At 47.1% G+C, this 57671-nt stretch carries 48 protein-coding genes; 36 read left to right on the top strand and 12 right to left on the bottom strand.

The features are described 5' to 3' along the window. Window positions 1–26: 26 nt before the first annotated feature. The 7 genes from rsxC to WC647_14635 all read left to right on the top strand — a co-directional run bounded on the left by rsxC (window position 27) and on the right by WC647_14635 (window position 6936). Window positions 27–1349 (top strand): electron transport complex subunit RsxC, encoded by a 1323-nt coding sequence (gene rsxC, locus WC647_14665; GenBank protein MFA6223550.1) that lies wholly within the window; start codon window positions 27–29, stop codon window positions 1347–1349. 180 nt (window positions 1350–1529) lie between these two features. Then, window positions 1530–2573, top strand: a complete 1044-nt coding sequence (locus WC647_14660; GenBank protein ID MFA6223549.1) for an RnfABCDGE type electron transport complex subunit D — start codon at window positions 1530–1532, stop codon at window positions 2571–2573. A 24-nt stretch (window positions 2574–2597) separates the two neighbouring features. Further along, a complete protein-coding gene (locus WC647_14655; GenBank protein MFA6223548.1) occupies window positions 2598–3506 on the top strand; it encodes an FMN-binding protein in 909 nt (302 codons plus the stop codon). A gap of 12 nt (window positions 3507–3518) precedes the next feature. Continuing rightward, entirely contained in the window at window positions 3519–4139 is a 621-nt protein-coding gene (gene rsxE / locus WC647_14650; GenBank protein MFA6223547.1) for an electron transport complex subunit RsxE, read from the top strand. A 1-nt stretch (window position 4140) separates the two neighbouring features. Continuing rightward, window positions 4141–5103 (top strand): Rnf-Nqr domain containing protein, encoded by a 963-nt coding sequence (locus WC647_14645; GenBank protein MFA6223546.1) that lies wholly within the window; start codon window positions 4141–4143, stop codon window positions 5101–5103. Between the two features lie 67 nt (window positions 5104–5170). Continuing rightward, window positions 5171–6082, top strand: a complete 912-nt coding sequence (locus WC647_14640) for a Fe-S cluster domain-containing protein (GenBank protein ID MFA6223545.1) — start codon at window positions 5171–5173, stop codon at window positions 6080–6082. 140 nt (window positions 6083–6222) lie between these two features. Then, a complete protein-coding gene (locus WC647_14635) occupies window positions 6223–6936 on the top strand; it encodes a hypothetical protein (GenBank protein ID MFA6223544.1) in 714 nt (237 codons plus the stop codon). 154 nt (window positions 6937–7090) lie between these two features. On the opposite strand, the gene WC647_14630 is transcribed toward WC647_14635, so the two are convergent. The 3 genes from WC647_14630 to WC647_14620 are packed head-to-tail and all read right to left on the bottom strand — an operon-like array spanning window position 7091 to window position 12281. Beyond that, a complete protein-coding gene (locus tag WC647_14630) occupies window positions 7091–9142 on the bottom strand; it encodes a 3-hydroxyacyl-CoA dehydrogenase NAD-binding domain-containing protein (protein MFA6223543.1) in 2052 nt (683 codons plus the stop codon). Window positions 9143–9171: 29 nt separating this feature from the next. Beyond that, a complete protein-coding gene (locus WC647_14625; protein MFA6223542.1) occupies window positions 9172–10398 on the bottom strand; it encodes a thiolase family protein in 1227 nt (408 codons plus the stop codon). A gap of 20 nt (window positions 10399–10418) precedes the next feature. Continuing rightward, window positions 10419–12281, bottom strand: a complete 1863-nt coding sequence (locus WC647_14620) for an acyl-CoA dehydrogenase (GenBank protein MFA6223541.1) — start codon at window positions 12279–12281, stop codon at window positions 10419–10421. A gap of 359 nt (window positions 12282–12640) precedes the next feature. On the opposite strand from WC647_14620, the gene WC647_14615 reads away from it, so the two are divergent. Beyond that, window positions 12641–13507, top strand: coding sequence for a tetratricopeptide repeat protein (locus tag WC647_14615; protein ID MFA6223540.1), 867 nt, complete (start codon window positions 12641–12643; stop codon window positions 13505–13507). 64 nt (window positions 13508–13571) lie between these two features. Here WC647_14615 and WC647_14610 read toward each other — a convergent pair whose 3' ends face one another. Genes WC647_14610 through hisD form a run of 3 tightly spaced genes read right to left on the bottom strand, consistent with a single transcriptional unit; the run spans window position 13572 to window position 16175 of the window. Next, window positions 13572–14321, bottom strand: a complete 750-nt coding sequence (locus WC647_14610; protein ID MFA6223539.1) for a DUF6125 family protein — start codon at window positions 14319–14321, stop codon at window positions 13572–13574. 26 nt (window positions 14322–14347) lie between these two features. Continuing rightward, the gene (gene moaC / locus WC647_14605) at window positions 14348–14824 is read right to left on the bottom strand and encodes a cyclic pyranopterin monophosphate synthase MoaC (protein ID MFA6223538.1); all 477 of its coding nucleotides are present in this window, start codon (window positions 14822–14824) and stop codon (window positions 14348–14350) included. Between the two features lie 46 nt (window positions 14825–14870). Further along, entirely contained in the window at window positions 14871–16175 is a 1305-nt protein-coding gene (gene hisD / locus WC647_14600) for a histidinol dehydrogenase (GenBank protein MFA6223537.1), read from the bottom strand. A gap of 163 nt (window positions 16176–16338) precedes the next feature. Here hisD and WC647_14595 point away from each other — a divergent pair, with 163 nt between their 5' ends. Beyond that, window positions 16339–17235: a YkgJ family cysteine cluster protein gene (locus tag WC647_14595; protein MFA6223536.1), complete on the top strand. Its 897-nt coding sequence runs from the start codon at window positions 16339–16341 to the stop codon at window positions 17233–17235. A 45-nt stretch (window positions 17236–17280) separates the two neighbouring features. On the opposite strand, the gene WC647_14590 is transcribed toward WC647_14595, so the two are convergent. Both WC647_14590 and WC647_14585 read right to left on the bottom strand, forming a co-directional pair. Next, window positions 17281–18855, bottom strand: a complete 1575-nt coding sequence (locus WC647_14590; protein MFA6223535.1) for a glycosyltransferase family 39 protein — start codon at window positions 18853–18855, stop codon at window positions 17281–17283. Continuing rightward, a complete protein-coding gene (locus WC647_14585) occupies window positions 18839–19825 on the bottom strand; it encodes a cation diffusion facilitator family transporter (GenBank protein ID MFA6223534.1) in 987 nt (328 codons plus the stop codon). The genes WC647_14590 and WC647_14585 overlap by 17 nt, the downstream gene beginning before the upstream one ends. A gap of 281 nt (window positions 19826–20106) precedes the next feature. Here WC647_14585 and WC647_14580 point away from each other — a divergent pair, with 281 nt between their 5' ends. The 5 genes from WC647_14580 (at window position 20107) to WC647_14560 (ending at window position 23212) form a co-directional block, all read left to right on the top strand. Beyond that, the gene (locus WC647_14580; GenBank protein MFA6223533.1) at window positions 20107–20664 is read left to right on the top strand and encodes a manganese efflux pump MntP family protein; all 558 of its coding nucleotides are present in this window, start codon (window positions 20107–20109) and stop codon (window positions 20662–20664) included. Window positions 20665–20746: 82 nt separating this feature from the next. Beyond that, on the top strand, window positions 20747–21259 hold the full coding sequence (locus tag WC647_14575) for a hypothetical protein (protein MFA6223532.1): 513 nt from the start codon (window positions 20747–20749) through the stop codon (window positions 21257–21259). 14 nt (window positions 21260–21273) lie between these two features. Further along, entirely contained in the window at window positions 21274–21738 is a 465-nt protein-coding gene (locus WC647_14570) for a DUF2889 domain-containing protein (protein MFA6223531.1), read from the top strand. A gap of 25 nt (window positions 21739–21763) precedes the next feature. Further along, window positions 21764–22390: a PHP domain-containing protein gene (locus tag WC647_14565; GenBank protein ID MFA6223530.1), complete on the top strand. Its 627-nt coding sequence runs from the start codon at window positions 21764–21766 to the stop codon at window positions 22388–22390. Window positions 22391–22432: 42 nt separating this feature from the next. After that, window positions 22433–23212, top strand: a complete 780-nt coding sequence (locus tag WC647_14560) for a DUF169 domain-containing protein (protein MFA6223529.1) — start codon at window positions 22433–22435, stop codon at window positions 23210–23212. 82 nt (window positions 23213–23294) lie between these two features. On the opposite strand, the gene WC647_14555 is transcribed toward WC647_14560, so the two are convergent. Then, on the bottom strand, window positions 23295–23477 hold the full coding sequence (locus WC647_14555; protein ID MFA6223528.1) for a hypothetical protein: 183 nt from the start codon (window positions 23475–23477) through the stop codon (window positions 23295–23297). 556 nt (window positions 23478–24033) lie between these two features. On the opposite strand from WC647_14555, the gene WC647_14550 reads away from it, so the two are divergent. The 6 genes from WC647_14550 (at window position 24034) to WC647_14525 (ending at window position 30198) form a co-directional block, all read left to right on the top strand. Continuing rightward, a complete protein-coding gene (locus WC647_14550; protein MFA6223527.1) occupies window positions 24034–24501 on the top strand; it encodes a CBS domain-containing protein in 468 nt (155 codons plus the stop codon). Window positions 24502–24548: 47 nt separating this feature from the next. Beyond that, on the top strand, window positions 24549–25460 hold the full coding sequence (locus tag WC647_14545; protein MFA6223526.1) for a CBS domain-containing protein: 912 nt from the start codon (window positions 24549–24551) through the stop codon (window positions 25458–25460). A gap of 471 nt (window positions 25461–25931) precedes the next feature. Beyond that, window positions 25932–26348, top strand: a complete 417-nt coding sequence (locus WC647_14540) for an Rv0909 family putative TA system antitoxin (protein MFA6223525.1) — start codon at window positions 25932–25934, stop codon at window positions 26346–26348. Between the two features lie 205 nt (window positions 26349–26553). Beyond that, window positions 26554–28617, top strand: a complete 2064-nt coding sequence (locus WC647_14535; GenBank protein ID MFA6223524.1) for a glycoside hydrolase family 15 protein — start codon at window positions 26554–26556, stop codon at window positions 28615–28617. Between the two features lie 90 nt (window positions 28618–28707). Beyond that, window positions 28708–29100 (top strand): VOC family protein, encoded by a 393-nt coding sequence (locus WC647_14530; GenBank protein MFA6223523.1) that lies wholly within the window; start codon window positions 28708–28710, stop codon window positions 29098–29100. Window positions 29101–29133: 33 nt separating this feature from the next. After that, window positions 29134–30198, top strand: a complete 1065-nt coding sequence (locus WC647_14525; GenBank protein ID MFA6223522.1) for a linear amide C-N hydrolase — start codon at window positions 29134–29136, stop codon at window positions 30196–30198. A gap of 135 nt (window positions 30199–30333) precedes the next feature. Here WC647_14525 and WC647_14520 read toward each other — a convergent pair whose 3' ends face one another. Further along, window positions 30334–31812 (bottom strand): radical SAM protein, encoded by a 1479-nt coding sequence (locus WC647_14520; GenBank protein MFA6223521.1) that lies wholly within the window; start codon window positions 31810–31812, stop codon window positions 30334–30336. A gap of 466 nt (window positions 31813–32278) precedes the next feature. Then, window positions 32279–34408, bottom strand: coding sequence for an acetate--CoA ligase family protein (locus WC647_14515; protein ID MFA6223520.1), 2130 nt, complete (start codon window positions 34406–34408; stop codon window positions 32279–32281). Between the two features lie 368 nt (window positions 34409–34776). Between WC647_14515 and WC647_14510 the strand changes: the two genes are divergently transcribed. From WC647_14510 to WC647_14460, 11 genes are all read left to right on the top strand, one after another. Further along, entirely contained in the window at window positions 34777–35571 is a 795-nt protein-coding gene (locus WC647_14510; GenBank protein ID MFA6223519.1) for an NRDE family protein, read from the top strand. Between the two features lie 116 nt (window positions 35572–35687). Next, entirely contained in the window at window positions 35688–36545 is an 858-nt protein-coding gene (locus WC647_14505) for an ankyrin repeat domain-containing protein (protein MFA6223518.1), read from the top strand. 67 nt (window positions 36546–36612) lie between these two features. Next, window positions 36613–37023 carry a YajD family HNH nuclease gene (locus tag WC647_14500; GenBank protein MFA6223517.1) on the top strand — a complete coding sequence of 137 codons (411 nt, stop codon included), beginning with the start codon at window positions 36613–36615 and terminating at the stop codon, window positions 37021–37023. 109 nt (window positions 37024–37132) lie between these two features. Further along, window positions 37133–37438 carry an AF1514 family protein gene (locus WC647_14495; GenBank protein MFA6223516.1) on the top strand — a complete coding sequence of 102 codons (306 nt, stop codon included), beginning with the start codon at window positions 37133–37135 and terminating at the stop codon, window positions 37436–37438. A 95-nt stretch (window positions 37439–37533) separates the two neighbouring features. After that, window positions 37534–37890 (top strand): hypothetical protein, encoded by a 357-nt coding sequence (locus WC647_14490; GenBank protein MFA6223515.1) that lies wholly within the window; start codon window positions 37534–37536, stop codon window positions 37888–37890. A gap of 292 nt (window positions 37891–38182) precedes the next feature. Then, window positions 38183–38911 (top strand): carbonic anhydrase, encoded by a 729-nt coding sequence (locus WC647_14485; GenBank protein MFA6223514.1) that lies wholly within the window; start codon window positions 38183–38185, stop codon window positions 38909–38911. 178 nt (window positions 38912–39089) lie between these two features. After that, window positions 39090–39959: a transporter substrate-binding domain-containing protein gene (locus WC647_14480; GenBank protein MFA6223513.1), complete on the top strand. Its 870-nt coding sequence runs from the start codon at window positions 39090–39092 to the stop codon at window positions 39957–39959. Window positions 39960–39974: 15 nt separating this feature from the next. Continuing rightward, window positions 39975–41726, top strand: a complete 1752-nt coding sequence (locus WC647_14475; GenBank protein ID MFA6223512.1) for a PAS domain S-box protein — start codon at window positions 39975–39977, stop codon at window positions 41724–41726. An 11-nt stretch (window positions 41727–41737) separates the two neighbouring features. Beyond that, window positions 41738–42616, top strand: a complete 879-nt coding sequence (locus WC647_14470; GenBank protein ID MFA6223511.1) for an ATP-binding protein — start codon at window positions 41738–41740, stop codon at window positions 42614–42616. 163 nt (window positions 42617–42779) lie between these two features. Then, window positions 42780–43313 carry a flavodoxin domain-containing protein gene (locus WC647_14465; protein ID MFA6223510.1) on the top strand — a complete coding sequence of 178 codons (534 nt, stop codon included), beginning with the start codon at window positions 42780–42782 and terminating at the stop codon, window positions 43311–43313. 200 nt (window positions 43314–43513) lie between these two features. Beyond that, a complete protein-coding gene (locus WC647_14460; GenBank protein ID MFA6223509.1) occupies window positions 43514–47794 on the top strand; it encodes an acyl-CoA dehydratase activase in 4281 nt (1426 codons plus the stop codon). Window positions 47795–47799: 5 nt separating this feature from the next. Here WC647_14460 and WC647_14455 read toward each other — a convergent pair whose 3' ends face one another. Next, entirely contained in the window at window positions 47800–48717 is a 918-nt protein-coding gene (locus tag WC647_14455) for a DMT family transporter (GenBank protein ID MFA6223508.1), read from the bottom strand. Window positions 48718–49185: 468 nt separating this feature from the next. Here WC647_14455 and WC647_14450 point away from each other — a divergent pair, with 468 nt between their 5' ends. The 5 genes from WC647_14450 to WC647_14430 all read left to right on the top strand — a co-directional run bounded on the left by WC647_14450 (window position 49186) and on the right by WC647_14430 (window position 57421). Then, the gene (locus tag WC647_14450; GenBank protein ID MFA6223507.1) at window positions 49186–51174 is read left to right on the top strand and encodes an FAD-dependent oxidoreductase; all 1989 of its coding nucleotides are present in this window, start codon (window positions 49186–49188) and stop codon (window positions 51172–51174) included. A gap of 28 nt (window positions 51175–51202) precedes the next feature. Beyond that, complete coding sequence (locus tag WC647_14445) at window positions 51203–53812, top strand: molybdopterin-dependent oxidoreductase (protein MFA6223506.1); 2610 nt, start codon at window positions 51203–51205, stop codon at window positions 53810–53812. 65 nt (window positions 53813–53877) lie between these two features. Continuing rightward, entirely contained in the window at window positions 53878–54894 is a 1017-nt protein-coding gene (locus WC647_14440; protein MFA6223505.1) for a response regulator, read from the top strand. A 29-nt stretch (window positions 54895–54923) separates the two neighbouring features. Then, window positions 54924–55871, top strand: a complete 948-nt coding sequence (locus WC647_14435) for a response regulator (GenBank protein ID MFA6223504.1) — start codon at window positions 54924–54926, stop codon at window positions 55869–55871. A gap of 41 nt (window positions 55872–55912) precedes the next feature. Further along, window positions 55913–57421, top strand: a complete 1509-nt coding sequence (locus tag WC647_14430) for a response regulator (protein MFA6223503.1) — start codon at window positions 55913–55915, stop codon at window positions 57419–57421. The last annotated feature ends 250 nt before the right edge of the window (window positions 57422–57671 follow it).

Here is a 57671-nt window from a genome sequence, read left to right as displayed (position 1 = left end):
AGACGCAGGGCGAAGCAAGAGGAACTATGGTTGGAACAACATTTGCTAAAGGCGGGATTCATCCCGAAGAACACAAGGAACTGACTGAGCATCTGGAGATCGAAGAGGCGCCGGCGCCCAGTCAGGTTGTATTGCCGTTATCAATGCATTTCGGCGCGATTGCTCAACCAATTGTCAAGAAAAAACAGGAAGTTCAGGAAGGTGAGGTAATAGCCGTAGTAGAGAAGGCTCTCGGCGCATCAATTCATAGCAGCGTCACTGGAGTTGTCAAGGCTATCGAACCCAGGCCACACCCTACCATGGTCAGATGCGACGCAGTGGTCATAGATCGAGATCCTTCCGCTCCACCAAGGCAGTATGAAAGTTCAGACTGGAAAAAACTGAGTCGTGAACAGCTCCTCGCGCGTGTCAAAGATGCGGGGATCGTAGGCCTCGGAGGCGCTGGATTTCCTACCCATGTCAAACTATCTCCACCGCCGAACGCTAAAGTGGATACCCTGGTATTAAACGGGGCGGAATGTGAACCGTATCTGACGACTGATCACCGACTGATGCTGGAGTACCCAGAGAAGATAGTTGAGGGAGCCAGGATTATTCTCAAGATTCTGGGGATCAAGGAATGCGTAATTGGAATCGAACTCAACAAACCGGACGCCATAAATGTCATGAACAAAGCCGCTGAAAAGGCTGCGGACAATGATGACTTGGTTGTTCGTGTTCAAGGAATGCAGGTCAAGTATCCCCAGGGTTCGGAAAAGCAACTGATCTATTCACTTACCAAAAGATCTGTGCCGGGTGGAGGATTGCCATTCGACGTGGGTGTTATAGTTCAGAACATCTCGACAACCTTGGGTATATTTGAGGCTGCGACAATGATGAAGCCTCTGTACGAAAAGGTGGTTACATTCTCCGGCAGGGCTCTGAACAGGCCGGCCAACCTGAAGGTCAAGGTCGGAACTTTGCTTTCAGACGTGGTGGAGTATCTCGGAGGGGTTAAAGACCTGGTTAAGATAGTTTCGGGAGGGCCCATGATGGGCTTCGCCATTTCCTCGCTTGATGTGCCGGTAACCAAAACTACCTCCGGAGTGCTTTTCTTGAACAGCTCTGAAACAGACCTCGGAGAGTATGGACCTTGTATCCACTGCGGTTGGTGCATGGAAGCCTGTCCTATGGGGTTAAGTCCAAAAGAAGTTGGACTTTACGTCGAGGCGGGTAGGGGACATCTGACCGAGAAGTTTGGAATTTTTGACTGTTTCGAATGTGGTTGCTGCGCTTATGTCTGTCCAGCGAAGCGGCCTCTAGTACAGTTTGCAAGACTGGCGAAAATAGCGATCAAAAAAAGAGGATGAAATCGGGGATCGATTTGCCGGACCATATGGCTTCACACGTGTTTCGATTTATCAAGAGGATGGAAGCCGCTGTTTCGGGAAACAAACCCTGTATGCGTCATACAACCGGTCAATTACTTTGACTTAAACCCATAACTTGTAAGGGAGGATGGGACCATCGAAACAATAGACTCCAGAAACATGACTTTCAAGCCGGAATGGGCTGTTTCGGTATCCCCGCATATAAGAAAAGGTACCACCACCGCCCAGATCATGTGGACCGTGTCTGCGAGCTTGATGCCGGCGCTGATTCTGTCCATTTATAATTTCGGGTTCAGGAGCCTCTTAATAACACTCGTCAGCGTAATTTCGTGCGTTGTTGTAGAGGCGTTATCTTCAAAGGCTATGGGACGGTCCGTGTCCGTCAAGGATGGAAGCGCGGTTCTCACGGGGATTTTGCTTGCATTTGTAATACCTCCTGGGGTGCCATACTATCTCCCCTTGATTGGAGCTGTCGCCGCCATTTTTATAGCCAAAGAGTTGATGGGTGGAATTGGCTACAACGTGTGGAACCCTGCTTTGGTCGGGAGAGCTTTTCTTCAGGCGTCTTTTCCGGTAGCCATGACTACCGCATGGATACCTGCGCAGCAGTTATCCAAAGGTGCCTGGGATATTTTCTTGAGTCCTGGCAGCGTCGACGCTGTATCAACGGCGACGCCGCTTTTTGTGCTAAAACAGTATGGCTTAAACGCCCTCACCCAACAGTTCGGAGCCCTTGACTCCATCTATTGGAATTTCTTTCTGGGCTTTAAACCCGGGTGTATAGGAGAAACGTCAGCCCTCCTGATACTTTTGGGTGGACTCTTTCTCATGGCCCGCAAGATAATCACTTGGCATATTCCCGTATCCACTTTGGTCTCCGCCGCTTTGGTCGCATGGATTTTCGGTGGAGAAACGTGGTTTAGCGGAAATCCCCTTGTTCATGTGCTTTCAGGCGGATTGATGCTTGGCGCTTTTTACATGGCCACAGATTATGTGACGTCCCCAACATTGAAATCAGGGCAGCTTTTATTCGGAGTCGGTGTAGGAGCTTTGACAGTCCTGATAAGGCTGAAGGGTGGATACCCCGAAGGTGTTTGCTACGCAATATTGTTGATGAACTGTTTGACCCCGGCGATGGATGACTGGTTTGCGCCCAAGCGGTTTGCTCCACCCAAGGCCGCTCCCGTTGCGGCTGTTAAATAGTCCCTATTCCTGAAAGAGGTTTCAATGAAAGAAATCTTCAAAATTACAGTGAGTCTGACTGCTGTTTGTATAGTCGCTTCATTGATACTCGGATTTGTCTACGCCAAAACGGAGCATGCTCGAAAACTCAATGAAGAAAAAATAGAGCAGGATACCATTCAGAGCCTGCTAGGTTACGGCAAGGGGCAAACGCCTCCCAGCGATCTTAAGGTTTATCCGGTTTACAGATATGTTATTAATTCTGACAAGGGTGAGACTTATCTTGGGTATGTTCTGCCACTGAAAGATAAGAAAGTAGCCCTTGCGGAAATGGATCTTTCAGGCAATCCTGTGAAAGTTTTCCCCATTGAAGCGGATCTTTCATCCTTGTCGGATAAGACCACAAGAGACGCTGCTGTGGATGCCGTACTACCCAAAGGCTCAAAATCAGTATATGCCCAAACCATATTTGTGGCGGATCTTGGGGACAAGCGTCTCGGGTACGTCGTCCCCGGAGTGACTCAGGGATTTAAGACATTCATCAAATTGATGGTATCTCTGAACCCCGATTTTACAGTTACGGGCGTCGCAGTAACATACTCTGAGGAAGATCCGGGCCTGGGCGCTGAAATCCAGAAGGACTACTTCAAAAACCAGTTTGTGGGGAAAACTCTCGAACTTCTCAAGAAATTGACCGTGGTTAAAGAACCTTTGCCCGTAGATTACGCTACCGCCTTGGATCCCGTAAAAGCCAAGAGAAAAGGCTTCTCGATGGAGCAGATCAAAGAGATCAAGGCAAAGCACGTGAATGACAATATCTACGCATTGACCGGAGCCACAATTTCCAGCAGAGCTTTAACGAACGGAGTTGTGAACACGGTGAAGAAATTCGTTTACCGCTTGGATAAATTGAACGAGGCGGTAAATAAAGATCAGTTAAGCATAGCTTTCTAGCGGAGGTAACAAGTGAACAGGAATATTAAGCTTCTCTGGAATGGCCTGATACCTGAAAATCCTATCTTCCGCCTCGCTTTAAGTATGTGCCCGGCGGTTGCTGTGACAACCTCGGTGGAAAATGGATTGATGCTAGGCCTTGCTGTCATTTTCGTCCAGGTGTTTTCGAGTTGTACAGTTGCTATATTCAAGTCGTTTATTCACCCCAGGATAAGAATCCCGGCGTATGTCATCGTGATTGCCCTGTGGGTCACAGTCATTGATATGATACTTCCGGTAATATCACCGGATGTTTATAAGAAGGTCGAGTTATTTGTTAAGTTGATTGTCGTTTTTGCGATCATCATTTCTCGACTTGAACTTTTTGCGTCAAAGGAGCCACTCGTTCCATCCTTTTTTGACGGTTTGGGGATGGGGATCGGATTCTTGTTTGGCCTATGCCTTACCGGGGCGATTAGAGAGTTTTTTGGAACTGGTCAGATCTTCGGATTCGATATACTTGGATTCAATCCCTTGTTAATAATGGTTCTTCCTGCTGGTGGTTTTTTTGTTATCGGATTTATCATGGCGGCTTTCAACTACATCGAATACAAGCTTACGGGAAAGATCCCATCATCGGGAGGGGCCCATTAAAATGAAAATTCGCAAAAAACTGTCTTGCGCTGGAGTGATAACGGTAGCCTTGTTCCTGCTCGTTACTGCTTTTCCCGAAATGGCGCGGGCGGCCACAGGCTCGGGTTCCTTTAATAAAGACACGGAAATCCAAATTTCATTTGGTGTGCCAGTAGACCAATCTTGGGGTCAAAATCCCCAGAATTACAGAGTATTTCAAAAGACAGATCCTGATATTGAAATTCCGGTAAAATCGGTAACGCTGGACCCTAGAAAAACAACGGCTGTCTTAAAATTCGGCGAACCCCTTAACGTATCAAGTGAATACGGAGTTGACGCGAAAGGTGTGATGTCCAAAGGAAAATCTCTTGGTGACATTCAGTTTTTGGTGAAAAAGAGCGAAGCCCAAATTCTTTTCACCATATTTCTCGGAGCTATGCTCATCAACAATTTTGTTTTCACCAAGTATTTGGGGCTGTGTATTTTCTTCGGTGTCTCACAGAAGAAAGAAACTGCTATTGGTATGGGGATGACGTTTACGGTAGTCATGGTGTTGAGCGCCATAATGTGTTGGGCGCTATATTCGTATGTGTTAACCCCTCTCCATTTGGGTTTTTTGCAGATCATCGTGTTTATTGGTACCGTTGCCATTTTTGTTCAGGCTATGGACACCATCCTTAGAAAGGTGAACCCTTACCTGTTCAAGAAGCTCGGAGTGTACCTTGTGCTCATTGTCACTAACTGTATCATTTTGGCTGTTCCGTTGATTAACGCGGACAGTAAGAACGGACCATTTGAAAGTCTTACTCTGGGTCTGGGAGCTGGTTTAGGATTTGCTCTGGCATTGTTCTTGATGTCTTGCGTAAGGGAAAAGCTTGAACTATGTCGTGTTCCGAGTGTGTTCAAAGGATTGCCAATAGCTTTCGTGGTTACCGGATTGTTCGCTTTGGCTTTTCTCGGGTTTTCTGGATTGTCCATATTCTGACATTTAACTGGGCCAAAATAACCGAGTTGTGTTTCTAGTGTCGGTTGGTCCGTAGAGGTGAATACATATGGAAGAAGTTTGGCGCATAGCCTTAATGGGAGTAATTTTCTTTGCCATATTCGGAATTTTTTGTGGTCTAATTCTCGCTTACGCCGCCAAGAAGTTCGCTGTAAAGGTTGACCCAAAGATTGAAGCCGTACGGGCATGTTTGCCCGGCGCTAATTGTGGGGCCTGCGGGTATGCAGGGTGCGAGTCTTATGCTGAAGCGGTAGTTACAGACCCAAATTGTCCTCCAAATAAATGCGCTCCAGGAAAGCAAGCAGTAGCGGACAAAGTCGCCGCTGTAACCGGAAAAGCGGCTGGATCGGCAAGTCCCGTCATTTCCGTCCTTAGATGTTCCAGGAATGAGGGAGAGGTCAGAAAGAAATATTCATATCAGGGATTCGATACCTGTCAGGGAGCGGCCATTGCTTTTGGAGGGCCATATGAGTGCAACTTCGCATGTATAGGATATGGTGACTGTGAAGTAGCGTGCCCGTTCCACGCTATTCATATGAAAGACAACATGCCGGTGATTGATAAAGAACTATGCACTGGTTGCGGTGTGTGTGTAAAGACCTGTCCCAAGCAGGTACTGGAACTAGCGCCCAAAAATGCACTTTGTTACGTGCCCTGTAGCAGTCGAGACACAGGCAAGGCCGTCACCAATGTCTGTAAGGCTGGCTGTATTCATTGCGGGGCTTGTACTCGAAAGGCTAAAGATATTGTCACAATGGTTAAAGACCGCATTGAAATTGATTACGAAAAATGCGATGAAGATTGCGCAAAGGCTGGAGTGTGGGCTTGCAGTAAACAGTTTATTTTTCGCTACTTTGATCCGGAGCGCCAAGCCAAGGCGGTCGATCAGATAAAGGCGGAACAGGCGGCCAAGAAGGCAGCGGCTAAATCCCAGCAACAGATGGAATCCAAAGCGCTGTGAAGCCCTTGATTCCTGGTTTACCGGAAGAGGTAGTGGATCTTTTGTGGAATACGCTATAACACCACTTTATCAGGAGTTAGGCTTTCTCAAGAGGTTATGACTCCCTGGAAATCGTTCAGTCCTTTAAGGAGGCGCCCATTATGAAAGACAAGAGTTACGTGTGGAACCCTCTTCGTATACTGAGCCCTAAGCTCAGTACTGAAATTGGGAAGCTGGAAGAAGCAGCGGACATTCCGGTTGACGCTACACAATCTCCCGACCAGATTTTGGTCATTATGGTAGGAAAACTCATTGCGTTGACCAATCTAATCGCGGTCGGCTTTAGGAGCGACAGCCAGTCTCAGATTGAAGACTGTGACAAGCTGATTCAAGAAATTGTTCAACTGGAAAGGATTTCCACGTCAGGATTGCTAAAGGAGTCCGAAACATTTGGGCAAAATGTTTTCCGCGCTGTAGTTCGTTTACCGAGCCGTGTGGAACGTATTGGAGTTATGTTCGAGCACATTCTGGCATGCCTGAAGATCAAGGTAAATGAGGGGATACCGTTTAGCGATAAAGCCCAAGCTGAACTGGCCGAACTCTTCGCCGTGACAACTGAGTTGCTCAAGAACCTGAGAGATGGTCTTGTAACTTGCAACATTGTGATCGTCGACCATATCAAGACTGAGAGCGCTAGAATATACGAACTGGCTGAAGATGCTCGTTTTAATCATTGGGAGAGGTTGGAACGCGGATTTTGCTCCGCCGACGCGTCATCAATCTATCTCAAGATCCTCGATTCTTTCAAGCAGGTAGGTGACTATGCTGTAAAAATAACAGATTCGCTTTGTTCCCTGGATGACGCTTCCATATAGACAGAATTACAGGCTGCAAGAAACGATTAAAGCCCCCGTGGATCTCTATAAGTTCACGGGGGCTTTTTTGTCACCTGAGTTCAGGTTAGAAAAAAGGAGGAATGCTCAATGTTTTGAGAAATTCCTCCTTCAATTAAATGTGAAGATTTTATCCCTAGAAAGTGAAGAAGACCTTCTGCAAAACCTTGGGTGTGTACCCAACAACATCCAGATACAGGGTGATCCCACCATTAAAGAATGGCCAACCCGCTCCAAGGATCATTGCTGTATCAACGTCCTTGGCGTCTGCAACAACCTTTTCCTTGAGGACTTTGTCTATCTCAAGGGTTAGATTTGTCAGTATCCTATCAACGATTTCTTCTTTAACGAATTTCTTCTCTCCTCGGTTGCTGAATATTTCAGCCACCTTGGGGTTGAGTGTCTTTCCTGGGCCCATTCCGTTAAAAATATTGGTGACTTTTGCAGCTACCATCTTTTTCAGATTCTCGTTGATCGGGAATCGATCAGGCCAAGCCTTATGGCAGGTTTCCAACACATGGAAGGCTACCGAAGTTCCAACAAAAGCCAGCAGATCGAAGGGGGCCATCGGCAATCCCAAAGATGAAACAGCTTCGTCCACCTCGTGAAAATCCGCTCCTTCATCCACCATCTCAAAACAGTCACTGAGGAGCTTAGTCAACAGCCTATTGACAAGAAAAGCTGGAGAGTCCTTAACCAGGATGGCGTTCTTTTTCAACTTCTTGGCGCATTCAAAAGCTGTGACCAATGTCTGGTCATCGGTTTGCTCACCCTTTATGATTTCCAGCAAGGGCAGTACAGCCACAGGATTGAAGAAATGGAACCCGACTACTCGTTCCGGGTTCTTGAGTTTGGACGCCATTTCTGAGACTGACAGGCTGGAAGTATTTGTGGCGAGTATACAATGCGGAGAAACAACCTCTTCAGCTTGAGCGAAGACTTGCTGCTTAACTTCCATCTGTTCAAAAACCGCTTCAATCACCAGATCGCAGTCAGCGAAATCTTTCCAGTCAAGCGTTCCAATCAGTATGTGATAAAGATGGTCTGCTTTGGCTTGAGTAAGACGTCCTTTGCTTGCCAGAGAACTGAGTTCGCCTTTGACATATCCAAGTCCCTTGTCGAGAAATTCCTGCTTTATGTCTTTTATCACAACAGGAACCCCGTATCTTCTCAGGAAAAGCATGGCCAATTGGGAAGCCATAAGCCCCGCTCCGATGACGCCGATCTTGTTGATAGGTCGGGGTTTCACATCTTTGGGCCGTCCCACTGGCTTTTTGGCTCTACGTTGCACCAGATCGAAACTGTAAACCCCCGCCTTACACTGGCGACTCTTGATAAGATCTCCAAGAGCCTTGTCTTCAGCCGCGAAACACTCCTCAATAGAATGGTTAGAGTCACAGGAGTATTGAATCAGGTCCAGCGCACGATACGGAGCTGGAGCGGCGCCATGGACTCTCATGTCGATAAAGTTCCGTGCAGCGTCCAAACTGGTCTTGAGTTTGGACATGTCGGGCGCTTTCCTCTCGATGCTAACTTTTCCATCGATAATGTCTTCCAGCAAAGCCATAGACTCATCGAAGAACTCGACCGACTCGAATAGTCTGTCGGCCAGGCCGAGATGGAACGCCTTTGTCCCATCTAGCATCCGGTTTTGATTCAACGGGTTGTAAACTATAACTTCCAGCGCTTTCTCAGGCCCGATGAGCCGTGGGGTAAGAGTGGATCCGCCCCATCCTGGAATCAAGCCAAGAAAACACTCAGGGAAAGCTATAGCTGGGACGGCTTTGGATACAGTTCTGTAATCGCAATAAAGCGATATCTCCAGTCCGCCTCCGAGCGCTGCCCCATTTATTGCGGCCAAAGTTGGAATCTTGAGGTCCATGATTTTCTTCATGGCCGCATGACCGGCGGCGCCGATACTTCGACCCTGCTCAAATGTGTTGACGAACGGTACCTGCATCAGATCCGCGCCGGCGGCGAAGATGTAATGTTTACCGCACAGCATCATGCCCTTTACTTCTTTGTCAGCCTCAATCTTGCTTACGGCCTTGTGCAAAGATCCAAGAGCGTGCTCATCAAAAGTGTTGGGCTTCTTATAATCTTCACCATTATCCATGGTGACTATTGCAATTTTCCCAACACGGGAATTGTAATAGTTTGTATGGAACTGAGTACGCGCTTCAGCCATGGCGTTTCCTTTCTATAACTTGAAATTGGTTATTCAGCGTTTTCCTTTTTTTCTCTTTTCTCTTTCTTACCGTCTCTCTGGAGGTTTTTCCAGATTACGGCGCCACCCTGCCCAAGGCCGACGCACATAGTAGTTAAGCCATATTTGACGTCCGGATGTTCCTTGAACGCATGCATCATGTGGCATGACAGTCTGATTCCAGAAGAAGCCAGAGGATGTCCGAAAGCGATTGCGCCACCATATATGTTGAGACGCGGATCATCCGGAAAGGTCAGTCCAAATTCCTCCATAAAGGCCACCGCCTGGACAGCGAAAGCCTCATTCATCTCCACCAACCCGATGTCATCAATGGTCAGTCCGGCAACCTTCAATGCCTTATGTGTGGCGGGTATTGGCCCGATACCCATGATCTCCGGTTTTACACCAGCATAAGCGAAGGATTTCATCTCCATCTTAGGTTCCACACCGAGTTCCTCAGCCTTTTCCAATGTCATTAGCAGGGCTCCCGCTGCGCCATCATTTAGGCCTGAGGAATTGCCGGCGGTTACATTTCCCATTACTCTGAAAGGAGTTTTTAGAGATGCAAGGCCTTCCAACGTTGTTTGTGGTCTAGGTTGTTCGTCGGTGTCGGCTATAACCCAACCGTTCTTGGTGTAAACCGTCATTGGAACGATCATCTGGCTGATTTTGCCGGACTTGATGGCGTCAGCGGCCTTTTGCTGACAGATCAAGGAATACTGGTCTGTCATTTCTTTGGTTATGTGTGGGAACATGTCATGCAGGTTTTCAGCGGTCATGCCCATGGACATAGCGCTGGAATCTACCAGTTTGTCCGTGAGAAATCTTGGATTTGGATCCGCTGTGGCGCCCATAGGATGGTGACCCATGTGCTCAACTCCGCCGGCTATCGCTACATCACAGGCGCCCAATGCAATCTCGGAAGCCGCTGAAGTAAGAGCGCTCATACCGCCCGCGCACATTCTGTCGATAGAATATCCCGCCACAGTCTCAGGCAAGCCCGAAAGTATGACGGTTGTTCTCCCAAGAGTCAGGCCCTGATCCTTTTCCTGACAAAAAACACCCCAGGCGTTTTCTTCCACCATCTCAGGTTTTACTTTGGGGTTGCGCCGCATAAGTTCCCTGATGACTTTTACCACCATGTCGTCCGCGCGGGTGTTCCAGAAAACGCCCTTTTCTCCCGCACGGCCGAAAGCTGTCCTTACCGCGTCAACTAAAACTACTTTTCTCGCTTTCATATTGCTGACTCCACAGAAGATTAGACTAACGCAAATGATTCTTCGGGAAGATCAATAGCGGAGCGTTCGCCGCTCATGATCGCCCTGGCTTTTCCAGGCGCCAACGACAGGATGGTGTTGGCAAAAAACTCGGCTGACGCTACTTTGCCTCGATAGAACGCTGCGCTTCTGTTCGATTTCAACAACTCAGCCTTTTTCTCGGGCGTGTCAGCTTTGGCGTCGTTATACATTTCATCAAGTCGTCTGTCCGCTATGACTGCTTGCCATAGAAGCATGAAACCAACCGCTACGTCCCCGAAAAGTTCAAGGTATGGAGTGGCGTAAAGGATTGGAGTCATGAAATCTTCAGTAATACTTTTCAACCCGAAGTAACGGGTAACTTCTATTAGGTGTTTACGGGCGGTTTCAAAAGGCTCGACTGCGTCCTTGAGGCGGTAGTTTTTCTTGGCGCTCTTAAGCAAAGCGCCGGTTTCAGTCACGATGTTTTTGAATAGTAAGCCTTGCTTGTAACCGACCTTTCTTCCCACCAGGTCCAGAGCCTGAATTCCATTTGTGCCCTCGTAAATTGAGGAGATCTTGCAGTCCCTCATGAACTGTTCCACTGGATATTCTCTGCAGAAACCATACCCTCCATGAACCTGAATCGCGAGTTCAGTTACTCTGAAGCCCATATCGGATCCCCACGCTTTACAGATGGGAATAAGAATGTCGAGAAACCCCTGGAACTTTGCTGCCTCTTCAGTAGTTTTAGCTATGTGAACCCTGTCTTCGCAGTACGCCGCATAGTAGAGCAAAGAGCGAATTCCTTCTGTTACGCTTTTCATCCACATCAGCATTCTTCGGACATCCGGATGCTGAATAATTGGAACCTTGGGTGCCCTGGGATCCTTCATGGTAGAGATCTCTGGCCCCTGAAACCGCTCCTTGGCGTACTTCAAAGCGTGCATATACGCGGCGCTGGCTTGGGCCAACCCCTGGACACCCACAGAGAGCCTGGCTTCATTCATCATGTTAAACATGATTTTCATTCCCTGGTTTTCTTCCCCAAGCAAGTATCCTATACAGTTGTCCTTTTCGCCAAAATTAAGAGCGCATGTGGCGGATCCATGAATCCCCATCTTCTTCTCGATAGCCATGGTGGTAACGTCATTGTCCTCCAGATTGCCGTTTTCGTCATAGCGGAATTTGGGAACAATAAAAATGCTGATGCCTTTTGTCCCAGGGGGAGCGTTCTCAACACGGGCCAGAACCATGTGAATTATGTTTTCTGTCAAATCATGGTCACCGGCTGAAATAAATATCTTCCCACCGGAAATTGAATAGGTTCCGTCGGGTCTTTTTACCGCCTTGGTTCTTAGCGCTCCGACATCGCTGCCCGCCTGCGGTTCTGTCAAACACATTGTGCCGCACCATTCACCCGCGTACATCTTATCCATGTACATCCGCTGTTGTTCTTCAGTGCCATACAGTTGAATCAAGCGAGCTGAGCCGATCGTAAGTCCGGGGTACATCATCAGGGACTGGTTAGCCGCCACGAACAGTTCCATGGTCGCGATGTAAAGAAGGTTCGGAAAACCCTGTCCTCCATGATCCGGGGGTATGGGAAGAGCAGCCCATCCTCCCTCGCAATACTGCTGATAAGCAGCGTGGAATGAAGACGGAACCGTCACTTTTCCATTTTCCAGTTTTACTCCGATAGCGTCGCCCTCCGTATTTGTAGGTGCCAGCTCCTTTTCAGCCATTTTCTGAGCGGTTTCCATGACCATGTCGAACATTTCTCGAGAGAATTCGGAAAACGCGTCTGATTCACAAAGTTCTTCGATGTTTAGTTGCTCATAGAGCACGAATTTCGCGTCGCGCTCGTCAACGAGAAGATTGGCCATCAGTTTTCATCCTCCTTGTGTAACTTGGCAGGGTAAATAATTCCTTTTGAATGTTTTGTGGTCAGGGCTTTAATCGCCGTTTAGCGCCCCAACCAATAAGGCTTGTCGGCATCTCCAAAATTCTATGATAATGAACAGGAAATGGCGCGATTCAGAATACGTTTACACGTTACATTCTAATATCTCAAGAAAAAAGATTCCTTACTGAATCAGTAAAGTATTGAGAATTTCCCTCAAACATTGACTTCGTCCAAAAACGAGCTTACTTTTTTTCAATGTCGTGGCCCGGATCGCGCTCCATCTCCAGCGCGCCCTGCAAATTTCCTGATAACGGCTCTTGGCCGGAAGAGGAGAAGAAAATGTGGGAAGAAAATAACAGAAAAGCAGTCGATCTTTTCCAGAGCGGCAAACAATCTGAAGCGATTGCGCTTGTGGAAGCGGCTCTGAACGAGGCGGAGGAAGAGTTCGGACCGGAAGATCCGAGGGTAGCGCGTTGTCTAAACAATCTCGCTGAAATGTACCGAGTCCAGAAACGGCTCAAGCAAGCCCTTCCTCTATGGGAGAGATCTCTGGAGATCCGCAGGAATGCTCTTGGACCGGAACATCCTGATGTGGCGATGGCGTACAATAATTTAGGTGGCGCATATTTTGAACTAGGCATGTATAAGGAGTCCGAGGCGGCCCTTAGGAAGGCGTCGAAAATTGTCGAGACTTCTGTCGGCCCTGAAACCGACATGATGGTCAACTGTCTTAATAATCTTGCGTCTGTAAATCGTGCTATGGGTCGCTATCCAGCGGCCAGGCCATATTATGAAAAGGCCCTGATGATACAGGAGAAATTGCATGGGCCTTCAAGTATGGAGGTGGGTGTCTCGTTAAATGATCTGGCCGGTCTCTTTGAAAGTCTCCAGAGATTCCAGGAAGCGGAACCATTGTATCGTCGAGCCTTGGCAATAGCTGAAGAGAAATTTGGACCGTATCATCAGCATGTCGCATCATCCCTATACAATCTCGGTTCGGTGCTTGTCGGATTGGGTCAATATGAAAACGCTGAGAAACTTCTACTTCGGGCCCATGAAATAACGGAAAAGAATTACGGAACTTGTGGTCCTCTGACGAACCAAAGCCTCGAGAACCTTGCGGAGTTCTACGAAGGAATAGGGAGACCTGACGAAGCTGGAAAAATGCGTGAACGAGTCGAGAAAGGATGCGGAGTAGCTCGCTGACTCCTCATCCTTTTGACAATAAGTCAGTTCTACAAACAAACAGGATTTCGACCTGAATATGGGCTTACTTCTTGAGGCTGAACTTCCAGGCGCAAAACAGTTTATCGGGAACCCGGTCTGGAGGACACCACAGGCATTCAGTGATTATAGCGGGGTCCATACCTAGGGCAAATTCAGTATATTCGGTTATACCCGCCGACTTGCAGGGGTAATCATCCATCTGTTTTCGGCGTCGCGCCTCCTGGACGCGACACCCCGTCATATAAAATATCAGATTCCCTTCAGTATCCCATTCTGCCGAGTGCGCGTTGAGACTTGAATAAACCCTTAATCTCAGAGCCTTTTCCAGGATTTCCAGCGCACCCTCGGTTTCCGTCCCCAAAAAACTTTTTATCTTGAACGCCTCTAATCTTGCGAACAGAGACCAGCAGGAGTCATTAACCAGTTTAGCTGTGTCCATCCCTTCTGATCCCTCTATAGCCTGAAACCAAAGACCATCACCTGTAACCCAGGTCTTTGAGATGTCGCCAAGCAATAGGAGCAATTCCTCCCGTGACTTTCTTAGAAGAACCTCCGGAATTCCGTCTTTAATTTCGATATTGAAATGAGGGGCCAGTCTGGTCAGGGCTATTTTAAAGTGCCTTTGAGCTACGCTGTGTTCAAATTCAAGAGCCTTGGCGGCTCCGAGTTTCATGGAAGCCTCAGTGAACCACATCCCATAATGCATGATAATATGACCGAAAAAAGTTCCGATGAGAGTTCTCAATTCATCTTCCGGGAGATCCGCTACATCGTAAGACTTGGTCTGGAACATTATTGACTCCACAGGCGCCTCAAATGTCAGGCGCGGACGAAATGACCTGATTTCCCACCGGATTTTTCCATAAGCTTAATCTCTGATATTACCATAGCCCGGTCAACAGCCTTCACCATATCGTAAATAGTTAGGCAAGCTATAGCCACCGCAGTCATGGCCTCCATTTCAACTCCTGTTTTGGCTGTCACTTTTACACGAGCTTCAACATCGATGTGACTCATTTCGGTATTGGGAGAAAAGTCTATGGTTACCGAATTCAGCGGCAGTGGATGCGCCAGTGGTATGAGTTCAGGGGTTCTTTTCGCCGCCATTATTCCGGCTATCCTCGCGACTCCCAACACGTCTCCTTTCTTGCTCTTGCCCGTGAGGATCAATTCCAAAGTTTCCGGTTTCATATGAATTTTCGCATGCGCTGTAGCCAGTCTCTCTGTGATCCGCTTGGGTCCAACATCAACCATTATGGCCTGTCCATCTTTGTCAAAATGTGTCAGTTTGGACATGTAATTTTCTCCGTTTATTTGTTCACACTCACGTTTGATGGAATCATTACGGTTCCATGCGTAGACTGAGCGCAGCGGCATGCGCTGGAAATCCTTCGTAACGGGCTAGGGTCAAGGTATTAGAAGCAAGTTGGTTAAATCCATCCCGTGTTAATTCTGCGAATGACATCTTCCTCGTGAAGTCCCTTACCGAAAGTGCGGAAGCCGTCCGCCCAAATCCTGAAGTAGGAAGAATAGCGTTCGGCCCAATGGAATAATTTGCCAGTGTTCCAGGCGTAAACCTGCCTAAAAGAATTTCTCCGGCCGTTCGAACATGTTTCAGGATTTCCCTGGGATTTTGTGTCAAGACCTGAAGATGTTCCGGAGCGAATTCATTTACAAAGCCTACGGCATCATCCATACTGTCCGCAAGGACAACCCCGCCCGAGTTTGACAGGACAACTTCACAATATGATCTTCTTTCTTCAGGGAGTTTGGCGACAAGATCGGGCAGAGTATCCATCACGGTGTCGGCCAAACTTTGGTCAGGGGTCACAAGATATGCTGAAGAATCGGGGCCATGTTCAGCTTCTATCAGAAGATCGGTCGCAGCAGTGAGCGCATCGATGGAATCATCCGCAAGGATTATGGCTTCACTCGGACCAGCCGGTAAACCAGTGTCAATTTCGGTTGAAAGCCACTGTTTCGCAGCCAGCACGTAACCTGAGCCCGGACCGACTATCTTGTCCACGGGTTGAATTGTTTCAGTCCCGCAGGCCAAGGCCGCAATCGCCTGAACCCCGCCGATCGCATAGAATTCATCTACGCCGATCATCGCTGCCGCGGCCATAGTAGCCTGATCCGGCATCCCACGCTTGTCGGGAGGACTTGTGGCGACTATCCTTTTGACTCCTGCGACTTTTGCCGGCACAGCGGACATCATCATCATTGAGGGGAAAGATCCTTTGCCTCTGGGAACGTAAAGCCCTGCAGAGTTCAAGGGGATTGTCTTTTCACCGGCGATTATTCCTGGCATGATCTCAATTTCACGAATCTCTGGTTCTTTCTGAAATTCGTGGTACTTGGTAATATTAATGATAGATGCCTGAATAGCGACTCGAAGTTCAGACGGGATTTTCTTTAGGGCATCATTCAGCCGATCTTTGCCGACTCTAAAATCCTCGGGGCTCATCGACGCCCCGTCGAATTTGAGCGCATAGTCGACAAGAGCGGAGTCTCCTCTTTTTCTCACATCTTCTATTATTGGCGTGATCTTGGGGATTAAATCCCTTAATCCTACGCTGGGACGTTGTGTGAGTTCTTTTCGCTGTGTGTTGTCGAGCTTGGAAAGCTCCACAAACCTGATTTTCATCTCTTACCTCTGAATAGCAATGAGCAAGTAACTCTAGTGATTATGGATCCTTGACCTGTTGTTTTGTTCTGAAATATGGCGTTCTTTAAAATTGAACTCTTTTGATATATCATAGAATTGGGAACAATATTTAGGTTTGAAGGAGGTTTTTCGGAAGGCGGAAATGGAAAATGACTTGAATAGAGCTGAGTGGAGTTTTTTTGTTACAACCCTAAAAGAGGAAGCTAGAGATGTCTTGTGGAAAGTGGGCTCATCGGTAGCCCCGGAAACCCTGGTAAAATCTGTAATGAAGCAACTGGAGGCCTTGGGGCCCAAGCCTGAAGCGGATGAATCCAGATCTCAGGAAGAGATATGGAAACAGGTTAAGGAAGTCCTTCTCAAAGCTGCCTACGATACGCGTCCCTACTGCATTAAATGCGGAGAATGTTGTTCCAAGGGAAGCCCAACGCTTACATTGGACGACGTCAGCCTGTTACGGAAAGGAAAGATTGGCCCCAACGATGTTTTCACCATAAGAACAGGTGAAGTCGTTTCTGATAACAGAGTTGAATCAACGCTTAAGAATCAGGAAGAAAGAATAAAGATACGGGAGACTGCAGACGACAAGACCTGTATTTTTTACCAAAAATGGAATCGGGAATGCTCAATTTATGATGACAGGCCTGCCCAATGCATGTTGCAGGAGTGCTGGGATCCTAAACCGGAAGCTTTCTCGGACCTATCTCCTCTCACAAGGTATGACCTGCTTCAAGACACAGGAGATATATGGCAGATCATTCAGCGACACGATGAAAGATGTTCCCATGAAGATTTTTCGAGGGAAATAAGCCGTCTCGGAGCGACGAAGGGACAAACAGTCGAAAAGATGCTGGATCTGTTAAGTTTTGATCATCATGTAAGAGAATTTGTCACACAAGAACTGGGGATAGATGGCCAGGCCCTGGAATTACTTTTTGGTCGTCCATTGAGTGATTCTCTCCATTATTACGGACTGGAAATTGAAGAGCAGAGCGATGGAACATTTATTCTCAGACCAGTCAAAGAACCCGAAGAAGGTTAGATCTTTTCGATTTGTCGCAGCTTGGGATCATTAGGGGCAGTTCGCTCAAGGGTCGGAATAAAAAAGTGATCTGGGACCCAGGCGCCTTGGCTTGAATGGGTCAAAACCGTACCCTCGGCATACGTAAACTTCCCGGATTGGTTCTCCATGATAAATGACCGAGTAATAAGGGAGTTGTCGCACGTGGGCGAAGTTTTCAAAAATCGTGGTCAATGTCTGATTTGTGGGCGCAAGAGGCTTGGAACTCACAAATAGGATGTTCTTGTTTTTTAGATCTTTGTACGAACTGTTCCATACGTCAAATTGAGTTGGTCGATCCCACGGGGCCAGATACCTGACCTTCGGCTGTCCAGGAATGTTGAATTCAAGTAGGGCGCAAAGTTGATAGCTGTCACCGGCAATTATGTCACCATCCTGTTTCAATGCGGCCACGTGTTGTCCAAGACCACCCCAACCACGGGTCTCCCATATGATCCTGTCATCTTTTCCGAGCTTTCGCTCGACAGCGGCCGGCAGTAGACCCAACCACCCATGGAGGACAACAAGAGCTACCATCAAGATGGAAATCATCGCTCCAGCCATGACATATCTACGTATGTTTACGTATTTGGATAAAAATTTCGTTACGGGATCGCTATTGTCCGAAAACAGCATCACAGCCAGGATGCCTGTAGACAAATATCCCGTCACTCCCCAGTTGGCCTCCGAATGTCCTTTGAACGACATTACAGCGAACAAAAAAACAGGAAACCCCATACACAGAAGGAGTGATCTCCTGACGTCTTCACGTCGAAGCTCCATGAACATTGAGATGAGGACTCCGGACACTATCGCCGTATAGAAAAGCGGTGATATGGTAAGAAACTGGGAAACATTATAACCGAAGCCATCCGAAATGCGTCGGAAGAAACCGTTATAACCAGACCCAATGAACAGGATGTGTTTGAATGAAGCCCAATCGTGCTGGTAATTCCACCATAGGACAGGCAGTATACACACGGACGCAATGATTGCTCCAATCCATGGTTCTTTCCTTAACAGGACCTCGCGAAGCTTTTTTGAAGAAAGAAGCCAAATCAAGATCGCCGGGAAAAGCAGAGCGCCTGTGTACTTACTGAGAACCGCCAAACCAGTGGCCACCCCTGTGAGGTAAAACAATCGGTAATCTTCTTTTTCCAGGAATTTTGCGCAAGACCACAGGGCGAGCGTCCAAAACATCATCAATGCGTTGTCATGAACAGCCGCCGCTCCACCCAAAAGAGATATGGGAGCAAGGTTAAACAGCAACGCCGAAATGATAGCTGTTAGACCTGACCGGGAAAGGATTTTTGCTGTGGAATACACCAGTATCGTTGTAATCAGCGATGTTATGAGGAATGGAAATCTGACTGAGAAAGCAGTCGACCTCCCGAAAATTTCGGTGGAGAGCCTTATGAGGTAAGCCACCATTCCGGAGTTGTCAAAGTACGACCAATCCAGACGTCGGGACCATGTCCAGTAGCTACATTCGTCAGGAATCAAGTTTATGCTGAATGAAAGAGCTACCCGCCAGATGAAAACGACGGCGATGGCTGTCAGCAATAGCCATTTTTCGCTCCTGTAACTATCCTCTGTGAGCATCCGTCAGTCCTGGGTTTGTAGAGTCGCATCCTGTTCCTACCCGGCAGAACCTGTTGTTTGAGTCAAACTTGATTTCATGCGACGTTTCGATTTGAATGGTTGTGTGTTCAATGTGAAATCTTTCATTCAATATTGAATTTATCTCCAGGAGGATCTCATTACGGTCCCGATCTGTTTCAGTAAGAACCACATGGGCGGACAGATTGATTTGAGAGCTGGAAATACTCCAGACATGGAGATCGTAGACGCAACAGACGCCAGTCACGTTAACTAACGCTGTTTCGATACTCGCAACATCCACCCCGCGTGGAACACCTTCCATGAGTACGTGGACCGACTCCTTCAAGAGTCCCCAGGAAGAAATTAGAATAAGGATACCAATGAGGGCGCTAACAATCGGATCGATCCAGAAGGCGTTAGTGTAGACTATCAATAAACCCGCCACAATTGCTCCGACTGAACCCAGGGCGTCTGATAGCACATGCAGAAAAGCGCCTTTGATGTTCAGGTTGGTGTTTCTACCCCCGAAAAGCAGGGTTGCCATCGCTAGATTCAGTACAAGCCCGACCGAGGCGACGGCAAACATCCCAAATCCCTGAACAGGCTGGGGACTAATTACTCTCTGGACAGCCTCGTAGAATATGACCGCCACAATGGCCCATAGCAACAGTCCATTAATCAAGGCCGCCAGTATTTCTGATCTTATAAATCCGAAAGTTAGTCTGTCGTTCGGAGATCTTTTTGCTATAAGGATAGCCAGCCAGGAAAGTCCCAATGCCATTGCGTCCGAAAGCATATGACCAGCGTCGGCCAAAAGCGCCAAAGAATTGAAAAGCAAGCCTCCACCGGTTTCCACCAGCATGTACAAGCAAGTTACCAGAAAGGCTATTCCGATACGGGTCTGCACGTTGCCATGGGATGTCGGAATAGCATGAGTGTGCGGATATGTGTGACTATGTGAATGATCCATTTGTTTGTGAGTTGTCTCGAGGTTAAATCCGATTCTCTCAATTGATCCACATCATTTCTATCAATTCACCGGAAGAATGTCTACGGAGCACGCGTCGTGTCTTGAAACGGCTTGAAGCATCAGTGTCCCCTAATTCAGCCGAATGAACTGTTTGTTAAAAATTCCTGTCTGTATCGACCCCTTAATTTTGTTGAAGGAGATGCTTTGTTGACTTGGAAGAGGGAGATTTGTTAAGTTGAGTGAGTCCTAATGTGCACTTTGATCCATGGAAATGACGGGCTTTGGGTAATCTTACTCTCTTAGGCTTGGCAGTTGCTCTGGGAATGGATGCGTTCGCTGTTGCGCTCGCTGTCTCCAGCGGTCTGTGTTTCATTACCTTCAGGCACATATTCAGGTTGACCTGGCATTTTGGGCTGTTTCAATCATTAATGACGCTTGTAGGCTGGTTAGGTGGCTCAACTGTTTCTAGTATGTTCGGAGGGCTGAACAACTGGATAGCTTTCGGCCTCCTTGTTTTTATTGGCTTGAAGATGTTGAAGGAATCCGGGGATACAGAAAAGCGCTTGGAAGGCTTCGATCCGACCAGAGGATGGAGCCTAGTTGGTCTGTCTGTGGCCACCAGTCTGGACGCGTTGGCAGTGGGTATTTCCTTTAGCCTGATGGGAACGGAGATTTTGTTCCCGGTTCTGGTAATCGGACTAGTGGCGTTGCTGATGACTTTGGTTGGTATGAAAATCGGCTATCGTGCGGGGAAAAGCCTTGGGCAGTGGGCAGAAAGGGCTGGGGGAGTGGTCCTGATTTTAATAGGAGTCAAAATCTTTGTCGGCAGCTTAATTTAAGTCATTGAGATATGCGATGTCGATGACCGGCAAGGGGGATTAACGTCGAATTTCATCATTACACAGTGTTGAGGTGACTGACATGATTCTTGATTTTCAGACAAACAGCCTGACAGCAGTTACACAGTCAGGACACGGCGAATGGCAAATTCATTTGAACGCTGGAGATAATCTCCTTGAAGTGTCGATCTTTTTAGAAATAAAGGCTCCCACTCTGGATATAAGAAGATCAGAAATTCTACTGAAGAAGGATGTCCTGGGGGTTATTCCGGACATGTCCTCTGTGGCTCAAAAGCTTATTGGAGTCAGAGTTGGTCCTGGAATGACGAAGATAGTTCGTGAACTTGTCGGTGGTTCGCAAGGCTCCGATTGGATATCGGATCTAGTGCTGGAAGCTATGGAGATGCTCGTGAACGGCATAACAGTTCCTGAGCTTCGTAAAGCTGCTGAAAAAGGTGGCGCCCAGATTAGAGTGTCAAGCGACGGCCCAAAGATTTTTTTAAATGATATCGTGATCGGGCCGGAGATGATCAAGGTTCTTGGATCCAATCCGAGACTCAAAGATAGCTGCGCCGCTTTTCAGAACATCGAATGAAGGGAGACTCAAAATTGATCTCAAGAAACATGCCAATATATTCGCGGATGAAATCATGCGGGGTTCAACTACAAGGTTCCGATAAGAGAGTTATTTCAGGGGTGCTGGAAGACGAACTTTACGCTATGCAATGTGAACTGTTGGTCGATTGGCCAAGTCTCACAATTGAGTCTGTTCAAGCAAGAATGAAACGGTTCACCACAATGAAGTGCATCCTGGCGGAGCAAATTTTCCTGAGGGCCGAAGGTTGGAAAATAGATGCTCAGATCGAAGGAAGAATAAAGAAGGAGCTTGGCCGGAACGGATGTCGGCACATGGCGGCTCTTATGATTGATTGTTTGAGAAGCCTTGCACGGTCTGAACTTACGAGAGATTTGAAGACTGCTCTGGATTCCAACTCTGACCTCGATCGGAAAGGTTTTGTCGACGACTTCTTTAGGATGCGCCCTGAATTGAAAGGCCTTGCGAAAATTCAGTAAATCAACCAGTGAGGTTTTCAAGCCCATGAGAATAGACCTGCATTGCCATACGAGTCCGATTTCTCCATGCAGCGAGATGACTCCCGACGAAATGATGAAGTCTGCTCTTGAGTCAGGATTGGATGGGATATGTCTCACTGAGCACAATCGTATCTGGGACCCCGATCACGCGGAAGCATTGAGCCAAAAATATGGAATTGCCGTATTCAGGGGGATTGAGGTCACGACAACCGGTGGGGATATTCTTGTTTTTGGCGTGGATGATGAACCTGAGGGATTGCTTACCCCTAAACAGCTAAAACAGAGAGTAGACGCCAGTGAGGCAATAGCGATTGCTGCGCATCCCTTCAGGGGATTTCTCCTTTTTGGTTTTGGGATGCTTCAAATGAACGTTAATGACGCTCTGGAGAACCCGACGCTGTCACAGGTCCACGCCGTCGAGATTTGCAATGGTAAAGTGACTGACGAGGAGAATGAGTTTGCTGGGCAGGTGGCGGATGCCTTAGGTCTCATAAAGGTCGGAGGAAGTGACGCTCATTCCGCAGAAGCCGTCGGAACTTGTGTCACCAATTTTGAAGTTCAGATCAAGAATGAACAGGACTTAATCACGGCAATCATTAATCGTCAATTCACTCTGGAACGCTGTAAATAAGTCTGATAACGGCGCGCCAGATCAGAAGAGTGAGGATCAATTATGGAATTAGAACATATCAAATGGTCTGAATGGACCAGGGGAATGGAACGCCTCCTGCGCCTGAAAACATTTCCCGTTGCTCTAAAGCTGCTGGAGAAGGCCGAAGATCTCAATCATTACAAGTGGATGAGACGACCTTCAGAAAAGCTGTCGTTATGCCAGCTAATAACAATTGTAAGGACGTTTGACTGGACTATCGGCGGGACAGCGGACGACTTGGTCACACAGGGATGCGCATCCGTGATTGGTTTGTCCAAACTCGACGAATTTGTCACTAGTGGGGAAATGCGCAGCACAGTGTGGCTTGAAAAGAAAGAGGACGCTGCGAATTGTGAGTCAGTCATACAGCGTATTCCTTTCGGTAAATACAACGCCTTCATACTGGCCCCGTTAGCCTACGACCCTTTTGAGCCTGATCTTGTGCTGATTTACGGGAACCCGGCTCAAATGTCCATCATGATAAACGCAATCCAATATGACAACTTTAAGCGACTCACATTTTATTCTGTAGGAGAAACATCGTGCTCTGATGTCATTGGTAGATGTTTCGTGGATCGAGAACCGGCATTGTCTATACCATGCTACGGGGAAAGAAGATTCGGACACGCCGCCGATGATGAGTTGGCCATAGGCTTACCACCTGAGGATTGCGCCCGTATCTTTCGAAATCTGGAGATATTGTACAAGAAAGGCATACGCTACCCTATCTCGCAATATGGATCACAGGTGAGTCCTTTTCAGGCGCTGGACGCTGTTTACGGCCTCTCAAAAAGACTTTGACCAATTCATAGCTTTTTCTCTCATTATGTATTCCTCACGAAAATGGAGCCGAACGCAGATTAGCCGCCATTACTAAAGAGCGTTAGATTGAAATTGATCTGGTCGCTATCCACAGGCTGGTCATGAACTGATCCATCAGTAGATGTTCATCTGTGGACTCGTAAACGAGATTCTGATGAGCCACGTCTAGGACCTGAAATAGAATTGACAGGTCATGTTCCGACACTTTTGATATAAACTCAATAAGGGTTTGCCGTTCAGTCATAGCTACGTTCCCTCCTTGAAGATTCAAGATTGGGCGTCGTGAGACGTTTCAATTGTTGACGCAATCAATCTGGATTGATGAGAAATGTTTAGATGCCCAATCTCCATGATATCCGGAGGACCTCCTAATTGATGTCGCATTTAATGTTGATCATAGGTTATCAAGAATTATGCCAGAGCAACGACCTGGCGCCATCTGTAAACATGAACTAACTGATATAAGGGCTAAAGATGGTTTGGTCGGTGCACAATCAATGTGGGCGTAACATCATCCAGTTGAGTTTCGCTTCAGATTTTGATTTATAAAGCTACTTATTTGTATGCTGGGCCTACATTTATGTATAATTATATTTTGAGGCTTGTTCACGATGGGTGGATGCCCTTGGCGCGACAACGCACCGAATTCTCTCTGGATATGTGAGATCTGTCTCACAATGTGTAGAACGCCCCCATTTTAACCCGGAAATATAATATGATATAAAGTCTTCTCTATTTCTCAGTTTACAGTTGGCAAGTTTGCCAAAGCAATTGATGAACTTTTGGACAGGAGGCGCCGGATGCTTACCGCCCGTGATGTCATGGTTAGGACGTTTCACACCCTAAGTCCCAAACTTTCAATAGAAGACGCTGCGAAGCTTTTCAAAAAAGCTAGTGAGCTAGAACAACGCAAAATCTTTGGCATGATTGTGACGGACCAATCCGGGCGGCTCATCGGCATGATGTCCATGTATGATATTCTACTTTTTATTCGCCCAAAACATGTTCAGGTTTGGGGCATGATGGAAGACATAAATATTGCAGGTCTAATGGAGGATATTTGCTCTAGAGCAAGATCTGTTCTCGTAGAGGACATCATGACCACTGACTTGATAACTGTTACCCCCGACACCTCAATAATGTTCATTGTTGACATAATGATTACGAAGCATATTCGCCGAATCCCTGTATTACAGGATGGAAAGGTCGAAGGCATTGTATACATTTCTGATCTTTTTTTTCGTCTGATCAATGAGTTGGCCCCGTAGGGGACGAACTCCCCATCCTTTTTCACGACACGGATAGAGGTTTTCTCATGCTTCCACCGGAGAAAAAAACCACACTTAGATATCTTCTGGTGCGTGACGCCATGCGAAAGCAGGTTACTAGTCTGGCAGGAAGGTTTTCCATCGAATCAGGAATAAGGTTCTTGATAAAATACAAGGTTGGCGCTCTCTTAATCACAGATCAGGATGACCTTCCAGTTGGGGTAGTTTCCAAGACTGACATGATGGGCGCTTACTATGCGTCTGTAGCTTTAGATACTCCTCTGGAGGAAATCATGGTTTCTCCGCCTTTGTTCTGCAGTCCGACTGATGCACTCGAATCGACTCTTGAAACAATGCGCTCCAGAGGGATTTATCGGATTTATGTTTCAAAAGGATCTTCAGAAAGGGCGTTAGGGGTTGTAGCGTATCCGGACATAGTGGGATTACTCTACCGCTACTGCCGGAGTTGCGATCAAAGTCTAATGAACCGGAGAAATGAGAAGTTGGAGGGTGTTGATGCCCTTCGATTCAGAGTAAGAGACGTTATGACGCCTTCAGTTACGTCTTTTTCGGAACAAAACTCTCTGGCCGAAATCATGGAAGGTTTGTCTGTCAATCGTTTTGGAGCTGTCCTGATTAGAGATGACAATTCCGTTCCTGTCGGGGTAATTTCTAAGACAGATCTTATCCTAGCGTATAAGCGCGGAATTTCGTCTGATGTAAAGGCTAGAACTATTCTCTCATCTCCTTCTGTTCGTGCATGTGAGGAACTGGAATTCATAGAAGACGCAATAAGTAAGATGATTTTTTCTGAGGTACACCGGTTTTTTGTGTTCAGAGATCAGCCAGAAAACATTATCGGTGTGCTCTCACTTCGCGATGCGGCCAGACTTCGTTCAGGATCTTGCCATGCATGCGTTAGCAGCCGCATAAAAGTGGGTTCAGGGCCGGTAGCTTGACATGGAAAAAGTGGCCCGGCTGGGGGAGGAGCAGTGACATGAAATCCCACACGATGAGATTGCGTTGGATATTTTACGTGAGCACAAACAATGGTCACTCCCGCTGACCGGGATTCATGTTTCCAGATTTCTGCTGAGACCAATCTCACTTGCTGAAGTAGTGGAAGACCATTCCAAAACCGCCTCAATATGAAACAGTTGAAGGAGCTTATGGAATTTTCTTGCATTTCTAAATCGAAATTGTTATTTCGACACAAGGACGAAATGTCCTTTCGTTTCTGTTGTGGGTAATTATCTGGGAGACGGTTACTCACATAACCCTGGTCGTTCAAGCGGTTAGGGTTTTATTTTGTCCGGATTGCGCTGGAACATTCTCCTCAAGCCTTCTAAACCGCTTCCATTTTGAAAAATTGCTTTTGAACAGATAAGCGCTACTATTCTATAATGATGTATTAATTGAAGGAGGCCGCCATGAAAGTTAACCAAACTCTTGGACTTTTCGTCGGTATCTTGTTCTTGTTGACAACTGTTGTCGTTTTCGCCGCCGCCGATAGTTGGGTGGTGATTAAGAGCAAAGACAATGCATGTACGGTCATTAAATCTGAAGTCAAGACTGCCGATACTATCGCTGGACCCTTTGCTCGTAAAGAGCAGGCAGAGGAAGCGCTGGAAAAAGCGTGTCCCAAGAGCACACTCGAAAAGCTAAAGGAGAAAGCCGCTGAAGGAATGGAAAAGGCCAAAGCTGAAGCGGAAAAACTCAAAGAAAAGGCTGGCCCCAGCATCGAGAAAGCTAAAGACGCCGCTGAAAAACTAAAGGAAAAGGCTGAGGAAGGCGTCGACAAAGCAAGGGAAATGATAAAAGAACGCTTTCCGGAAAAAAAGAATTGATTTGAAGGTTGATGAATTTAAACAAGTTTTAATCATAGCTCAAACTGTTTGGGGAACGAGTGTTCTTTGAGCCGGTGGGAAGAAGATTTGGCTGTCATGACTGCTTGTGTGGAGCCAAATGTTTATCTGGAAAAGGTAAGGGTGGGAGTTCCGTTGATAAAAATCAAGACAGTGGTTCGCATTCCCTTATGAAAGGACTGTTACAGTGCCCAGAGACATTCCGGTAGGTAATGGAAGACTTCTCATATGCTTCGACCGTGAATATCGGATCAGGGACCTGTATTTCCCTCACGTGGGACAAGAGAATCATGTCAATGGCAATTATTGTCGCTATGGAGTGTGGGTTGACGGTCAGTTCTCTTGGATCGAAGACGGTTGGAAATTGGATCTCCGATATGTTCCTGATACACTTGTCACCAATGTGAGTCTTTACAATCAGAATCTTGGCCTGCTTATCTCGGTTCACGATGCGGTAGACTTTCATGAGAACATCTACATCCGTGAGATGGAGATAGAGAACTTGTGGCCGAAACCAAGGGAGATCCGAATTTTTCTTTCCCACGACTTCAGCATTTACGGGAACGACGTCGGGAATACAGCGGCTTACGATCCAGAGACTGGTGGAATAGTCCATTACAAAGCAGCCAGGTACTTTCTTCTCAATGGCGCAACGGAAACTCACCCCGGTCTCCTCGGCTTTGCGACGGGCCAGAAAGACATTCGTGGGCTAGAAGGGACTTTTAGGGATGCCGAAGACGGCGTTCTATCCGGCAATCCGATCGCTCAAGGAGCAGTGGATTCCGTGATCTGTTTTAGTCTTGAGGTTGACGGACTTTCCAAAGGGAAAGCCCATTTCTGGTTGACCGCGGCGGAGACATGGAACCAAGTCCGTGTCCTCGATGCTATTGTTAGAGACAAGGGGCCAGAGACCCTAGTTTCTCGAACAGCCGATTACTGGAGTCTCTGGGTCCGCAAGGAGACCCCGCGTCTGGATTTATTGCCACCCAATATCGGAAAGTTGTACAGTCGAAGTCTTCTCGTCTTACAGACCCAGATAGACTGGCAGGGAGGCATTCTTGCAGCGAATGATTCAGACATAGTCCACTTCAATCGGGACACTTATTCTTATGTCTGGCCGCGAGATGGGGCGCTCGTCGCAAATGCCCTCGATCAAGCGGGGTACGTTATGCCGGCCCAAGCCTTTTACCAGTTTGCTGGGGATGTAATAGAGAAGGAAGGGTATCTCCTGCACAAGTACAATCCTGATCGAACACTCGCTTCTTCATGGCATCCCTGGTATAGCGAGGGACAGGCTCAACTGCCCATCCAGGAAGACGAAACCGCTCTTGTTGTTTGGTCTCTCTGGCACCATTTTGTCAAGTACCGGGATATTGAATTTATCAAGCCACTATACAAGCCGCTCATAAAGAACGCCGCCGAATTTATGCGATCTTTCAGGGATGAACAGACCGGTCTTCCTTCTCCTTCGTATGACCTGTGGGAAGAGCGCCGAGGAATATGGAGCTTCACAGTTGGCGCAGTCTTTGGAGGACTAACGGCGGCTTCGTTGTTCTGTACCGTATTCGGCGAGAACCGAAAAGCTGAAGAATACCGAAAAGCGGCGACTGAAATACGGGACGCAGCTTCAGTTTATCTGTGGAGAGAAGATCTGAACCGTTTTTGTAGAATGCTCAACCGCAATTCTCAAGGCAAGCTGGAGGTTGATTCCACCCGAGACGCGAGTATCTGGGGACTCTTTGCGTTTGGTCTCTATTCTGCTGATGACCCGAAGATAGTTTCCACCATGTCAGACCTTAGAGACAAACTGTGGGTGGGAGCCGGTGTGGGAGGAATGGCCCGATATGAGAATGATTATTATCATCAGGTGAGCAAAGACGTTCCGGGTAATCCCTGGTTTGTATGCACTCTGTGGTTGGCCGACTTCCTTGCCGAAAGAGCGCCCGACGAAAAAGGGATAGCTGAAGCAGTCGAGATACTCCAATGGGTGACCGATCACGCTCTTCCCTCAAGTATTCTCGCAGAACAGGCGCATCCGTTTACGGGGGATCCTATTTCAGTTTCACCGCTCACCTGGAGCCACGCCACATTTGTAGCGACAGTTCATCGCATTCTCCGTCGGTTAGGGGCTATGAAGACCTGTCCTGAATGCGGCTCTCCTCTGGCCGACCATGGGAAGAGAGACGATTGGATCCAGATGTTGTATACAGAGGCGTGTAACGAAATTTACGGCATGTGTCGGGTCGAATAGGCTCATTAACCTGTGGCTGATACCAGAGAAGTGTTTGATCCTGGTTAGAGTTGTTACAATTGAAAAAACAATGGAGAGGAAAACAACAAAATGATCAAGCCAGCGAAAGATTCACTGGATCTCGGTGTAATCATTAGCGACATTAAGGCCAGTCTTGATTTCTACCAGAATATTCTCGGACTTGAGTTTGTAGGAAGTGTCCCCTTATGGTTTGGTACTATGCACCGATTGCGCTTCGGGACTAGCGACTTTAAGTTGATCGAACCCAAGGTGGTTCCTCCCCGGGGAGGTATCGGGCTGGAAAATCAATTGGGTTTTCGTTATGTCACCTTCGTAATAGAGAATCTTTCCGAACTCTGTTCCGATCTAAAAAACATTGGAATAGAATTTGCTTTGCCTGAAACGACAATACGGCCCGGTGTGCGGATTGCTATGGTCAAAGATCCAGATGGGAATATTGTGGAATTCGTGGAACGAATTTGAAAGAGCCTATTCCATAAAGAAAGGAAGCGCATTATGAAGCGACAGACATTACACAAAGCTGTGTTTTGGACACTAATCGCCCTGACCCTGGGGTTTGCGGCAGTCGAAAAGGTGGATGCATGTACCCGAGCTGTGTACCTCGGTCCCGAAGGCGTAATTATCACCGGCCGGTCTATGGACTGGGAGGGAAATACGGGAACTGACCTCTGGGCGTTTCCACGTGGCATGAAACGTGATGGAGCCGCCGGCGTAACCTCGATCAAGTGGACATCGAAGTATGGCAGCGTGGTGAGTTCTTTCTATGGTGTGAGCACTGTCGACGGTATGAACGAGAAGGGGCTTGTAACAAATGTTCTCTATCTTGTCGAATCTGAATATGGCAAGCCGGACGGCAAGCGTCCTACAATTTCGATTGCGGCTTGGGCCCAGTATGTGCTGGACAATTACGCTACCGTTACTGAGACAGTAAACGCGTTGCGGGAGGACCCCTTTATAGTTGTTGCGCCTACGCTGCCGGACGGTAAACCGGCGACAGGGCATTTAGCGATTTCTGATCCAACGGGCGACTCGGCCATCTTTGAATACATTGGCGGTAAATTGTTCATTCATCATGGCAAGAACTACCAGGTGATGACCAACTCCCCTGTGTTTAACAAGCAACTGGCGCTAAACGAATATTGGGAAGAGATTGGTGGATCGACCTTTCTGCCAGGTACTAGCCGCGCATCTGATCGCTTCGTTCGAGCCTCGTTTTATATAAACGCTATCCCTAAGACCACCGATATGGCCCAGGCTGTGGCGAGCGTCTTTGGGGTTATTCGTGGAGTTTCAGTGCCACTGGGCATCACGACGCCGGGTCAGCCGAACATTGCCTCGACGTATTGGCGAACATTCTCCGACCACAAGAACATGGTTTACTACTTTGATTCAGCGACCAGCCCCACAGTGTTTTGGGTACCGGTGGCGGAATTGGATCTGAAAGAAGGGGCTCCGGTCAAGAAGCTCACATTGGTTGGTGGAAAGACTTATTCAGGCAGTGCGGCAAGCAAGTTCGAACCGGCTGAACCATTTGCGTTTCTCCCGGCTACAGTTAAGTAACCGTTATGGATTGCGTTCCATGAAAGGGAGGATCTGACACCCACATGACGTATAGGTGTTGGCCGTGCCTCACTCGATTGAGAAGATAGGATCGAATATCCTCATCGCTAATTTTCCTTAATGTCGCTCTAGTGGTCAAAGGCTGTGAGCAAAATCATTGTTGTTCATCAATGCAAGGATGGTGGATACTCGTACTCGTTTGTCAAACACGTGGGGCAGTATTTTCATGATAAACCTTGAGCGGTCCCTGTCACTGAAAGACAGTAACGTAGCGAGTCTAACCGCAAATAGAAGGCGGTAAGTGAACTTTACCGGATCCGCCCGGTTGGAACGTTTCCAGAAGTCAGCGTCCCAATAGTAGCGCAGCTTTGTCAATATCGAGTCAAAAGAATAGACTGATTTCACGACCTTCCTGTACCCTTGCAACAGATCATCCGGAGACATCCTGGCAGGTATAAATACAACATGTTGCGTGTCATATTTGCTCCAGTCTTTATCCAGGATCCGTCCCTCTTTTTCAAGGCGTTTATACAACATTGTACCTGGCAATGGAGTGAGAATGTTGATCAAGGGCATGAGGAGATTTGATTCCTGAATAAAATTTATGAGTTCATCAAAAGTTTGTTGGGTATCAAAATCGTATCCCAGGATAAATGAGCTGTGAACCAGCATCCCGTAGGATTGTATTTTTTTGATTGCTTCAATATATTCATATCGTTGATTAATCCCCTTGTGCATCATTGCTAGGTTCTCTTTGGATATTGATTCAAAGCCGATAAAAATTGCCCCACACCCGCTATTTCTCATTAATTCGAGTAAGTCAGTCTCCCGTGAGATGTTAATAGACGCCTGACACATCCAGTTGATGTTGTATGGCTGGAGAGCGAGAAAAAGTTCCTTGGAAAATGCCTTGTCGGCTATGATATTGTCGTCGGCAAAAAATATAGAGGTTTTCTTCTTATATGTGGCATGAAAACTGTCTATACCCTGAATTTCCCGAATCACCTGCTCAACGGTTTTGCTTCTAATCCTCTGTCCATCAAATGCGTGAACGGAGCAGAATTCGCAGTGGAACGGACAGCCTTTTGTTGTCTGAACAATGTCCAACAGGTATTGCTTTTTAGAAAGTGACGACCTGTCGGGGATGGGAAATGCAGTGAGATCGGCGAACTTCTCCGCTTTGTAGATCCTCTTCAATTCGCCTTTTTCGGCATCCTGCAGGACCGAATGCCAAATCTCTTCAGCCTCACCGATGGCGACGCTATCACAATGTTGAAGGGCGTCTTCAGGACACATTGAAGGATGTATCCCACCTAAGATCGTTTTCATCCCTCTGGCCCGGAAGTTCTCCGATATCTCATAGGCTCTGGTGGCAAACATCGTCCTAACCGTAATGCCTACAAGATCTGCCTCCCATGAATAGTCTATCTCTTCGATATTTTGGTCGAATACCCGGATTTCGTGTTGTGGCGGAGTTAGTGATATCAGAGTTGGGATAGCAAGAAGATAGGAAATATGTTTTCTGGAAAGGATAAATCTGGTTCCAAACTTAAAATCATAGAAACTTCTTTCAGATTCAGAGCTGATTCCTGGAATTACTAAGGCTATTTTCATTCTATTTTTCACTGTTCTGGTCGAGAATTTTCCTTCGACTCCATCCTGGAGGTCTTAGGATCGCCGACTAGTCGGCTAAGAGCATTTTTAATGCCTAAAGGTTGTTCTAGCTCAGATCATGCTGCATGCAAAGCATCAAGCGTCGTGTCTGAATATGATATGGCAAGCTGTCACCGGTTCAGGGGCCTGCCACTGCCTCATGTCTCGTGTCAACAACAATCCAGGGCGCAGGGCCCCTTAAACTTCAGGAATCTGGTATGGAGCTAGGGGAATTCTGACTTTTAAAGGTTAACGCACGCGATGCCATAGTGGATAGGGGGACCTTCGACGTTGAAACGAAACGAATCCAACTAAAGGATGATTATTGCGCTTTATCCCCAACTTTTGCAAGTCCTAGTTCCAGACGAATATTCGTCAACCGGACCAGAAACCTGTTTCACAAAAGCGCTCAATTCTAAAAAATGATCTAAAGTCCCTCCGGTAATTTCAATATGATTCGGCAATCTGAAACTACTGCTCCTTTGCCCTCCTCATAAACCATTAGGGGATTTATATCGAGTTCATTGATTTCTGGGTGATTCAACGCCATGGCGGAAAGACTGACGAGTGACCGCTCCAAAGTTTCCAGGTCCACTGGGGGTTTGCCTCGATATCCTTCCAGTATCCTTATTCCTCTAATTTCATGGACCATTCTATGGGCTTCGTTCCTACCAATGGGCGCCATGCGGAAAACAACGTCTTTGAAGATTTCTACAAAAATTCCCCCAAGCCCAAACATGAGGAGAGAACCATAAAGGGGATATCTGTTCATGCCGAGAATTATCTCTTGCCCCTGCTGATTTGCCATCTTCTGGACGAGGACTCCATCTATTTCTGCATTTGGGACATGTTGCAGCGCTCTTTCGAGAATTTCATCAAATTCTTGCATCGTGTCATTTCCGCTGCATACGTTAAGCGAAACGCCACCTACATCGGATTTGTGAAGGATCTGCGGGGACGCGATTTTCATAGCTACCGGAGCCTGGATAGATTCTGCGAAGTCTCTGGCTTCTTCCCTGGTCTTTACAATTTTTGACGGGAGAACCTCAAATCCATAGCACTTTAGGAATTCTCCTCCTTCGATTTCTCCCATGCTCAGCCTTCCATCGGAGAGCACACGTTGGATGATGTCCGACGCCTTTTCCTTGTCATGATTAAGCCTGAATTGGGGTAAGAACTTCCGATTAACCCAGCGAGAATATTGATAGAGAGCCCCGAACGCTTGGGCAGCCTGCTCCGGAAACTGAAAGACTGGTATTCCTTCCTCCTGAAGGTGTTTCACTCCCGCTGAAACATCTATGACGCCCATGAAACAGCACAGAATTGGTTTCTTAGTATTGGCCGCGATCCGGCCGATAACTTCCGCTGTCGCCAGAGCATTGGTCATGGATTGAGGTGTAAGAATAACTATCGCTCCATCTACTGATTCATCCTTAATGACAGTTGCGAGAGCGCTTTCGTATCTTTCCTGAGGCGCGTCCCCAATAACATCGACCGGGTTATGCACATTGGCTTCAGTAGGTAAATGACTCTTGAGAACTTCTATAGTCTCCTGACTGAATTGGGCCAATTCGAGGCCGGATGAAACCGTCATATCCGTGGCGACAATGCCCGGGCCACCCGCGTTGGTAACGATTCCTACCCTATTGCCAACTGGGATTTTTTTGCATGAGAATGCGGCCGCATAGTTGAACAGATCCTCAATAGAATTAGCTCTGATTATTCCCGTTTGCTGGAAAAAGGCGTCATAAATAGCTTCAAAACCCGCGAGCGAGCCAGTATGCGAAGCCGCCGCTTGCTGCCCTGCCACGGTCCTTCCGGATTTTACCACTAAAATAGGCGTCGGACGAGCGCCGGAAGTGATCATTTTGGCGGTCTTAATGAACTCCAACCCTCGACTGAGTTCCTCTAAATAGACCATGATAACGTGTGTTTCTGGATCATTATGCAGATAAAGGAGCAATTCCAGCTCATCAACATCAGCTTTGTTACCAATTGATACGAATTTGGAAAAACCAAAGTCACGGTCAGCGGCGAAATCCAGGACCGCTGTACAGAGCGCCCCGCTCTGAGATATAAACGAAATGTGGCCGGACGAAGGCATATGCGTCGAAAAGCTCGCGTTTAGCCTGACAGAAGGATTGGGGTTAATCACCCCAAGGCAGTTGGGTCCCACCATGCGGATTCCGGCGGCTCGGCACACACTTACTATCCTGTCTTCAATCTCGCGACCTTCTCTGCCGACCTCTCGAAAACCTGCCGAAACTATTACGAGCCCTTTTATTCCAATTTTTGCGGATTCCTCCACTGCGCTTAAGGCTTTTTGAGGTGGGAGTACGATGATGGCCAAATCTACCGGCTCAGGCAATTCAGAAATAGAAGGGTAGGCTCTAACGCTTTTCACATGCACGGCTCTGGGGTTAACGGGGTACAGCGTGCCCTGAAAATCACCTTGAAGAATGTTCACGAAAATATCGTGACCGACTTTTCCCGGGATTGTGGAAGCGCCCACAACGGCCACGGACCGAGGAGAGAAAATTGCATCGAGTTGGCTCATGCGTCGTCCTCCGATTGCATTAGAAAGTTTATGTGTCAGACATCAGGCTCTTCAATCTTTTCGAATATACCTAAATACCACGGCCCCGATCCTCTTGCCAAATTACGATTTACCTCAGTCGTTGAGGCGAAAAAAGAATTTCACTGGCCATCCCGTGGTATAGTATTTGTGACCAGGATACGCTACGTCGAAGAAGACGCCGTTGATGGTTAGTAAAAAATTGTGGTCGCGGCAACGCTACGGAGAACTTAATCCCCCAAATTGGAAGAATGCTGGAAAAATCCTCCGGTCGAAAAATAGACGGTTTGTATCCATTTTGGAATTGGACCGATCAAGAGTTGTGAGCTTCGTTAGTATCTGGAGTCGGTATGTGTTTAGTATTACTATCATTTAAAAATCATCCTCGGTATCGGTTGGTTTTGGCCGGGAATAGGGATGAATTTTATGACAGGCCAACAGCGCCCGCAGATTTTTGGGAAGACGATCCAAATGTGGTTGCTGGAAGGGATTTGAAAGAGGGTGGAACATGGATGGGTGTTACCCGGACAGGCCGAATAGCTGTTCTTACTAATTTCCGTGACCCCTCTCACAAAAAAAGCCACGCTCCTTCCCGAGGGCACGTGGTAAGCGATTTCTTAAAGAGTCGGGAAACGCCTCTGAAATACATTCAAACGTTGGTCCCCAAAGCGCACAGTTACAATGATTTTAACTTGTTGTTGGGAGATAACAATCAAATTTATTTTATGTCAAATAGAAATGGGAAGTGGCGGAGTTTGGCAGCGGGAATATACGGCTTGAGTAATCATTTGTTAGATACCCCTTGGCCTAAGGTAAAATGTGGCCGAGACGCATTCATGCGGATCCTTTCACAGGGACATCAGTTTGCCGCTGATGCGATTTTCAAGATTCTTGCTGACAGAACACAACCTGATGATCGACTTCTGCCAGACACAGGAATAGGTATAGAGTGGGAAAGGATTCTTGCGCCGATCTTTGTGGCAAGTTCGGATTACGGTACTCGTTCTTCCGTGATCTTGTTGATTGATTTCGAAGACAACGTTATTTTTATGGAAAGAAGTTATGACAATTCTGATCCTAGCCAGTTCAGTGAAAGAAAATTTGAATTCAGGGTCAGTGATCCTGAAAGCAATAATTTATGGTAATCTAGATTAATTCCAATTCTCCCGTGCGTGACGCTTTAACTCGGGTGTTCTTTTATCTCGAATGAAACAGGGGCATAGTTTGTGCCTCAAATATTGGTTATGTGGAGTCCAAACCAATGTCGAAAAGAATGTGGATATTGGCTCTCCTTGGGTTTATGGCTTTAGCCGGCAGTTCCATTGTTTCAAATTATATGTACAAGGACAGGGTGCTTATAAAGGCTGTTTTGGAAGGGGACGCGCAGGAAGCCAAACACCTTCTCGATCAAGGCTGTGATGTGCATATCAAGGCTACAAACGGAGCTACCGCTCTTATGGCAGCGTCCAGCAAGGGCGATATTGCGATGACAAAACTGCTTGTGGAGCACGGGGCAGATGTGAACGATAGGTGTGACAAGGGTATCACTGCCTTGCTTGACGCTGTTTCCAGGGGGCATCTGGAGATTGCGCAAATTTTGCTGACTGCGAAGGCGGACCCCAATATTCGTGATAAGACGGGAATGAACCCAATCACTGAAGTTGCGGCGCAAGGAAACGTTGATGCTTTAGACATGCTTGTCAGGCATGGGGCAAAGCTGAATGAAAAAGGCCCTAAAGGTCTCACCGTACTGATGTTGGCGATTCGTAACGGTAAAACTCAATCCGTGGAGGCTCTACTGCGAAACGGGGCAGACCCTAACGCTACTGACAATGAGGGATTCACGCCACTGATGCACGCTACGGTAGAGGGATCTCAGAGAGCAGTGGAGTTACTTTTAAAAAGCGGCTCAGATGTAAACGCAAAGGACAATTCAGGAGGCACGGCGCTTATGATGGCGTCTCACGAAGGCCATACCGATATAGTAAAACTGCTTGCTGAAAACGGAGCGGACATGAACGCGAGGGAGAAGTCAGGCAAGACCGCTCTGGCTATGGCTAAGTTGCGAGGTAACGTGGCGACTATAAGCATTCTTGAGTCTTATGGGGCAAGGGAATGAAATCAGTGAAAACTCTTAATCAGCACATGAAATCCGAAAAATTCTCAGGTCGTCTGAGGTTATTGACATGAGCCGTTTTCCCAAGAAGTCGCAGATTGCGACAAACAAGTCAAAGACAGGGCAGAGCAAACTGCAAGTCTTAATAACAGAAGCCAAGCGTCAACAAGAGCTTCGGGAGACAACCTACCGTGACCGTGCCCTCAAACTGTTTCCGTGGGTTTGCGCTAGATGTGGGCAAGAGTTCTCTGGAAAGAGATTGAAAGAACTCACTGTTCATCACAAGGATCACAACCACGATAACAATCCTCCGGATGGGAGCAACTGGGAATTACTCTGTGAGCGATGTCATGATAAGGAGCACGCCAGGTATCTGGAGGAGCGGGAATCGGGAGAATTTAGTGACGGCACAGAGTTGGAGGCTATAATTGTTAATACGCCATTCATTGAACTTGAGACTCTACTCAAAGATAAGAAATAATTTGTATTTGAATCAAATGATACGATTGCACATCTATGAATTAATGAAATTGAAACGATTTTGTTGTGAGTCTCGTTACGTAATTTGAGACAAACACGAGGAGGTCGACATGACTAATTGCAAACATTTAACAAAAGAAATGCTGAGTCATCCGGTTCAAATGCGGGTAGATGATATGCGTTTGAATTTTTGCAGCGCCAAAGCCATTGCAGATCGTAAGGCGCATGAAATGTCTTCGGATCCGATGCTGTTGGCGTGGTTTGACAGGAACAGTGGAAAATTTTCACCCGACACAATATGCTGCGATCGAGAGAAACCGAGCTGGCTAGTGTACGCTGAATCACGTGGTGCAGATATTTCTGTTGACATCAACGATCAGGATTACGTTTTCGTGTACAAGTCCGCTTTTGAATAAGGCACAGACAAGAGGCGCAATATTTGGAGATTGATTTCCTGTCATGCGCCCAAAGATGACTTCTCGGAACATGTGTGGTGAAAGGAGTGATCGTCATGCCTGTAGACATGAGTAACCTCGAAAAAACAGAAGTTCTCTATGATATGGGACGGGATTTTATGGAGCGTGAACGTGTACATGGAGCCGTTGTGGAAACAGAGTTCGACAATTGTTCTTTCGATAAGTGGAGAAAAAGAGTAAACGACCTTCTTTTTGAACTAGGAGGTTGTGAAGATCCTTATTATCAAAGGTTTTCCAAAGATGTCAGGAGGCCCAGTGTCAAGGACTTGGAGGAAGGTTTAAGAATACTGGCCGCGGTACGAGACGAAATGGCTTGCGCATCGATACGTTCTGGAACGTCAGACTCAAGGGGAAAATCCGGCTGCGGTAGACTCAGTGTGAGCTACCGTTAAGAAGAATCTCTTGGATGACTTATACATAAGCCTTGAACACCTTTGCGCTAAACCCACCATTCTGCCGATTTCCTGGGATACGGTCTCTAGCCTGGTAGATCGGCAGAATTTATCTTAAATTAGATAGTTGCATCATTTAAAGTTATGTTCGATATTATAAAATGAGAGGAGAGCAATTCTCAAGCCAAACGTGAATGGCTGAGGACTTGTTTCATGGGGAGTGGTAGGGCTGAATTCCGGTCTAGTGGGAAACTGTTATCAAATGTATGATTTCTTTGGGGAGAAGCGTAAAATGAGAAAGACAGCATTTCTGGGTGTTCTAGTAGCGGTTATCTTTGTTTACATCCCTTTGGTCCTGGCTAGCGAGGTAGGCTCCGGGATTTCCGCCGATGTTGGGATTAACATGCTTAAAGCAGGGAACGACCGTTTTGTCCAAGGTAAACCAAGCCGTCCGAACGAGGGCCCGGACCGTAGAAAGTTAACTACGGTCAAAGGCCAGACTCCGTTTGCAAGCTTATTGTCGTGTTCAGACTCCAGAGTTCCCGTTGAAGCAATTTTTGACCAGGGGATAGGAGACATATTCGTTGTAAGGGTGGCCGGCAATGTGGCAAATGTGGACGAAACAGCGTCTTTGGAGTATGGAGCCGATCATCTGGGCACACCTCTTTTATTGGTATTGGGACACACCCATTGCGGCGCAGTCACGGCTGTTGTGCAGGGAGCAGAAGTCCATGGCAATATTTCAACTCTTGTCAAGAGCATTGTCCCGGCTGTCGCTCAGGCCAAAAAGAACAACCCCGGCGTTTCGGGAGATGCGTTGATCAACGCTGCAATCGACGCAAACGTTTGGCAGGCGATCGAAGATCTTTTTAAATCAAGCCCCATAATTTCCAACAGAGTAAGAAGTGGGAAATTGAAGGTCATCGGGGCACTGTACAATATCGACACTGGTAAAGTGACATGGATGGGACCTCATCCGAAACAGGACCAATTTCTGTCAGCCTCAAAAACCAATCACTAGTCCTGATTGAAATACAAAGTAGCATTTTTGTTAAACAATTCGATCTCTATACTGAATTTGAATTGATCCCCTGAAGGAAAAGGGAGGTGGTAAAACAGACGAGGACTCATCATCATCTTACTGACCGTTGAGTACAGTCGGTTCCCAGGACACTTCCATTTCAAGGAGCTAGATAGCCATGTTTAAAACTGTCGTTACGGTTCTCGTAAGTGTAATTATCGGTTTGGTCTTTACCCCGCTGACCCGAGCGGACTTGGACCACATAAAAATATCAGGCGTCTTGAGGCATCTTGGAGTTCCATATTCGAATTTTGTGACAGGCGACGGGGATGGATTGGATGTGGACATCCTGAAGCTGTACGCATCAGAGATAGGTGTCAGATACGAACACGTGCTCACATCATGGGAAACGGTAATAGGTGACCTTTCCGGAAAGAGGGTGATCCCTAACGGAGATGAAGTGGAAATAACTGGGGAAACTCCTGTAAAGGGTGATATTATAGGAAATGGCTTAACCGTCCTACCTTGGCGAAAGAAGGTAATTAATTTCTCTGACTCATATTTCCCTACGGCTATTTGGGTAGTTGCTCGAGCGGACTACGATCTGAACCCCATTCGGCCGACTGGTGACCCTGCCAAAGATGTACTTCTGACCAAAAATCTCTTGAAAGGAAAACAGATCCTCGGCATTAGAGAAACATGCCTGGATCCGGGTTTGTACAACATACAAGGCTGCGTTTCCAAATACATAGAAGGATTGCAACTCAATGATCTTCCCGCCGCTATCATAAAAGGGGACTGTGAGTTGACCCTTCAGGACGCCCCAGACGCCTTGCTGGCGATCGCAAATTATCCAGCAAAGATAAAAGTCATCGGCGCAATCACCAATGACCAATTCATGGCTTTTGGTATTTCTAAAGATTCACCTAAGCTGTTGGAATCTTTTAATCAGTTCTTGGGCAAATTGAGAGATAACGGCAAGCTTAGAGAACTTATCATTAAATATTATCCCCTGATCACAGGTTATTTCCCTAACATTGGAAAATAACACATAAACGGCAAGATGACTGATAGCTCGGGAAAGACTCTGGCAACAAATCGACAAAGGTTCGTGAGATTGTGCTGGCTCTTGGGTGGGCTGTTGACGATTCTTTCCTGTTTCGTGTCTTATCTGTTGATTCGAGTTTACGATTCTTCAAGTTCACTTGCAGAAGCGAGCCTTCGTTCTTTTTCTCAAGAAAGCAGGACCGACCGTTCCATACTGAACGAGTACTTCGAACAACGAATCAGTGACATTGAGACACTTTTGAACTGCAGGGCTCTCAAGGTCTATTATCAAAACAAGGCGCTGGGAATGCGTATGGAATATGGGCTGACCGTAGCCGTGGCCGAAATAACGGACGAGTTTGAAAGATTTCAGAGGAACGTGCGGGCCGGAAATAGCCCAGTCTTCGATCAGATAATCTTTTTTGACACAAAGGAGAAACGAGTCGTAGCGGAGACTCTTTCGTCATCCAATGCGACGGGGTTAGACGATGAAGAATTGGGGAAAATTGTAGAAACCTTAGGGAAAACATCTCCTTTTTGTGTGATCGATTCAGGCCTGCAGCCGGCAGTGTTTGTTTTCAAGAGGTTTACTTACAAAGATCAGGAAAGAGGCTGCTTACTAATGAGACTGAATCTAGGGACCCTTGAAAGCCGGGTTCAGTTCCACGGTTCTCCGGCCACTGATGAATTCAAAGGGATTACAGATTCAAGAGGCGTTTTGATTAAAGGTCCAAAAGATCTTTTAGGAAAGAAGCTTTTCGAACTACTCGGGATTTCGCCGACTTTGTTATCTGGATCTGAGGTAGTAGAGACCCATTGCGGTGGGTTGGGATCTGCGAAAGACTCTTTTGTTGTTTGTGGTGGAGAGATACCTAACACACCGTTGTGGTTAGTGAATGTGGCGCCAAGGTCTAAATATCTGGGTGGATATACCGCTTCGCTATGGGGAATGGTATTTGCGGCTTTGGTGGGAGGACTTGCTATAATGGCAATCGCCATTTTCAAAAGCCTGGCGGAACAATCCAGGACATACAAAAAACTGGAAGAAGCTCGTGACAATTTGGATATTCGGGTCCGGGAAAGGACCACTGAACTTGCTGAAACCAATCTGCAACTTCAAAGAGAGATCAACGAGCGGAAAAGAACAGTAGAGTATCAAAGGCTATTAGCAACCGCTGTAGAGCAAGCGGCGGAAGGTATAGTCATTACTGACACAAACGGAACTATTGAGTATGTAAATCCTGCGTTCGAGACGATTACTGGCTACCCTCGAGACGAAGCCATTGGACAAAACTCACGACTTTTGCAAAGCGGACGTCAGGAACGCAAGTTTTACACAGAGCTTTGGGACACCATCGGACGCGGGGAAGTGTGGAGAGGTCAATTTGTAAATAGGAAAAAGGATGGAACTCTTTATCGGGAAGACGCTGTCATCTCTCCTGTAAAAGACCCGACTGGCAGGATCTTGAACTATGTGGCGGTTAAGCACGACAGAACTCTCGAGATAGAACTGCAACATCAGCTTTTCTGGGCTCAGAAGATGGAAAGTATCGGCACTCTCGCTGGTGGGATAGCCCATGATTTTAACAACATTCTTCAGGTGATCCTTGGCTATGCTGAGTTAACGCTAAAACTTCAACAGCAAGACCAAAAATACTATAAGAACGCTGAAAAAATCTATCAGGCAGGTAAACGGGGCGCTGACCTCGTAAAGAGTCTGCTCACGTTTGGGAGAAAAGCCAAACAAAGCTACGCCCTATCAATTTGAACAAGGAGATAGTGGAATTCCAGTCACTCTTGTCTCGCACCATTCCGAAAACAATCAAGATCGATCTCCAGCTAAACGGTGACTTGGAACTGGCGCAAGCCGATTCATCTCAGGTTATGCAAATTCTCATGAATCTTGGGGTGAACGCTAGAGACGCTATGCCTGATGGCGGAACATTGACGGTCCAAACTAGAAATGAACAATTGAATGAAGAATATTGCCGAAGTCATTTGGGAGCCAGACCAGGAATTTATGTGACGCTAAGCGTTTCTGACACTGGGATTGGTATGGACAAACAAACTTTGTCTCATATTTTTGAGCCGTTTTTCACGACCAAGGAGGTAGGGAAAGGGACTGGTCTAGGGCTGGCAATCGTCTACGGTATTGTCAAACAACATGCTGGGTACATCACTTGTTACAGCGAACCGGGGCATGGCACTACCTTCAAGATTTATTTCCCTGCGGCTGAGATTGGTAAAGATACTGTGTTTCCAATCACAAACTCGGCTGTCCAAAGAGGCAATGAGACTATCCTGCTAGTGGACGACGACGAAGGAGTGCGTGACTGGGGTAAAGAACTCCTGAGCAGTTTTGGTTACACGATTCTCACTGCTGTTAACGGGAAAGAGGCCCTCGAAATATACCTGACGGAAAAAGAAAGAATTTCATTGGTAATATTGGACCGGATAATGCCGGAAATGGACGGTAAGCAGTGTCTGGCCGAGATTCTTGATGTAGATCCTAATGCTAGGGTCCTGATCTCAAGTGGTTATCCCACCAAAGGACTATCTGGAGACTCAGACGGTTCTGGTTCGAGCGGATTCGTGGAAAAACCGTATGATGCAAGCCAACTCCTGAAAATGGTCCGTGACGTTTTGGACAAAAGTTGATGGAACGATGGGAATTAGGAAACGGATCTTTTTCAAACAGGAAGTTGTCGCAAGCAATTAAATCTTTCCTGATTTAGATATGTCTCAATGGGTATGTATGTTGATGCGGTTGAACGGATCATATATGAACTAGCCATCGTAAGCACGCTGAAGGGGAAAAATCATGAAAATTCTGAATCTTTATTTCTCTGCCACCGGCAATACCGACAAAGTCGCCAAGCAAATAGAAAACGCTGGTAAGGGAATGGGGCATGAAGTTGATACTGTAAAGGCTGCCCCAAATATTGAACTAGATATTCTCAGCTATGATTTCGTGTTTGTTGGATCTGGAGTTTATACCTGGATGCCCGGGAAGCCAATGATCGAGTTCCTGACGAAAACCCGTGAACGCTATGGCCAATCGGGCCAAATAATGCCTGCCGCCCCGAGAAAATTGGGTAAAAAGGCAGTAGTGTATTGCACGTTCGGAGGTGGCCACACCGGAACCAACGAAGCTCAACCGGCCGTAAAGTATATGGGGCAATTGTTTGATCATCTTGGTTACGAAATCGTGTGCGAGTGGTTTATCCTTGGAGAGTTTCACGGCAAGCTAGAACATCTCTCTACGGCCGGTCGAATGGGTAATATTAAAGGACGGCCGAACGAAGACGACTTAAAGGATGTGTACGAGAGAACTCGGGGAATACTTTTGGTTTGAAAGATTAACGACCCGATTTGTCGTTTTGCAACGGAGGTCGGACTAATGTCTTTTGGTGGGAACTCCTGAAGTGTTTTGATTGTCGTAACAAAACAGTACAAGGCGAATCTATTACATTCTCAGTGAATGGATCTTTGTTCTTGCCTAAAGCAAGAAGTCAGCGGAAATGAGTATGAAAAATTGTCTGGGGAGAATAAGTCATGCTCAGGAGATTTCTCGGTATTGATTGCGGGTCTGTCAGTTTAAACCTTTTTCTTATAAATGATGGTTCATTCGAACCGATCACGCTTTACCTTCGAACTCGGGGACAACCTCTTCAAGCTTTTTTAGATGCAGTTAAACAAATGATGCGCGTTTGTGGAGGCGACATCCCTTTGGCGGGGGTTCTCGTAACAGGCAGCGCCAGGGAACTTCTGTCCAGGACAATGGAAATCCCTGCTATTAATGAGATAAGCGCACACGCTCTGGGGGCCCATAAAATAAATCCGGAAATTAGGACTATCATTGAGATTGGTGGCCAGGATTCAAAGTACATAAAAATAGAACCTTCGTCTGACAACGGGATGCCTCGCGTGCGGGTTTTTAGAATGAACGAAATATGCGCCGCTGGTACCGGGGCGTTCTTGGATGAACAGGCGCAGAGACTGGGCATTGGAATTGAATCATTTGGCTCGATAGCCCTCCAGAGTACCAACCCAGCCTCAATTGCCGGCCGATGCGCAGTATTCGCGAAGACGGACATGATCCACAAGGCTCAGGAAGGGACTCCTCTTCCAGACATCCTTTTGGGGCTGGCAAACGCATTAGTAAGAAATTACATGTCCACCCTTATAAAGGGTGATTCACCAGAGTCCGTGATTTCCCTTCAGGGTGGGGTGATGAGCAATCAAGCCGTTGTCCACGCTTTTAGAAAAGCGTTAGGGCTCGACCCTGACAAACTCGTAGTCGCTCCATATTTCAAGGTGCTTGGAGCCCTTGGTTGCGCTGAGCTTGCCTTTCGTAGAGGGGTGAGACATGACTTGTCGTTTGGTCAATTGAAGATGATGGCCGAACGAGCAATCAAGAAACCGGCGGAGCGATCATTCGCCAAACCTCTAGAACGAGTTGGTGTCGACGCTCCTGCCTGCAAAGTCGTTGGCCTAGCCCCGGAGACTTTGCGGTCCCCCGTGATCATGGGGCTGGATGTGGGCTCTGTGTCTGTAAAAGGGGTGATCATTGACTCTTGTGGCAAAATTGTTTCCGAGGATTATAGGTTATCCCAATCTCGACCGCTGGAGACAGTGGCGGAAGTCCTGAAGGCGCTTCTCGGATGCGGAATTTCTCCAGAAGTGATCTCAGTCACCGGGAGTGGCCGAAATCTAGTAGGGAGGCTTCTGGACGCGGACGTCATTGTAAATGAGATTACGGCTCAAGCTAGGGCCGCTTTTTATTTTGATTCATCTGTCGATACGGTGGTCGAGATCGGTGGTCAGGACTCGAAATGGATCGCCCTCCAAGACGGGCGCATAAAAGATTTTGAAATGTGCCGGGTTTGCGCGGCTGGAACTGGGAGCTTTCTCATGGCTCAGGCCCAACGGCTTAATATGAATATGGGGATGGAGTTTTCCGAGGCTGCGTTCGCAGCGGATAAGCCGGCGGATCTGGGTAATCGATGTACCGTATTCATGGAATCCGACCTTATCCACCACCAAAACAATGGGGCGTCGTCTAACGATCTGGCCGCAGGGGTCTGTATCAGCATAGTTCAAAACTTTTTGGAGAGAGTGGCCAATCACAAGGAACTGGGGCTCAATACTGTATTTCTTGGGGGAGTGGCTGCTACACCCGCCGTTTGCGCTGCATTTAAACAGTACACTGGTCGTAAGATTCAGGTCCCACCATTTTTTAGAGTTTCAGGCGCTATGGGCGCAGCCTTGAACGCTCTGGACAAGGTCAACCTAAAGGAAATAGTTCCGAAAAGTCATGAAGAAATTCTCCAGTATAGTGAAGACTTGGAGACAGACCAGTTTGGATGTCAGGGATGCGCCAACCAATGTAAGATCAATAAATACAGGATCCACGAACGGAGTATATTTGAAGGAGGCATGTGTGACAGGTGGGAATCGGAGGAAAGGGATTACAAGATCAGAGCGGGATTAAATCTCTTTTCTTTTAGAACTAAATTGTTGGAAAGCCTGGTGCAAAGTGATTCTCAGGCGGCTATACGCTGGGCCATGGTTCGTTCCCCTCAGTTCTATGAGTATTTTCCTTTCTGGCAAGCCTTCTTGAATGACCTTGGGGTATTTCTTGATGTGGCTCCCCAGACGGACAGGAAACAGTTCGAGGCTGGTTCACAATCTCTCAGAGTGGAAACCTGCCTACCCATAAAGGTTATGGCTGGACAAATAGCCAAAGCGGTTCATTTGGGGGCAAAAACTCTATTCCATCCAGCTATATTGAGTGAGCCCCCTTTCGAGAACGGAGACAAACCGCTGGGATATTGCCCGTACATTCAGGCCTCTACACAATTCTTCAAGGGAATCTTTGACATCGGATGGATTGAACCAACAGTGAACAGCGAGATCGATCCTGATGCTTTTCGAAAGGAGCATATTCGCCTGGCTGTGGGTCTCGGGTTTTCTCACCCCAGAGCCGAGGCCGCTTTCTCTCTAGGACTTGAACGGCTGAAAGCATTCAACACCGAAATTAGACGAAAAGGCGAAGAATTCCTAAACGGGCTTGGGGCATCGGAACAAGCCCTAGTTGTTCTGGGCAAGCCATATCATACATCGGATCCCTTTCTTAATATGAACTTGGGAAATCTTTTTCAGAGGTTTGATATACGCTCATTGCCCGGTGACTTGTATCCTGTCTCTGATGAGGATTTCTCTCCAGTTAGTTGGAAATACCACGCGAAGATGATCAGAGTGGCCCGGAACGTGTCACGTGATCCAAGATTATTTCCAGTCTATATAGGTTTTTTTGGGTGCGGCCCGGATGCTTTCAGCATTCGTCACATCAGGGATGCGCTTGGCTCAAAGCCTTTGCTGACGCTCGAGATGGATGAGCATGTATCCAGGGCTGGTATGATTACCCGGCTCGAAGCCTTTTTGGATAGAATTCGTCACGAAACGAAAAGAATTCGTCTCTCCAATTCCTACGTCTTGAACAAACCTGTTCCTCAGGATTTGCATACAAATGAACCGGTACAAGCGACAGTCGCTCAGCGGAAAACTAGGCAGGTAGGAAGGGCTGAAACGCTCTATCTGCCCTATTGGGGTGACCATACATACGCCTTCGCCGCTGCGGCAATGTCGGTAGGACTAGACACTCGGGTACTTGCGCCTCCTGATCAGGAAACTGAAAGCTTGGGGAGGCCACACTTGGTAGGGGGCGAGTGTCATCCGTATATGCTTGTGTTGGGCGACTACCTGAAACTGGCGCTAGCATTGCCTGACGCATCAGTTTCAAAATCCAGGTTTTATATGATCAATCCAGATGCTTGTCGTTTGGCGCAATTTCCTGTGTACATCGACAAAGTTCGTCAGGATCTGGGACTTTCTCTGAAGGTAATAACGGACATCGAGAGAGGAGTGGAAGAGTTTCGAATTTCAAAACTTGATTACCAACGCATGATGCTGAGGCTATGGGAAGGTCTCAACGCGTACGACTTGCTGTTTAGCCTCTTCCTGGAGATTCGGCCGATGACAAGAGATGAATCGAAAGTTGATAGGGTTTATGTGGATTCCAGAAACAAGCTTTTTGAGGCCCTTAAAGCAGGGCATGTCAGAGAGGGGTTGGAACAGGTTCTACACAACCTCTACATATTCCCCACTGATGACGATGAACCACGACCAGCCATAGCCGTAACTGGAGATTATTATACTCGTGTGGTCCCATTCGCCAATAATGATGTTTACCGGGAAATTGAAGCGAATGGTGGATATATCTGGGCCCCACCTACACTGTCGGACTGTTTCAAGCTAGGCGCTCTAAGAGATTTTGTATGGAGCCTGTTGAGTGGTAGGTCCAAGGCTGCTGCCCGTCACGGCCTTTTTTACACGTTGATGACCGCATTGGAGTTGAACATAAGAGTGTCCCGAACGGCGCGACAAGTTATAAGGGGGCCGATGGACATCATGGGCGTCGGTATGTGGAAGACAGCCAGTAATTATGCCGATACGAAACTCCCGGCAGGAATCACTGCGCCTATCGCGACAACGTTGAAGGATCTGGATGCAGGAGCTGATGGTGTTTTGAATCTGATGACACTAAACTGCTCGTACGGGACAGTGGTCACCGCAGCTCTAATTAGGGCTTTGAAGGCCAGACCAGAGATTCCCATGCTCACGCTCGTTCATGATGGGTTGAAAAAAACCAATGAAAAAACCCGAATTGAAGCGTTCATGGAACAGGCCCACGAACATTTCAGAAGTAGGCTCGATCAAAAAGACTCTGATTCAGGCTTTTCATCATTCTGGCGGAGGCTGAGAGCAAGTTAGAGCGTTCATCCTGATCGACCCGGCTCAGGGCAATTGACCAAATAAATACCGGCGCCCACAAGAACTAGCGCTATCAATAGCAGATGGGTAATAGGCTCATGCAAAATAATCCCTCCTGCCATTACACCGAAAAGTGGTGTGAGAAAGGTAAAAGAGGCGAGACGTGAAGCCGGGTAGTGTGTTAGTAGCCAAAACCAGGCGAGGTATGTGATAAAAGCGATCCACACAATTTGATAGACTATACTTCCAACTATCAATGGAGTCATTGACACAATTCCGGGTTCACCAATCGCTAAAGACCCTAACGGAAGCGTTACGGCAGAAACTACAAGTTGATACATCAATGTCTTGCTCGGAGCTATTTTCGCCAGGGGGGACGCCTTTATCATCACTGTGGTAGCGCCCCAAAGCACCGCCGCCAGGGCTAGCATCGCGTCGCCAATGAGCATCCGGTGAGTTGGCAAACTTACGGACTCACCAAAAGCAACCATAATGCCGGTGAAGGCGCAACATAGCCCAATGACTTGGATCCTTCTCAGACGCTCGTTTGGAATAAATATGTGAGCGCCCAAAGCGACCACAAACGGAGAAAGATAGAGGAATATCGCAGCTCGGGAGGCGTTGGTGAATCCGAGCCCAACGTAGATCAGAAGAAACTCAGCGGCAAAAAGAAGACCTGCAGCAATCCCCCACCATAATGTGCCATCTCTCTCCATTAATGGCTCACGTCGCACTATCATCAAAATCCCAACCAGGATTGTCGCTCCGATTGACCGGATGCCGGATTGAAGGATTGGGGAGATACCATGATTTGCAATCTTGATAGCTACCTGCTGCAAGCCCCAACTGGAGCACAGAACTACAAGGATAGCCATTGCCGTGAAGTCCAGAGCGTCTTTCTTTTGTGAAGCGCAATAAGTCATATATTAATCCAGTCTGAAAAACTTGAGCGGCTAAGATCATATTGCTTTGATGGAATCATTTACAAGTGAAAACGAGTACAATCGACGATATTCCCCGGGTTGACTTGTAAACAATCATGGGCTATATAATTGTTATATAAAGCCGGGAAACGGCTGGCGCCTTACAAATACACGTTGTAGTTTTGTAGTGATATCATGTCTTTTTTCTTTCGTTAGGTGAATTGAGTAAGGGTTTATCAGTCGCCTTCTTGAGGGCAGTTTCAACTAACCATCCTTTTTTCATGGGAGAACCCCCTGGCTAACTGTAAATTTTCTCTAAAGGCGAAAAGAGCAAAGAACTTTGATGAACTTTTGGTTCAATCCTATAAGCGTTTAGAGTTTGAGATCTCCTAGAAACTTTTTTCACTGAATTGATCCCGAAATTTTGGCTTGGTAGATTTTGGAGCTTCCTGCTGATCGGAGGACCAAATGAAGTCCATAATTTTTGGACGTTGGGGAAAAGCGCTTAGGCGCTGTAAAGATGGTGAGAGCATCATCGAAGGGGGTCGTCTGGAAGATTTTCCTTCAGAAAAAAGTTTTCCGGGTAATGTCATAGCGTTGATGAGCGGAAAGGGCTTTTTGCAATTCGAAGAAGCCTTCAATTTTGTTCCCATGGTTGCGGAGTATGTAAAGCAAATTCAGTCAAAATATTGCTGTGGTAAATGCATAACAGGCATAAAAGGGTCCAAGGTAATAATGGTTACTTTGGATAGAATCATGAGAGGAGAAGGCAAGGAGTCGGATCTGGGCCTTTTGGAACGCATGGCTGTAGTCCTGAACGACGGTGCCAAGTGTTCAGTTTGTCAAAGCGCTGGAGAATTACTTGTAGATGGTCTGACTCATTTCAGGCAACATTTTGTGGATGCCCTGAAACATGGAGTGTCCAACGATTCCATCCGTTTCGTGGGAAGTATTTCAGCTCCATGTATGAATACCTGTCCATGCCATATTGATATTCCGGGCTATGTCGAAATGCTGCAGGAACTGCGATACGGAGACGCTCTGGAGATAATTCGGAGAGAGATGCCTCTTCCCGGAATTACGGGCCGAATTTGTCCGGCTCCGTGCGAAAAGGCTTGTAGTGTCGCCAATATGGGAGACGTGGCCATTCCAATTAAGACTCTGAAACGAGTCGCCGCTGATTACGAGATGATTCATCACCTCCAGCCTCCAATTGAAAAGGTAGAACTGACCGGTCATCCAATAGCGGTCGTGGGCGCCGGGCCCGCTGGATTGTCAGCCGCATATTATCTGAATCGCTTGGGGCACCCCGTAACTATCTTTGAGGCGTTGCCTCGTTCAGGGGGCATGGTATCAGTAGGAATACCACCATATCGTCAACCGAGAGACGTTCTCGGGCGAGAAATAGCCATTCTTCAGGATCTGGGAATAACAGTTAAACAGGGACTCGCTCTCGGGAAGAATTTGAAAATATCCGACCTGTTTAAGCAGGGTTTTAGGGCGGTATTTCTCGGAATTGGGTCGCACAAGTCCTCGCCGCTCGGAATTAAGGGCGAAAACGATGGAATCGAAGGCGTTTTCGGGGGAGGGATTGATTTCTTAAGAGACATAAACCTGGGAAGAGAATTACGACTTGGAGAAAACGTGGTCATTGTCGGGGGAGGGAATACAGCTATCGATTGCGCTAGGACATGCCTGAGAATGGGGGCTCCCAAAGTTTCCATTGTCTATCGAAGGACGGAATCGGAGATGCCGGCGGACCCGGAAGAAGTCGAAGACGCGCGAGAAGAGGGAGTGGATCTCCATTTCTTGACTCAGCCAGTAGAAATCCTGGCGCTAAACAAAAAAATGACTGGACTGAAGTGTATTCGTATGGAACTCGGGGATTCCGACAAAAGTGGAAGAAAGAGGCCTGTTCCTGTGTCTGGATCAGAATTTGTCCTGGAGGCCGACACGCTCATCCCTGCGATCGGGCAAACAGCGGCTCTGGATTTCCTATCCCCGGAAGATGGAATTGAAATCACCCGCCATGTCACCATTCGGGTGGATCCTTCAACAATGATGACGTCCAGGCCCGGTGTATTCGCCGCTGGCGACGCGGTTACCGGACCCCTTACTGTGGTTCATGGTCTTGCCGGAGGGAAACGAGCGGCCAGGATGATTCACGAGTATGTCACCACGGGGATTTGCGCCCCTCCAGACAGTCAATGGATAGAAGATTTGATAGCGAGAATTGAACAAGACCGAGGAGTTCTTGTTACGGCGCGGACTCCCGGTAGAGAAGGTGGTAAAGTTTCAAGGACAAAACTTGATCCACTAGAGAGAATTGCTAGTTTCCGTGAAGTCGATTCGGGCTTGACCCAAAAAAGCTCATTTATAGAAGCAAGTCGATGTTTGAGATGTTTTCACCTGATCCTACTCATGGTTGATGAAGCGAAATCCAAAAAACTCGCATGATTTGTTTCCACCAGACGAGGGCCGAAAAATGCCTCTTCTTACAATCGACGATATTGAAATTGCAGCTTCTGATGGGATGACTATCCTTGAGGCCGCAAGTCAAGCTGGAATATGGATCCCAACCCTTTGTTACTATCCAAAAATTACACCTTCAGATTCTTGCCGCATGTGTGTGGTGGAGATTGAGGGTGTATCTCGTCCTATGACCTCTTGCAACACCCTGGTAAAAGAGGGGATGCGGGTACATACCGACACTCCCCATGTGAGAAACATCAGAGAAGAGGTGATGAAGCTTGTATTAATGGACCACCCTCTCGAGTGCCCTATTTGCCCGGCCGCGGGTGAATGCGAGATTCAGAACCTAACATATAGGCTTGGTATTTCAGGCTCGGACAATATTATGGGGACTCGTAGCGGTGAGGTCGTCAAAAATTGGCCCTTGATACAGTATAATCCAAACCTGTGCATAACATGTCTTAGATGTGTGAAGGTTTGCCATGAAGTGATAGGAGCTGGCGCACTGGCTCTTCATGACCTCGGTTACAATGCTCAAATCGGCGCCAAAGATGGTAAAGTTCTAAATTGTGACTTTTGCGGGGAATGTGTTGAGGCATGCCCTAGCGGCGCCATGTCGTACAAACAGTTCAAGAATTTGGCGCGATCTTGGGAATTGAGGAAAACCGAGACAATTTGCCCCCTATGTTCTTCCGGTTGTCGAATGGAGATGAATGTCAAAGACAACACAATCGTTAGAATTACTGCGAATCCAGCCTCCCATAATAAAGGAACTTTGTGCGTAGGCGGGCGCTTTGGCTACGATCTCATTCATAGCGAAGAACGTCTTGTCTCGCCCCTCTTGCGAAAGAATGGCTCCCTGGTTCCTGTGTTTTGGGAAGAGGGGCTCTCTCATGTATCCAGAAAGCTGCAGAGGATGATCGGTGAGTCGGGTCCGGATAGCGTGGCGGGTTTGGCTTCCCCCAGATTAACCAATGAAGATTGCTACGCATTTCAAAAGTTTTTTCGAGCCGTGATTGGGACAAATAATATAGATAGCGAAGCTCGGTTCAGTTTTCTGAGAGTTCAGCGAGCCCTGGAACTAACTTGTGGAGTCAAAGGTGTCGCTAACAAGCTTGAAAATCTCCTCGAAACCGAAGCGGTTCTTGTCATTGGAATAGATCCGGTCGAAGAAACTCCTGCTTTAGGATGGAAAATTAAGATAGCTTCTCGAAAATATGATAGCAATGTTCTGGTAGCCAATTCCCGAGAGACGAGCCTTGACCCTTTTGCCCGGCTGAGACTCAGAATTAGGCCCTACTCCGAAAGTGAACTAGCTCTCGGTATGATGAAGGTCATTTTGGACCTGGATCTTTGGGATGGTAAGTTTGTCAGAGATAGGACAACAAATTTTCTTTCAATGAAGGGTCTGCTTGACAAGATTCCCCTCAAAGGAATCTTGAAAAGGACAGGTATATCCTTTGAAGAACTTCAGGAAGCTTCCAGAGTTTTTGCCCAGGCGTCTACAGCGTCGATCATTTTCGGTGGGGACGTGATCCTCCAGGAAAACGGGCTCCAGTGTGTGATGAACCTAGTGAATTTGGCTCTGCTGACCGGCAATATGGGACAGTCAGGCGCATCGATTTATCCTGTATTTGAAAAGGGAAACATTGTCGGATTGTGCGACATGGGAGTAATGCCGGAATATATGCCTGGTTATCAGGATATGGCAGAAGTAAGAGATTTATTTGAAAAAACCTGGAAGACCAGGTTACCTTATAACAGGGGCAAAACAACTACAGAAATCGCAAGAGGATTGGAAGCCGGAGAAATTCGAGCCTTATTCCTGGCCGGAGCTGATCCTCTGACAGACTACCCCAATGCCGGCCGCTGGGCTTCAGCTTTGAACAAAGCGGAATTACTTGTTGTTCACGATATGTTTTTGAGTCCGTCTGCCGAATTGGCCCACTGCGTTTTTCCTGTTGCCTCGTTTGCCGAAAAAGAAGGGACTATGACCAATATAGAGCATCGGGTCCAGAGGCTGAATCAGGTGATTCCCCCGTTGTCTCCCACGATGCCGGATTGGTCCATTCTTGAAGAATTGGCAAGGTCAATGGGAAAACCAATGGGTTTTTTCCGGGCTGCCGACATCTTCAATGAGATATCGCGCACGGTTCCCCTTTACAACAGGCTCACGCTTGATGACCTCAGGGATGATGGAAAGATTTTGAATCCTTTCCAGGGAACGTCTCAACGAAACATATCGGAAAGGCCATATTCCTTTGCTCCGGTGCGAACATGGGAAGCCCCAGACCGAGAGGCGGCTCAATATCCTTATGAAATGATAGTTGGGCGCTCTATGTACCATTTTGGATCAACCTCAACCAGATCCAAGAAACTCTTGAGCCTATGTCCCGGCGGATATGTGGAAATCAATCCTGAGGACGCCACGGAGTTGGGTGTTGAAGATGGAGCGCCCGTGGAGGTAGCTTCAACTCAGAGCGCTTTCGTGGCCCCAGTCAAGATTACGTCCAGGATCAGACGGGGCTTGGTTTTTGCGCCAGTCAATTTTCCAAAGTTTGGTGTTTACAGATTGTTCAACGAAAACACCAATGTTTGTAGAGTGAGATTGACTGCGTTGTGACGAAGTTAAAATGTTCATGAAATATGGGAACCAAATCCACTATATTGGCAGACAAGGAGGTAAACATGAGCGCCGCCGGGAAACCGAGGGCAACTATATTGGTCATTGATGACGAGCAAATCATTCACGAAAGCGTCAGAAGAATTCTTGAAGAAGAGGGATACCAGGTTGAAGGCGCAATGAGGGTAGACCAGGCTCTGGATTGTCTTGCCAGACAGTCCTACGACATTGTGCTAACTGACCTAATGATGCCTGACCGGAACGGAATGGAAGCTGTAAAGGCCGTAGCTATGGATCATCCTAACACCGGGGTAGTAATGTTCACAGGTTTTGCCACAGTCGATTCCGCAGTGGAATCGATGAAATTTGGCGCTTTGGATTACCTGCCAAAACCGTTCACCCCTGAAGAGCTTATATCCGTTACGGAGAGGGCTCTCCAGAAAGTTCAAAAGAAACGCCGCGACAAAGAAATTGAAATGTTGTACGGAGATGCGGAAAAAGCTATCAAATCCAGTCTAGACCTTCAGGAAGTTTTAAGACTCATCTGCACCAGTGTGGTTGGGCTGTTCAAAGTAAAGGGCGCCTGCGTCCTTATATATAATAAAAAAGACCAAAGTCTAGATGTGGCGTCTCATTACGGATTGAGTGAAGAATATGTTCAAAAAGGGATCCTGAACAGCGAAAAGAGCGTTTCCGAAATATTTCAATCTGGGCAACCGATTCTCATTGGGGAAAAGGACTTCGATTCAAGCCTACATTATCCGGAGAATGCTAGATCTGAGGGTATTGCGTCCATCCTCTCGATTCCTCTCAAACTGGACACGACGATCCTGGGAGCTTTGAGAATATATAGCGCTCAAGAAAGACTATTCGACAACGATGAAATGACTTTACTGATGAAATTCGCAGACCAGGCGGCTAGAGCGCTGGAAAACGCTATGGCCTATGAAAGTGTGAGGCGGGACATAGATGGGTTGAAAAAAAGTATACCTCACGTGTCAGGCGCTTCAACGGCTCCTGAGATCAAGGTCACAAATCAAGTTGGCTGGGTAAATGATATTTTTCATAAATTCGATAAATAAAAAAGTGATCTTTGTTTTGGAGTGAAAAAATGGAAAATAAAAAAGTGAAGATTTTGGCGCTGGACGACGAAAAAATAGTTCTGGAAAGTGTTTCCCGTATTCTCGAAGAAGAAAATTACCAGGTCAAAACATGCAGGAATGGCGAGGAGGCCCTGGAGACCTTAAAAGAAGGAGGCTTTGACATTTTGATAACAGATCTAAAGATGCCCGGCATGGACGGTCTGCAGGCTATGGAATCCATGCTGGAAATTGATCCGGATCTTTCAATCATCATGTTTACCGCATATTCTACGGTCGATTCCGCAGTGAAGGCGATGAAAATGGGAGCTGTTGATTACATCAGAAAGCCCTTTACGCCTGACCAGCTTACAGACCTTGTGGCAAAGATCATGAACGATAGGAAAGCCCGCATGGAAAAGCGCTATCGTGAGGACACATTTGCGGAAATAAAAAATGCTATTGCCTCAACTTTGAACCTCAAGGAGGTCTTGGATCTAATAGTTCAGGGCGTAGTAAAGGTCATGAAGGTCAAGGCCAGTTCCTTGAGCCTCATGGATAAGACCAGGGAGAAATTGCGCATCTTTGCTTATTACGGCCTTAGTCGTAACTATGTGGACAAAGGCCCTCTTGATTCATCCAAAAGCCTGTCAGACACTACTATGAACGGCAAAGTAGTTTGGATAGAGGATGCTTCCACAGATCCACGAGTCCAGTACCCAGCCGAAGCCAAACGAGAGGGCATAGCCTCTATCCTTAGTGTTCCTCTTATCGTCAGAAACAAAGTCATAGGGGCGTTAAGGGTCTACACCTCGGAATTGAGAAAATTTTCCGAAGACGAATCGAGGTTTCTTTTTGGTTTTGCCGAGCAGGTGGCTCTGGCTATTGAAAACGCTCGATCTTATGAGGACGTCAAAGACGAGTACGAAACGCTTCGAGATGACCTCTGGGATTACTTCGACAAGGACGGCTGGAATTAGCCAGAGAACTGCCTGCTTAAAAGGTATGATGGTGAAGGAGAATGGCCAGAATTCTTCTCGTTGACGATGAAGAGAGTATTCGCAACATGATGCGAATAACTCTCGAACTTGATCAGCATTCGGTATGGACGGCGTCTGATGGCCCCAAGGCTCTGGAAATCTTCAAAGATGAGGCTCCGGATGTAGTTTTATTGGATGTGAGAATGCCTGGTATGGATGGAGTTGAGGTTCTTCGTCGAATCAAGCAATTGAATCACGATGCTGAGGTCATTGTTATTTCAGGTCACGGTGACATGGACATGGTCGTAGAATGCTTGAGGAATGAAGCTTCAAATTTCTTGACCAAACCTGTCGCAGAAGAACTCCTGTCTCTATCACTAAGGAGATCGGTTGAGAAAGTAGCGCTCAGAGAGAAGATTAAACAGTACACGCGTAACCTCGAGACTCTGGTGCGTCAGGCGAACACGGAACTGGAAAAGGCTTATCGCTTCAGGGAAAACATTATTGAAAGCTCGCCAGACGCAATAGCTTGTATAAGAAAAGGTGGCGAGATCATTATTTTCAATTCTGCGGCAGAGAGACTCCTTGGTTATCGAAAAGAAGAAGTCATAGGGAAAATGAACATTGTGCAAATATATCCTCCCGGTGTAGCCAGACAAATCATGAAGGATTTGAAGTCGGACGATTTTGGAGGGCCGGACATACTACAAAAGAGGCAAATTTCACTTGTGGACAAATATGGCCATGAAATTGAAGTCTATATATCGGCTGCGATTCTTTATGAAAACGCAAGGGAGTCAGGTTCGGTAGGAATTTTTACAGACTTGCGGGAAAAGATTAAACTCGAGAAACAATTGTTCAGATCAGAAAAGCTTTCATCACTTGGAAAACTTTCAGCAGGAATCGCTCATGAAATTAACCAGCCTCTCACCGGAGTGCTTACGTTCGCCCATCTTTTGACAAAGAAGTTTAAAGACGATGAATCAACTCGGAAGGACCTGGAAATAATTGTTCGTGAGACAACTCGTGTTTCACGAATTGTACGGGGGATTCTCGACTTCGCTCGGGAGATGCCCGTGCAAAAAATGCCTCACAGAATAGAGGACGTGCTTGAGCAAACTCTCGAAATAATAGTTCATCAGCAACGATTTTTCGGAATAGAACTTATAAAGGACTATAGCTTGGACCTCAACGAGGTGTTGGTTGACGCCAATCTCATGGAACAGGTCTTTATGAACATTATTCTTAACGCATTGGATGCGATGAGCGGGGGTGGTACACTCACAATAAGAACCTGCAAGGTCGATGAATGGGTCGAGATCCAGTTCCAGGATACCGGTCACGGGATGCCCGAAGCAATTCAGGATAAGATCTTTGATCCATTCTTTACCACCAAGGATTCTACAGAGGGAATGGGCATGGGGTTGGGGCTCGCTGTGAGTTACGGCATTGTGAAAAACCATAATGGTGACATATCGGTTGTGAGCAAGCCAGGGCAGGGCGCTACCTTTATAGTCAAGCTTCCGCTGAATAAGATGGAATCAAGATGAACTGGCTTCAGGAAACTTCATGACTGACGAAATGGTGTTTCATCGGGCATTAATTCGGTTAATTACTTTGGGCAAAGAAGAGGGTGAGGTCAAGCTAGGTCAAACAATTTCCTGGTTATCTTCGTAAACCCTCAGTTATGGGTTCAGGACAAAGAGAGGCATTTTTTTCTCGCGATTTGTAGAGAGATAGATTACACGCTTGAGTCATCTTGACGGTCCTCATTGGATGAGGTCTGAAGTGATGGCCCTT

It is taken from the genome of Desulfomonilaceae bacterium (genome assembly GCA_041662605.1).
Classification (GTDB): Bacteria; Desulfobacterota; Desulfomonilia; order Desulfomonilales; family Desulfomonilaceae; genus CAJBEZ01.
This window is presented reverse-complemented; position numbering and strand designations above follow the sequence as displayed.

What these genes read in the sequence shown, in the direction of transcription:
- rsxC (MFA6223550.1), top strand. Translation starts at nt 27, where the DNA reads ATGGTTGGAACAACATTTGCTAAAGGCGGGATTCATCCCGAAGAACAC.
- WC647_14660 (MFA6223549.1), top strand. Translation starts at nt 1,530, where the DNA reads ATGACTTTCAAGCCGGAATGGGCTGTTTCGGTATCCCCGCATATAAGA.
- WC647_14655 (MFA6223548.1), top strand. Translation starts at nt 2,598, where the DNA reads ATGAAAGAAATCTTCAAAATTACAGTGAGTCTGACTGCTGTTTGTATA.
- WC647_14645 (MFA6223546.1), top strand. Translation starts at nt 4,141, where the DNA reads ATGAAAATTCGCAAAAAACTGTCTTGCGCTGGAGTGATAACGGTAGCC.
- WC647_14640 (MFA6223545.1), top strand. Translation starts at nt 5,171, where the DNA reads ATGGAAGAAGTTTGGCGCATAGCCTTAATGGGAGTAATTTTCTTTGCC.
- WC647_14635 (MFA6223544.1), top strand. Translation starts at nt 6,223, where the DNA reads ATGAAAGACAAGAGTTACGTGTGGAACCCTCTTCGTATACTGAGCCCT.
- WC647_14630 (MFA6223543.1), bottom strand. Translation starts at nt 9,142, where the DNA reads ATGGCTGAAGCGCGTACTCAGTTCCATACAAACTATTACAATTCCCGT.
- WC647_14625 (MFA6223542.1), bottom strand. Translation starts at nt 10,398, where the DNA reads ATGAAAGCGAGAAAAGTAGTTTTAGTTGACGCGGTAAGGACAGCTTTC.
- WC647_14620 (MFA6223541.1), bottom strand. Translation starts at nt 12,281, where the DNA reads ATGGCCAATCTTCTCGTTGACGAGCGCGACGCGAAATTCGTGCTCTAT.
- WC647_14615 (MFA6223540.1), top strand. Translation starts at nt 12,641, where the DNA reads ATGTGGGAAGAAAATAACAGAAAAGCAGTCGATCTTTTCCAGAGCGGC.
- WC647_14610 (MFA6223539.1), bottom strand. Translation starts at nt 14,321, where the DNA reads ATGTTCCAGACCAAGTCTTACGATGTAGCGGATCTCCCGGAAGATGAA.
- moaC (MFA6223538.1), bottom strand. Translation starts at nt 14,824, where the DNA reads ATGTCCAAACTGACACATTTTGACAAAGATGGACAGGCCATAATGGTT.
- hisD (MFA6223537.1), bottom strand. Translation starts at nt 16,175, where the DNA reads ATGAAAATCAGGTTTGTGGAGCTTTCCAAGCTCGACAACACACAGCGA.
- WC647_14595 (MFA6223536.1), top strand. Translation starts at nt 16,339, where the DNA reads ATGGAAAATGACTTGAATAGAGCTGAGTGGAGTTTTTTTGTTACAACC.
- WC647_14590 (MFA6223535.1), bottom strand. Translation starts at nt 18,855, where the DNA reads ATGCTCACAGAGGATAGTTACAGGAGCGAAAAATGGCTATTGCTGACA.
- WC647_14585 (MFA6223534.1), bottom strand. Translation starts at nt 19,825, where the DNA reads ATGGATCATTCACATAGTCACACATATCCGCACACTCATGCTATTCCG.
- WC647_14575 (MFA6223532.1), top strand. Translation starts at nt 20,747, where the DNA reads ATGATTCTTGATTTTCAGACAAACAGCCTGACAGCAGTTACACAGTCA.
- WC647_14565 (MFA6223530.1), top strand. Translation starts at nt 21,764, where the DNA reads ATGAGAATAGACCTGCATTGCCATACGAGTCCGATTTCTCCATGCAGC.
- WC647_14560 (MFA6223529.1), top strand. Translation starts at nt 22,433, where the DNA reads ATGGAATTAGAACATATCAAATGGTCTGAATGGACCAGGGGAATGGAA.
- WC647_14555 (MFA6223528.1), bottom strand. Translation starts at nt 23,477, where the DNA reads ATGACTGAACGGCAAACCCTTATTGAGTTTATATCAAAAGTGTCGGAA.
- WC647_14550 (MFA6223527.1), top strand. Translation starts at nt 24,034, where the DNA reads ATGCTTACCGCCCGTGATGTCATGGTTAGGACGTTTCACACCCTAAGT.
- WC647_14545 (MFA6223526.1), top strand. Translation starts at nt 24,549, where the DNA reads ATGCTTCCACCGGAGAAAAAAACCACACTTAGATATCTTCTGGTGCGT.
- WC647_14540 (MFA6223525.1), top strand. Translation starts at nt 25,932, where the DNA reads ATGAAAGTTAACCAAACTCTTGGACTTTTCGTCGGTATCTTGTTCTTG.
- WC647_14530 (MFA6223523.1), top strand. Translation starts at nt 28,708, where the DNA reads ATGATCAAGCCAGCGAAAGATTCACTGGATCTCGGTGTAATCATTAGC.
- WC647_14525 (MFA6223522.1), top strand. Translation starts at nt 29,134, where the DNA reads ATGAAGCGACAGACATTACACAAAGCTGTGTTTTGGACACTAATCGCC.
- WC647_14520 (MFA6223521.1), bottom strand. Translation starts at nt 31,812, where the DNA reads ATGAAAATAGCCTTAGTAATTCCAGGAATCAGCTCTGAATCTGAAAGA.
- WC647_14515 (MFA6223520.1), bottom strand. Translation starts at nt 34,408, where the DNA reads ATGAGCCAACTCGATGCAATTTTCTCTCCTCGGTCCGTGGCCGTTGTG.
- WC647_14510 (MFA6223519.1), top strand. Translation starts at nt 34,777, where the DNA reads ATGTGTTTAGTATTACTATCATTTAAAAATCATCCTCGGTATCGGTTG.
- WC647_14505 (MFA6223518.1), top strand. Translation starts at nt 35,688, where the DNA reads ATGTCGAAAAGAATGTGGATATTGGCTCTCCTTGGGTTTATGGCTTTA.
- WC647_14500 (MFA6223517.1), top strand. Translation starts at nt 36,613, where the DNA reads ATGAGCCGTTTTCCCAAGAAGTCGCAGATTGCGACAAACAAGTCAAAG.
- WC647_14495 (MFA6223516.1), top strand. Translation starts at nt 37,133, where the DNA reads ATGACTAATTGCAAACATTTAACAAAAGAAATGCTGAGTCATCCGGTT.
- WC647_14490 (MFA6223515.1), top strand. Translation starts at nt 37,534, where the DNA reads ATGCCTGTAGACATGAGTAACCTCGAAAAAACAGAAGTTCTCTATGAT.
- WC647_14485 (MFA6223514.1), top strand. Translation starts at nt 38,183, where the DNA reads ATGAGAAAGACAGCATTTCTGGGTGTTCTAGTAGCGGTTATCTTTGTT.
- WC647_14480 (MFA6223513.1), top strand. Translation starts at nt 39,090, where the DNA reads ATGTTTAAAACTGTCGTTACGGTTCTCGTAAGTGTAATTATCGGTTTG.
- WC647_14475 (MFA6223512.1), top strand. Translation starts at nt 39,975, where the DNA reads ATGACTGATAGCTCGGGAAAGACTCTGGCAACAAATCGACAAAGGTTC.
- WC647_14465 (MFA6223510.1), top strand. Translation starts at nt 42,780, where the DNA reads ATGAAAATTCTGAATCTTTATTTCTCTGCCACCGGCAATACCGACAAA.
- WC647_14460 (MFA6223509.1), top strand. Translation starts at nt 43,514, where the DNA reads ATGCTCAGGAGATTTCTCGGTATTGATTGCGGGTCTGTCAGTTTAAAC.
- WC647_14455 (MFA6223508.1), bottom strand. Translation starts at nt 48,717, where the DNA reads ATGACTTATTGCGCTTCACAAAAGAAAGACGCTCTGGACTTCACGGCA.
- WC647_14450 (MFA6223507.1), top strand. Translation starts at nt 49,186, where the DNA reads ATGAAGTCCATAATTTTTGGACGTTGGGGAAAAGCGCTTAGGCGCTGT.
- WC647_14445 (MFA6223506.1), top strand. Translation starts at nt 51,203, where the DNA reads ATGCCTCTTCTTACAATCGACGATATTGAAATTGCAGCTTCTGATGGG.
- WC647_14440 (MFA6223505.1), top strand. Translation starts at nt 53,878, where the DNA reads ATGAGCGCCGCCGGGAAACCGAGGGCAACTATATTGGTCATTGATGAC.
- WC647_14435 (MFA6223504.1), top strand. Translation starts at nt 54,924, where the DNA reads ATGGAAAATAAAAAAGTGAAGATTTTGGCGCTGGACGACGAAAAAATA.
- WC647_14430 (MFA6223503.1), top strand. Translation starts at nt 55,913, where the DNA reads ATGGCCAGAATTCTTCTCGTTGACGATGAAGAGAGTATTCGCAACATG.